We start from the raw sequence: 57,071 nt of genomic DNA on the forward strand, positions 1-57,071 counted from the left end.
CCGCCCTTGACGTTGAAGCTGAATCGGCCGGGCTGGTATCCACGGACCTTCGCCTCCGGTGTCTCGCTGAAAAGCGTGCGGATGCGGTCGAACACCCCCGTGTAGGTGGCCGGGTTCGATCGCGGGGTGCGGCCGATCGGTGCCTGATCGACGTGCACGACCTTGTCGAGGTTGTCGAGCCCGGTCACCCGCGTGTGCTTGCCGGGAACGGTGCGTGCACCGTTCAAGCGCGACGCCAGCACCTGGTAGAGGATGTCGTTGACGAGCGACGACTTGCCGGAGCCGCTGACCCCCGTGACCGCGGTCAGGACGCCGAGCGGGAAGTCGGCGGTGACATTGCGGAGGTTGTTCGCACGGGCCCCGACCACGCTGAGCATCCGCTTCTTGTCGATCTTCCGCCGCTTCGTCGGCATCGGGATCTCGCGGCGACCGGAGAGGTACTCCCCCGTCATCGATGCGCTGTCATTGAGCAGCGCCGAATACGGCCCCGAATGCACGACCTCGCCACCGTTGACTCCGGCACCGGGACCGATGTCGACGACCCAGTCCGCCGCCTCGATGGTCTCTTCATCGTGCTCCACGACGATCAGGGTGTTGCCGAGGTCGCGCAGGGTGAGCAGCGTCTCGATCAGGCGGCGGTTGTCGCGCTGGTGCAGACCGATCGACGGCTCATCGAGCACGTAGAGCACGCCGGTCAGCCCCGAGCCGATCTGCGTCGCCAGCCGGATGCGCTGCGCCTCTCCACCGGAGAGGGAGCCCGCCGAACGGCTGAGGTTCAGGTACGAGAGACCGACCTGCAGAAGGAAGTCGAGGCGGAGGCGGATCTCGCGGAGCACCTGGGCCGCGATCTTCGCTTCACGGTCGGTGAGGGTGAGGGTCTCCATGAAAGCGCGCGCGTCGGCGAGGCTCAGATGCGAGACCTCGGCGATGGAATGACCGTGCACCTGCACGGCCAGGACCTCGGGCTTGAGCCGGTTGCCATCGCACACCGGGCAGGGCACCTCGCGGAGGTACTCACCCCAGCGGTTGCGCTGGTTGTCGGACTCGGCCTGCAGGTACTGCCGCTCGATGTACGGAACCACACCCTCGAAACCGGAGGTGTACCGCATCTCGCGGCCGTAGCGGTTCTTCCACTTGACGGAGACCTTGTAGTTCTCGCCGCGCAGCACGGCGTTCTGAACGTCGGAGTGGAGTTCGCGCCAGGGGGTGTCCAAGGAGAAGTCGAGATCATTGGAAAGACCTTCGAGCAGACGCTCGTAGTACTGGAACAGGCCCTTTCCCTGAGTCGTCCACGGGATGATGACGCCCTCGCGGATCGAGAGGTCTTCGTCGCCGAGCATCAGATCGACGTCGACGGACATGCGCGTGCCGAGCCCCGAGCATGCAGGGCAGGCGCCGAACGGCGCATTGAACGAGAACGTGCGCGGTTCGATCTCGGTGAGAGTGAGGGCGTGCCCGTTCGGGCAGGCCAGCTTCTCGGAGAAGGTCTGCCACGCGTCGTCGCCCTCGCCGTCGACGTAGTTGATCTGCACCACGCCGCCCGCGAGCCCGAGCGCGGTCTCGACTGAGTCGGTGACGCGCCCGAGGATGTCGTCGGACGCGACCAGACGGTCGACCACCACCGCGATGTTGTGCTTGTAGCTCTTCTTCAGCGTGGGCGGCTCGGCGAGCTGGATGAGGTCGCCGTCGACGATGGCCCTCGAGTATCCCTTGGCACCGAGCTCGCGGAACAGGTCGACGAACTCGCCCTTCTTCTGCGAGACGATCGGCGCGACGACCTGATAGCGCGTGCGCTCGGGGAGCTCCATCAACTGATCGGCGATCTGCTGCACCGTCTGACGCTGGATGCGTTCGCCGCATTCAGGACAGTGCGGAATACCGATACGCGCCCAGAGCAGGCGCATGTAGTCGTAGATCTCGGTGATCGTGCCGACGGTCGATCGCGGGTTGCGGTTGGTCGACTTCTGGTCGATCGAGACGGCAGGGCTGAGGCCCTCGATGAAATCGACGTCCGGTCGGTCGACCTGGCCGAGGAACTGGCGCGCGTACGCGCTCAGCGATTCGACGTAGCGACGCTGCCCCTCGGCGAAGATCGTGTCGAACGCGAGGCTGGACTTCCCCGATCCGGACAGGCCGGTGAACACGACGAGGGAGTCGCGGGGAATGTCGATGTCGACGTTCTTGAGGTTGTGGACGCGGGCACCGCGGACACTGAGTTTTCCGGAGGAGGCAACGGGGACGATGGGCACCGAACAAGTCTACGAGGGGCCACGGACATTGGCTCCGCGAGGACGCTCGGCGACCGATTCCTCTCCCGCCGATCGTGCCGGCCGCGGCACATCCGAGCTCCGGACAGCTCTCAGTGCCAGCCCGACACCGAGCACGAGCATCACTGCGGCGAGCGGGGCGAGCGCCGTGATCCCCTGCTCGACGTTCGACGGCGCCAGCAACCATGCCGCGAGGACGACGGGCTGCGCCAGCAGCTGGATGATGCAGAAGCGCGACAGGCTCGGCCCCAGGACGGCGAGGGCGACACGCGAGGAGATCGGGATCACGAGGCTCAACGATGCGAGCACGTGGATCGCGTGGACGAGCAGGACGGCGAGGGCTGTGCGTCCCGGATCGGGTGGGGTCAGGAGGACTCCGAACACCAGGCACGCCGCCGCGAACCACGCCGCCAGGGACCGCGGGAGCACGACAGCGAGGACCGCGGCGATCACCGCCACGCCCTGCCACAACGGAAATGGAACGAGCATGACCGCCCCTGCCCACACCATCGCGACGAGCACGAGCCGCACCGTGACGCCGGGCACAGCCGCCCGCACCCGGAACGAACGGAGACCGCGTCTCACCGCCGCACCGTCCGCATCCGCTGCTGACGGAGCGCCGCGAGCCGCATCGCGACGTCGACGTCCTGATCCGTCCACGCGACGACCTCTACGCCGGCATGCCGGAGCTCGACGAGGATGTCCGCGCGTTCCGCGAGCAGGGTCCGGAGCGCGATGCGCTGCTCACGGCTGAGCCGGCTCTCGTCCGGAGCCGGGAGCACGTCGACGGCGACCACGGCGTGCCCCGCCGCCCGCCAACGGATGGCGAGCTGGGCGGCGACACCGTCGAAGAACGTGGAGAGCACGAAGACGATGGATCCCGCAGGCACGACCGGCGACCGGCGGTACCGGGAGTCCTCGTCACTCTGACCCGTCGCCGCGATCACGTCCCGCACCCGCGCGAGATGACGTGCACCTCCACCGGAGGGAAGGCTGAGACCTCCGGGCGACAGCGCGTGGTACGCCACCCGATCACCGACGCCGACCGCCGCAGTGGCGATGGACAGCGCGGCCTCCCGCGCGAGGTCCAGCGAGGTGACGCCTGCCCGGTCGGCATCGTCCGCTCCCCAGGCGGCGACGACGGTCCCGAGATCCTCCGCGGTGTCGACCGCGATCACCACCGAGGAATCGCTGAGGGTGGCAGTGCGTCGCACGAGCAGTTCACCCGGTCGGCGAGCGGCGCGCGCGGTCGCCCGCCAGTCGACGCGGCGCAGTTCGTCGCCGGGGGCGAACGGATGGATGTCACGGAAGTCACCGCCCTGGCCGGGCCGCGATCCCTCATGGGCACCGTGCAGACCCCTCAATCGCGGCGCGACCGGGAGACGCCCGATCCGGACATGCCGCGGCGGTGTGTTCCACCCCAGTGCGACGCGAGGAGCAGCCTCGGTGACCCACGCGCCGTCGAGAGCGACCCCGCGCACGGTCACTCCGAGCAGCTCCAGAGGACCGGAGTGCTGCAGGCGGTTGCGCGACGTGAGGACGGAGCACCCGACCTTCACGTCGGCGACCCCCGACCGCTGCTCCTCCTGATCGACCGCGATCTGGAGCCAGTCGCCGTCGAGGACCGCATCTGCCGCGGCGATGACCTCCGATGAGCCGTCCGAGCGCTCCGGACGTGCACGCAGCTCGATCGACAGCACATCGTCACCGGGCCGACGCAGCAGCATCCATGCCGTCGCGACCGCGAGCGGAAGCCCGACGCCGATCACGTCGGGTCGCGAGAAGACGAGCCCTACGGCAGCGAGGATCGTCGAGCCGGCGAGTCCGATCGCGATCACGGGCGTCCGACTCCAGTGCACGGGGGCACGTGCCGTGACACGGACCTGCTCGGTCATCGCACCGCGGCCACGGTCGGCGGCACCGACGTGGCCTCGACCACCGTCGCCACGACGGACCGGGGATCCACTCCTTGCGCCCAGGCCTGCGGCGTCAGGGTCAGCCGGTGCGCGAGCACGGGTTCCGCGATGCGCTTGATGTCGTCCGGCCGCACGTAATCGCGACCGTCCAGGGCCGCGAGTGCGCGGCCGAGCAGGACGAGAGCCTGCGATCCGCGCGGCGAGGCGCCGACCGCGACATGCGTCGCATCCCGCGTCGACCTCGTGAGCTCCACGCAGTACCGGACGACATCGGCATCGACGTGGATCCTCTCGACGGCTTCCTGGATCGCGAGGAGCCCCCGTTCGTCGATGACCGGATCGACAGACGCATCGGGGCTCTGTCGGCGTACGCGGTCGAGGATGATGCGCGTCTCATCGTCCGGCCCGGGGTAGCCGACGGCGAGCCGCACCATGAACCGGTCGAGCTGCGCCTCGGGAAGCGCGTACGTGCCCTCGTACTCGATCGGATTCGAGGTCGCGATCACGTGGAACGGACGCGGTAGGGCGAAGCTGTTGCCCTCGACCGTGACCTGATGCTCGGCCATCGCCTCCAACATCGCCGACTGGGTCTTGGGAGTGGTGCGGTTCACCTCATCGGCCAGGAGCAGGCCGGTGAAGATGGGGCCGGGTCGGAACACGAACTCACCGGAGGCCGGTGCATACACGTAGGAGCCGGTGACGTCGCCCGGGAGCATGTCCGGCGTGCACTGCAGGCGACGGAAACCGAGGCCGAGCGCGGACGCCAGGCTCCTCGCCGCGAGAGTCTTCCCCAACCCCGGAACGTCTTCGAAGAGCACGTGGCCACCCGCGAGGATCGCAGCGAGGGCGATCGTGAGGGGCTCGTCCATCCCGACGACGGCGCCGCGTACACTGTCGAGCACTCGACGCCCTGTGGCGGCGATCTGCGTGGTCTCCTGGCTGCTCATCCGGTCTCCTCCGTGTCATTCGGGATTCGTTCGATCGCGTCGAGCACGATCTCGATGTCGGTGCTCCGCACTTCACGACCGTGCAGGGCGTCGCGCACTCCCCCGCCGAGCAGCGCGTCGATGCGCGCGTGATGCGTGGGATCGTCGAGGTCGAGTCCACGCAGGGCGAGTCGTCTTCTCAACACGCTCTGCACCCGGCGCACGACGACGTGCCCGGCGACTCCCGTGCGCGTGTTGATCGCCCAGGCCATGCGGGATACCTCCGAGCCGCGCGTCTTGCGGCTCGGCTTCTCGGGGGGCCAGACAGGCCCGACCTCGATGAACTCCTGTCGGCAGGCGCACACCACCGCGATGGCGAGGATCATCCAGGCGAAGACGAACGGAACCGGAAAGCCCACCTGGCCGAGCAGGAGCAGGACGATCACAGCGACGGCGGCACCGACGCCCAGGACCAGGATCCGTCTCTTCATCGCCAGCCCTTCTGGATGCCGCGGAGGCACTCGGCGGCTCGGGCCCGATCGCGCTCGTCGGCGTCGTGCCCGCCGAAGCGCACCTGTTCGTAGAGGCCCAGCAGGGCGACGACATCGTCGGCGATCCCCGCACGTCGGCCGATGATGCGAACGGTGAACTCCGACGGGGTCTCGTTGACACCGCGGCCGGCGCCGGCATCCGCCGCCGATTCCTCCAGGCCCACCCACGCCGCCACGATGCTGTCGCCGGGCAGAGGCCGACCGTCGATCGTCCTCAGCGCCTCCGCGATTCCACGCTGGATCGTCGCCTCGTCCGGTTCGACGTGGGCCACGGGTGCGATGACGACCCGGGCATCGACCCGCGCCGCCTCGCGACGCGCGAGCGGACGGTCACGCCAGAGACCCACCAGGTAGCGGATCAGGAGTCGAAGACCGAGGTACACCATCGCGAGCACGACGGCGACGACGACCGCCGCGAGGACGTAGCCGATGATCGCGAGCAACGGCGAATCCTCAGGGGGATCCAACGGCGGTGGCGCGGTCTCCGTCGGCGCCGTCGGCAGGACGTCGTCACCTGCCCGTTCCTCGGTAGCGGTGAACCATCCTCCGAACTGCGGAAGGCCCTGTGCCGAGGCAGCGAACATGATCGTCGCGAAGAAGCCGGCTATCGCGATCAGCGGGAGCAGAAGCCCCCGCGGCCGGTCTGTCCCGGCACGCTCCCGCACCGGGATCGAGGGCTCGGGGCGCGACATGCCTCCACCCTAGGGGGCTGCTCCCCCACCTCGTGGTCGTCGATTCCCGCGAGCCGTGGGCGCACGACGCGTCAGCCGAGGTCAGGACGACGCCCCGCGAAAGGTCCGAGACCGTCCCGAAGCGCCGCGATCTCGTCGACGCCCATGCCGACCGCCGCCATGACCTGGTGCGGAACGTCGACCGCCCGGTCACGCAACGCCGTTCCCGCCGGCGTGAGCGTGATCTCCAGGCGCCGCTCGTCCTCGCTGCTGCGCTGACGCACGACCAGCCCCTCCGTCTCCAGCCTCTTCACGAGCGGCGAAGCCGTCGCCGGCTCCATGGCGAGATCGATCGCCAGGTCGTTGAGAGTCCGCGGCGACCGCTCCCACAGTGCCAGCATGACGAGGTATTGGGGATGAGTCAGGCCCAGCGGCTCGAGGATGGGACGGTACAGGGCGACGACATTGCGCGCCGCGGTCACCAGGGCGAAGCAGAGCTGGTTCTCGAGCCGGAGCAGGTCATCGGATGCTGTCACAAGGGAGACTATACATCTGCACTAATAGTTAGTACACTAATGAACATGGCACAGGAATCCGATCGCCCGCCCCTCCGTACTCGCATCCGCGACGCCGGAGGGCTGTATTCCTGGGTGAACACGAACCTCATCCGGTTCGCGGGACCCGCATCCGTCGGTCCCTACGAGAAGACTCCGCCCCCGAGCGCCGCAGAGCGCGCCGAGCGCGCTTGCCCTCTCTGCGGCGCACCGATGACGGAGCACGAGATCGACCGCACCGGGCCGAAGACCCTGGTGCACTGCCCGTAGCGGCCTCGACCTTGGCGACGGTCCCGCCCGTCGCGTCAGTTCTCCTCTGGAGCCTCGTTCGCCGAACCCGTCGACTCCCGAGCGACGTCGAGCCAGAACATGAGCGCGGTGTCGTCCTCGATGGCCCCGGCCGCCACGTCGAGCCAGCCGGAGCTCATCGTGCGCGCACCCATGACGGCCCGCGCTGCTCCGGGCTCCGTGAGCAGCGCGGCACCGTTCTCGTCATCGACGCGCACCAGAAGGACGCCACCCGGACGCGCGCCGACGAGGATGCGGCCGTCGTCGAGGAACGCCCTGGTACCGAACATCCGACGCTCTTCGATCTCGGTGTCCACGCCCAGCAACGCACGCACCCGATCGGCGAGTTCGTTCCCCGCAGCGTCCATCAGCCCGCCTCCTACGCGTGCCCGGCGCGCTCCATGGCACGGAGCTCCTTCTTGAGGTCCTGCACTTCGTCCCGCAGGCGCCCGGCGAGCTCGAACTTCAACTCGGCCGCTGCCGCGAGCATCTGATCGGACAGATCCTGGATCGTGGCTTCGAGCTGCTGCGCCCCCTCGGCCGCGATGCCCGTGCGGCGCAGGTTCGGCGTGGGCGACTTGCCCTTGCCGGTGGCGCGACCGCGACCGGACAACATCTCTGCCGTGTCGGCACCCTCACGCGCCAGCACCTCAGTGATGTCGGCGATGCGCTTGCGGAGCGGCTGCGGGTCGATGCCGTGCTCTTTGTTGTACGCGACCTGCTTCTCGCGACGCCGGTCGGTCTCCTCGATCGCCTTCGTCATCGAGTCGGTCATCTTGTCGGCGTACATGTGCACCTCGCCGGACACGTTTCGGGCCGCACGACCGATGGTCTGAATCAGCGAGGTCCCCGAACGCAGGAACCCCTCCTTGTCGGCGTCGAGGATCGCGACGAGGGAGACCTCGGGAAGGTCGAGTCCCTCACGCAGGAGGTTGATGCCGACGAGGACGTCGTACACGCCGGCGCGCAGCTCACTGAGCAGCTCGACGCGGCGCAGGGTGTCGACGTCGGAATGCAGATAGCGCACCCGCACCCCGTGCTCACCGAGGAAGTCGGTGAGCTCCTCCGCCATCTTCTTGGTGAGAGTCGTGACGAGGACGCGCTCGTCGCGCTCGACCCGCACCCTGATCTCCTCGAGCAGGTCGTCGATCTGCCCCTTCGACGGCTTCACCACGATCTCCGGGTCGACGAGACCGGTCGGGCGGATGATCTGCTCGACGATGCCGTCGGCGATGCCCATCTCGTACTTGCCGGGAGTTGCGGACAGGTAGACGGTCTGACCGATGCGGTTCTTGAACTCGTCCCAGCGCAGCGGGCGGTTGTCCATGGCGCTCGGCAGGCGGAACCCGTGGTCGACGAGTGTGCGCTTGCGCGATGCATCACCCTCGTACATCGCACCGATCTGTGGGACGGTCACGTGCGACTCGTCGATCACCAGCAGGAAGTCGTCGGGGAAGAAGTCGAGCAGGGTGTGCGGCGGCTCGCCGGGCGCGCGTCCATCCATATGGCGCGAGTAGTTCTCGATGCCGGAGCAGAAGCCCAACTGCTGCAGCATCTCGAGGTCGAAAGTGGTGCGCATGCGCAGACGCTGCGCCTCGAGGAGCTTGCCCTGCCGCTCGAACTCGGCCAGGCGCTCTTCCAGCTCGGTCTCGATGGTGCCGATCGAACGCTGGATGACATCGGTGCCGGCCACGTAGTGCGAGGCGGGGAAGATCGGCACGGCGTCGAGCTTCTCGATGACCTCTCCCGTGAGCGGGTGGAGCGAATACAGAGCCTCGATCTCGTCGCCGAACAGCTCGATGCGGATCGCATGCTCTTCGTAGACCGGGATGATCTCGATGGTGTCGCCGCGCACCCGGAAGTTGCCTCGCGAGAAGTCGACGTCATTGCGGTTGTACTGCATCGCGATGAACTGGCGGATGAGGGCGTCACGGTCGTAGCGCTCCCCCACCTGAAGGGCGACCATGGCGCGCAGGTACTCTTCGGGAGCCCCGAGTCCGTAGATGCAGGACACGGTCGAGACGACGACGACGTCGCGGCGACTCAGCAGCGAGTTCGTCGTGGAGTGGCGCAGTCGCTCGACCTCGGAGTTGATCGAGGAATCCTTCTCGATGAAGGTGTCGGTCTGGGGCACGTAGGCCTCGGGCTGGTAGTAGTCGTAGTACGACACGAAGTACTCGACGGCGTTGTTCGGCATGAGCTCGCGGAACTCGTTCGCGAGCTGTGCGGCGAGCGTCTTGTTGTGTGCGAGAACGAGCGTCGGGCGCTGCACCTGCTCGACCAACCACGCCGTCGTCGCGGACTTTCCGGTACCGGTCGCACCGAGCAGCACGACGTCGGTCTCTCCCGCGTTGATGCGCGCCGCCAGGTCGGCGATGGCCTTCGGCTGGTCGCCCGCGGGCTCATACTCGCTGATGACCTCGAAAGGACGGACACTGCGCGTGGGTTGCATACCTCCAGCGTATGCCGCCCCTCCGACATCGAGGCCGTCGAGAAGAATCCGCCCCGGTCAGAGCGATGACCTGGTCCACACATAAGGCGTCGTCGTCGACACCTTCAGGAACCCCGACCGCTCCAGGATCGGTCGGGAGAACTCCGTGGAGTCCGACTGGAGATACCGGATGCCGCGGGCAAGGGCCGACCGCGCCCGCTCGGCCGTGAGCGCACGGTAGATCCCCCTCCCCCTCCACTCCGGGAGGGTCGCGCCGCCCCAGAGCCCCGCGAACTCCGTGTCGGCGACCGGTTCGAGACGCCCCGCGCTGACAACCATGTCGTCGACGAGGGCGACCCACAGCTCAGTCGAGGCTTTCTCGTGCAGACGAGCGATGAGGGACTCCGCCCTCGCACGCCAGTCCGGATCGTCGAACACGAGCCCCTGCACCTCGCCCGCCGCGAGCACCTCGTCATCGGAGCGGCTCCGCCTGATCGTCACCTGCGGGGGGATGTCGACGTGCTGCGCGAGCAGCCGAGCCTCCCCGATCATGATCGACTCCGGATCCTCCGGCACGAACCCGCGGGCTACGAGGGCATCGTGCAGGCCGGGAGCGCGATCGTGAGCTCGTGTCTTCCACTCGACGGACGTGACCTCGGGCAGAGCGCCGAAGTGATCGATCGCCGCGTCGACCAGCAAGGCGACACCATCGGCGTCCAGGTCGCCGAGCTCGGCGTACGTGATGAAGCCGCGCCCGTCCGGGAACGTCGCCAGCAGGAGCGGCCCATGCTCGACTGTGCTCGACGCGGCCGAGACCTCGGGCGTCGTGCGGAGCTGAGCATCGTAGGCGTTGAGATACTGCTGTTGCATGAGGAGTTCCTTTCAGGAAGACGACTGCCCTGTGGGTGCGCCGCGCAGAGCCGAGACGGCCGCGAGAGCAGCCACGCCGCACATCGCGACGATGACGGCGACGAACCAGCCCCAGTTCGCGGCGCCGAACACGAGGCCGAGCATCCACCCGAACAGGCTCGACCCGGCGTAGTAGGCGAAGTAGTACAGCGACGACGCCTGGGCCCGACTGGCGGGGCCTGCCGCGACCGGCGTCCATCCGGAGGCGACGGCATGGGCTCCGAAGAACCCGGCCGTGAAGAGCACGAGACCGCCCAGCACGATCGTCGCCACCGGCACGAGCAGCAGGCCGGCGCCCGCGGCCATCACAGCGATCGAGGCGAGCAGCACGGGGAAGCGCCCGACCCGCGAGGCGAGCGCCCCGGCCCAGGGAGACGAGACCGTGCCGGCCAGGTAGGCGAGGAAGAGCAGCGTGACCACCCAGGCGGGCAGCACGAACGGTTCGGCCGACAGATGGAAGCCGAGGTAGTTGTAGACCGCCACGAAAGCCCCCATCAGCAGGAATCCCTGCGCGTACAGCGCCCACTGCAAGGGCGAGCGCAACGGCGCACGCAGCTTCTCCAGGATGCCGGGCCCGCGATCGGCGCGCAGACGACCGGGGACGAACCCCCTGGCGCGCGGAGTGAGCCAGAGGAACAGCGCGGCGGCGACCGCGCACATCACGGCGACCGACAGGATGCCGGCGCGCCATCCGCCGACCTCCCCGACGATCCCCGACGCGATGCGGCCGAGCAGACCACCGACCGTGGTCCCGGCGATGTAGCTTCCCGCCGCAGCGGCGGCGTGGCGGGCCTCCACCTCCTCGCTGAGATAGGCGAGGGCCACAGCCGGCACAGCTCCCAGCGCCACCCCTTCCGCGAAACGCAGGACGAGAAGCATCCCGATCTCGCCGCTCAGCGGGGCGGTGAGACCGAACACCGTGGCTGTGAGCACGCCCGTGGCCATGGCGGGCACACGACCGATGCGATCAGCGACCACCGACCAGGGGATGACCGCGAGCGCGAGGCCGAGCGTCGCGGCAGACACGCTCAGGGCTGCCGTCGCCGGGGCGACCGCGAGATCGGAGGAGATCTGCGGCAGCACGGCCTGGGCCGAGTAGAGCTGTGCGAACGTCGCGATCCCCGCGAAGAACAGACCGACGATGAGACGCCGATACTCGCGGGAGCCCGGGGCGTGACCGGAGAAGGTCACCGTGCGCTGATCCGCTCCCAGAGGGAATCCGTCTGCGCGCGTGTGCGCTCGAGAGAGTCGGACGTGTCGATCACCACATCGGCGATCGCGAGACGTCTTTCGTCGGAGACCTGGGCGTCTATCCGGTCCTGCGCCGCGCGCTCGTCCATCCCGCGCAGCTCGACGAGTCGCTGCCGACGCACAGCGGCCGGGGCGTGCGCGACCACGATGAGGTCCCAGGGGTCGTCCACCCGTGCTTCGACGAGAAGGGGCACGTCGTAGACGACGACCGCGTCGGCATCGTCGGCGAAGGCCGCGTCGAAGCGGCGCTGCGACTCTTCGCGCACCGCCGGATGCACGATCGCGTTCAGCTGCGCGAGGAGGTCGGCGTCGCCGAAGACCTTCGCGCCGAGCGTCGCCCTGTCGAGAGAGCCGTCGGTCGCGATGACATCGGCACCGAAGGTCTCGGCGATCCGCACGAGCACCGGCGACCCGGGCGACTGCACGTCGCGCACGATCTGATCGGCATCGACGACGATGGCGCCGTGCTCCGCCAGACGCCGGGCGATGGTCGACTTCCCGGAGGCGATGCCGCCGGTGAGCGCGATGAGGGGCATGCCGCCAGTCTAGGGTTCGCTGCGGCCGCTCCTCACCTCGCGAGCAGCTGACGGCGCGAGCTGATCACGCCCGTGTCGAAGCCCGCCAGATGCAGGCCGCCGTGGAACCGCGCGTGCTCGATCTTGATGCACCGGTCCATGACCACCGAGAGACCTGCACGTTCCGCGATGGCCGCCGCGTCCTCGTTCCAGGACCCCAGCTGCAGCCACAGCGTCTGCGCACCCACCTCGATCGCCTCCTGAGCGATGCCGGGAAGGTCATCATGCCGACGGAACACGTCCACGATGTCGGGTACCACGGGGAGGTCGCTCAGCGTCGCGTAAACGGGCTGCCCCAGGATCCGGGTCTCTCGGGGGTTCACGAGGTAGACGTCATAGGCCGTGCTGGAGAGCAGGTATGTCGCCACGAAGTACGACGCACGCGCAGGATTGTTCGAGGCGCCGACGATCGCGATGGATGTCGCGCGTCGCAGCAGACCGAAGCGCTCTTGCTGGCTCGGCCCGATCCAGGTGCGCCCGGGGATGGTCGCCGTCGCGCCGGGCAGCGCGCAGGCCACAGAATCCGTCACGGTGGGCAGCGCGCACGCATCGCCCGAGGTCGTCGCGTTCATCGGTTCGTTCCTGTCGCCGTGGTGAGTGCCTGGTCGAGGTCCCAGATGATGTCGTCGGCGTCTTCCAGCCCGACCGATATGCGGATCAGATCTGCACGCACGCCTGCGGCGACGAGCTGCTCCTCGGTGAGTTGGCGATGTGTCGTCGACGCCGGGTGGATGACCAGGGTGCGGGCATCTCCGATGTTCGCGAGGTGGGAGGCCAGCTGCAGGTTCTCGATCAGCGTCTCCCCCGCCGCCCTCCCGTCTTCGGCCGCGACCCCGAAGGCGAACACCGAACCGGGCCCGAGGGGCAGGTACTTGGCCGCACGCTCATGATGCGGGTGTCCTTCGAGCCCTGCCCAGGTCACGTAGGCGACCCGCGGGTCGGAGGCGAGCCAGTCCGCGACGACCCGGGCGTTCGCGAGATGCGCGTCGATGCGCTGCGGAAGGGTCTCGATGCCCTGGAGCAGATTGAACGCCGACTGCGGACTGAGCGCGGGGCCGATGTCGCGCAGCTGTTCGGATCGGAGCTTGGTGAGGAAGCCGTACTCCCCGAAGTTGTCCCACCACTTGATGCCGCCGTACGAGTCGACGGGTTCGGTCATCTGCGGGAACTTGCCGTTGCCCCAGTCGAACGTGCCCTTCTCGATGACGACGCCGCCGAGCGTGGTGCCGTGTCCGCCGAGGAACTTCGTCACGGAGTGGATGACGATGTCGGCGCCGTGCTCGAGGGGACGCGCGAGGTACGGGGTCGCCAGCGTCGCATCGACCACGAGCGGCACACCGGCCGCATGGGCGACGGCCGCCAGTCCTTCGACGTCGGCGATCTCTCCCGAGGGGTTGCCGATCATCTCGACGTAGACGACCTTCGTCTCCGGACGGATAGCGGCGGCGAAGTCGGCAGGATCGGTCGAGGCGACGAATGTGGTCTCCACACCGAAGCGGCGCAGCGTCACGTCCAGCTGAGTCACGGTGCCGCCGTACAACTGCGCAGCGGCGACGACGTGGTCACCCACGCCGACGAGGGCTGCGAACGTGATGAACTCCGCGCTCATCCCGGATGCGGTGGCGACGGCGCCGATCCCGCCTTCGAGTGACGCCAGACGCTCCTCGAGGGCCGCGACCGTGGGGTTGCCTATCCGGGAGTAGATGTTGCCGTACTTCTGCAGCGCGAAGAGGTTGCCGGCATCCGCCGCGTCGTCGAACACGAACGATGTCGTCTGATAGATCGGCACGGCCCGCGCGCCGGTCGAGGCGTCAGGGGTTCCGCCGGCGTGCAGGGCCCGAGTGCGGAACCCGAAGCGATGTTCTTCCGTCATGATGTCCTCAGTTCAGCGGTGTCGAGAGTTCAGCGGTGTCGAGAGTTCAGCGCTACCGAGCACGTCGGCGATGTCGTCGACGGCCCAGGGGTTCTGCAGCGAGGTCGTGTCTCCGAGCGGCTGGGCATCGCGACCTGCTCGGCGGTCCTGCTCGGCCTCCCACAGCTGCGCCAGGAGTCGCCGCATGATCTTGCCCGAGCGTGTCTTGGGGAGGTCCGGTACCACCACGATGTGCTTCGGCTTGGCGACAGGGCCGATCGACTGCGCGACCTGCGCACGCAGGTCGGCCGGCGTCACTTCTGCGCGGCCCGACGGCGTCACGAACGCGACGACGGCCTGCCCGGTGATCGGGTCGGACACACCGGCGGAGCCGGCTTCACCGACGGTGGCATGCGCGACGAGAGCCGATTCGATCTCGATGGTGGAGAGCCGGTGTCCGGAGACGTTGACGACGTCGTCGAGTCGGCCGAGGATCCAGATGTACCCGTCGGCGTCTCGCGTCGCACCGTCTCCGGCGACGTAGAAGCCACCGAACTCGCCGTGACCGGCATACGCCGACCAGTAGGCGTCGCGGTAGCGCTTCGGGTCACCCCACACCGTGCGAGCCATCCCGGGCCACGGGCGGCGGACCACGAGCGTTCCGGAGCGGCCGGGTTCGACCTCGCGTCCGTCCTCGTCGACCACCGCGACGTCGATCCCCGGCAGGGGCACCGACGCCGAGCCCGGCTTGAGTCGTGTGACCCCGGGCAGCGGCGCGATCATCGCGGCGCCCGTCTCGGACTGCCACCACGTATCGATCACCGGAAGCTCGTCACGGCCGAAGTTGCGGCGGAACCACACCCAGGCTTCGGGGTTGATCGCCTCGCCGACCGTGCCGAGCAGGCGAAGGGTCGAGAGGTCGTGGCCGACGGGGAGGTCGGGGCCGACCCAGGTCATGAAGGTGCGGATCAGTGTGGGTGCCGTGTAGTAGACGGTCACCCCGTATCGCTCGATGATCTCGAGATGGCGCTCCCGGTGCGGAGAATCCGGGGTCCCCTCGTAGATGACCTGGGTGAGACCGTTCGAGAGCGGTCCGTAGATCTCGTAGGTGTGCGCGGTGACCCAGGCGAGGTCTGCGGTGCACCAGTGCACGTCGTCGGGCTTCGCATCGAAGTGCGCCCAGTGCGCCCAGCTCGCCTGCGTGAGATAGCCGCCCGACGTGTGAACGAGGCCCTTCGGCTTCCCGGTGGTGCCGGAGGTGTAGATGATGAAGAGCGGATGCTCGGCATCGAACGGCTGCGCGTCGTGCACGGGCGACGCAGTATCGACGATGTCATGCCACCAGACATCGCGCCCTCCTGTCCACGGCACGTCCTGTCCGGTGCGCCGGAGCACCAGCACGTGCTCGAGGGCGGGAAGACCGGAGGCGGCGACATCGGCCGTGGACTTGATCTCGGTGGCAGCGCCGCGTCGGTACTGCCCGTCGCTCGTGACCAGCAGCTTCGCACCGGTGTCTTCGAGGCGGAAGCGCACGGCTTCGGCGGAGAAGCCCCCGAAGACCAGCGAGTGCACGGCGCCGATCCGCGCGCAGGCCAGCGTGATCACGATCGTCTCGACGAGCACGGGAAGGTAGATCACGACACGGTCGCCCGCCTCGACGCCGAGCGCCACGAGGGCGTTGGCGGCGCGGCACACGCGCTGCCGCAGGTCGGAGTACGTCACCGCGACACGGTCGCCCGGCTCCCCCTCGAAGTGCAGGGCGATCTTGTCGCCTCGGCCGGACTCCACGTGCCGGTCGACGCAGTTGACGGCCACGTTGAGCGTGCCTCCGGTGAACCAGCGCGCCGCAGGCACCGCATCTCCGCTCGGCGGCTCCCACTCATGGGGTGTGTGCCAGGGCTCCGCCCAGTCGAGCCGTCGAGCCGCATCCTCCCAGAAGGCGATGGGGTCCGCCGCGGCGCGCGCGTACGCCTCCGCCGTCACGTTCGCGTGTGGGAAGTGGTCCGACGGCTCGTAGACACGAGCCTCCTGCAATCGCACCTCGGCCATGCTCACACCCACCGACGGAGCAGGTACTTCTCCACCAGCACGAGAACGCCGTTGGTGATGGTGCCGAGCAGAGCCAACAGCACGATCGAGAGGAGGATGCGGTCCACTCGACCGCTGTTCTGAGAATCCGTGAGCAGGAAGCCGAGCCCCATGGACGAAGCGATGAGCTCAGCAGCGACCAGGAACAACCACGCCTGGGCCAGCGCGAGACGGAGGCCGGAGACGACGGACGGCACGACCGCGGGCAGCTGCACGATGCGGAACAACGACCATCCGTGCAGGCTGAACGAGCGTCCGGCCTCGACGAGCTGCGGGTCGACATGCCGGAGTGCGGAGGCGACCGTGGTGTAGACGGGGAAGAACGCCCCGATCGCGATGAGCGTGACCTTGGACTCCTCCCCGATCTGCATCCAGAGGATCAGCAGCGGCACCCAGGCCAGCGACGGCACGGCGCGGATGGCGGCGAGCGTCGGGCTCAGCAGCACGTCGCCGAGCCGGGACAGCCCCACCACTCCCGCCGCGGCGAGACCGATCAGGGAGCCGATCGCGAATCCGAGCAGCACGCGCTGCACGGAGATGGCGATGTGGGTCCAGAGCTGGCCGCTCTCCGCGAGCTCGACACCGGCCTGGAAGACCGAGGCGGGCGTGGGCAGGCGGTAGGGCGGGATGAGCCCGTTCGTCGTGACGACCTGCCAGACGATCAGGATGATCGCCGGGAGGAGGAGGCCGGCGACGATGCGAACGACCGGACGGTCCCAGGTGCGCCGGGCAGCGGCATCGGGCCGCCTGAGGTCGCCCTTCGCGAAGTCGAGCGCGTCCCGCGAGTCGGCAGGCACGATCACGCGCTGGTCGAGTTCACTCACTCGCCGTCGACCGCCTTCTCGGCGAAGGTCGCGTTCACGATCGAGGAGAGCGCCTTGTCGACGGAGTCCTTGCCGCCCTGCACGTCGCCGGACTCCACGAGCACGGGGGCGATCTTCTCGAGCACGGCGATCTGGTCGTCGCCGGGGACGCCGCTCACGTCGAGGTTCGAGCGCTCCTCGATCACGGTGGTGGCGACGCCGAGGTCGATGCCGGCGACCTCGGCCAGGAGCGCCGCAGTCTTGTCGGGGTTCTCCAGCGCCCACTCGCGTGCCTGCTCGTAGGCGTCGACGACCGCCTGGGCGAGGTCGGGGTGGTTCGTGATGAAGTCCTCGGTGGCGTTGAGGAAGCCGTACGTGTTGAAGTCGACGTTGCGGTAGACGAGCTTGTCGCCCGACTCTGCCTCGGCCGCGGCCATGATCGGATCGAGACCCGACCACGCGTCGACCGAACCGCCGTCGAGAGCCGCCCGGCCGTCGGCGTGCTGCAGGTTCTGCACTTCGACGTCCGAGAGCGACAGGCCGCCCTCTTCGAGCGCCTGCAGCAGGAAGAAGTAGGGATCGGTGCCCTTGGTGGCAGCCACGGAGGCGCCCTTCAGATCTTCGATCGACGTGATGTCGCTGTCCGGTCCGACGACGATGGCCGCCCACTCCGGCTGCGAGAAGATGTCGATGACCTGGATGGGCGAGCCGTTGGCACGGGCAAGGAGCGCCGCGGATCCCGCGGTCGATCCGACGTCGACCGAGCCGGAGCGCAGCAGTTCGTTGGCCTTGTTGGAGCCGGCGGACTGCACCCACTCGACGGCGACCTCATCGCCGAGGATGTCTTCGAGGATGCCCTGGTCACGGATCACGAGGCTCAGCGGGTTGTACGTCGCGAAGTCGATCGACAGCGTGTCGGACGACCACTCGGTGGTCCCGGAGGTGGGCTTCGTGTCGGTGGCCGCGGCGTTCTCTCCCGCGACGCAACCGGTCGCGACGAGCATCATCGTCCCGGCGATCGCGATCGCGGGGACGATTCGGCGGGTGGTGATGCTCATCGGGTCTCCTCGGCGGTGCGGTGGTGGGTGTCGACGCCGAGGCCCTCGAGAAGGTCGGCGCGCAGGTCGGCGAGACCGCGATCGGCGCGGTCTCTGGGGCGGGTGCCCGGAACGGTGATCGTGCGGGCGATGGAGGACTCGTCGCCGTCGATCGCGCCCAGCGTGCGCAGCAGGAGGACACGGTCGGCCAGGTAGAGGGCTTCTTCCACATCGTGCGTGACGAGGAGGATCGTGGTGGGCTCCGCGGAGTGGATCTTCAGCAGCAGATCGTGCATGCGCAGGCGCGTGAGCGCGTCGAGCGCTCCGAAAGGCTCGTCGAGCAGGAGCACGCCGGGGTTCCGGGCGAGAGCCCTGGCGAGGGATGCGCGCTGGGCCATGCCGCCGGACACCTCGCGCGGACGCTGATCCGCCGCATGATCGAGGCCGACCAGCTGCAGCAGCTCACGGACGCGTTCGCGGCCGAGGCGGCGTGCGGTGCCCCGCGGGAGGCCGAGTTCGACGTTCTGTGCGATCGTGCGCCACGGGAGCAGCCTCGGCTCCTGGAACGCCACGGCCGTGCGCTCGTCCACGTCGGCGACGGGCGTGTCGTCGAGTCGGATGCCGCCTCGTGTCGGCGCGTCCAGACCTCCGACGAGGCGCAGCAGGGTCGACTTGCCGCAGCCGGAGGGCCCGACGACGGCCACGATCTCACCGGCGGCTATGTCGACGTCGACGCCCCGCAGCACGTCGCGGTGGCCGTGCGGCAGAGGAAACGATCGTTCGATGCCTTCGAGCCGAACGGCCTGTGCCGTACCCACCGTCGTCGGAGCGACGGTGGTGCGCGGTGCGGGCAGCAGGGTGGTCATACGCCCATGCTGGCCGAGCGGATCGGTTGTCACGAATGCCGTCGTAATGTTGCGTCACGAGCGGGATTCCGTGGTGTGGATATGCGAAACGGGCCGCCACACCCGCCCGAAGGCGAGGTGACGACCCGTTCCCGAATGCTGCTTAAGCGTTGCCGCCCGAGAGCTTCTCGCGCAGAGCGGCGAGAGCCTCGTCGTCCGCGAGGGTGCCGGCGCCGGCAGCCTCGCTGGTGAAGGTCTGACCGCCGAAGTCGTCTCCGGCCGCAGCCTCGGCCTCGGCCGCCTTGACGACCTGAGCCTTGTGCGCCTCCCAGCGAGCCTGGGCTGCAGCGTACTCCTGCTCCCATGCCTCGCGCTGGGCGTCGAAGCCTTCCTTCCACGCACCGGTCTCGGCGTCGAAGCCCTCCGGGTACTTGTACTCGCCGTTCTCGTCGTACTCGGCGAGCATGCCGTACAGGGCCGGGTCGAACTCGGTGCCGTTGGGGTCGACCGACTCGTTGGCCTGCTTCAGCGACAGCGAGATGCGACGACGCTCGAGGTCGATGTCGATGACCTTGACGAAGACCTCTTCGCCGACCGACACGACCTGCTCAGCCAGCTCGACGTGCTTGCTGGAGAGCTCGGAGATGTGGACGAGGCCCTCGATGCCGTCTGCGACGCGGACGAACGCACCGAACGGGACGAGCTTGGTGACCTTACCCGGCGTGACCTGTCCGATCGCGTGGGTACGGGCGAAGACCTGCCACGGGTCCTCCTGCGTCGCCTTCAGCGACAGGGAGACGCGCTCGCGGTCGAGGTCGACCTCGAGGATCTCGACGGTGACCTCCTGGCCCACCTCGACGACCTCGGAGGCGTGCTCGATGTGCTTCCAGGACAGCTCGGAGACGTGCACGAGGCCGTCCACGCCGCCCAGGTCGACGAACGCACCGAAGTTGACGATCGACGAGACGACACCCTTGCGGACCTGACCCTTGTGCAGGTTGTTCAGGAACGTGGTGCGCGACTCCGACTGCGTCTGCTCGAGCAGCGCACGGCGGCTCAGGACGACGTTGTTGCGGTTCTTGTCGAGCTCGAGGATCTTGGCCTCGATCTCCTGGCCGAGGTACGGCGTGAGGTCGCGGACGCGGCGCAGCTCGATGAGCGAAGCCGGCAGGAAGCCACGGAGGCCGATGTCGACGATGAGTCCACCCTTGACGACCTCGATGACCGTACCGGTGACGACGCCGTCGTTCTCCTTGATCTTCTCGACGTCTCCCCAGGCACGCTCGTACTGTGCGCGCTTCTTGGAGAGGATCAGACGGCCTTCCTTGTCCTCCTTCTGGAGAACGAGGGCCTCGACCAGATCGCCGACAGCGACGACCTCGTTGGGGTCGACGTCGTGCTTGATCGAGAGCTCGCGCGAGGGGATGACACCCTCGGTCTTGTAGCCGACATCGAGGAGGACCTCATCGCGGTCGATCTTGACGATCGTGCCTTCGATGATGTCGCCGTCGTTGAAGAACTTCAGGGTCTTCTCGACCGCGGCCAGGAAGTCCTCAGCAGATCCGATGTCGTTGATGGCGACCTGCTTGGTGGCCGGGGCGGTCGTTGCGGTAGTCATGTAGTGGGTTGTCCTTGTTGAATGGAGACTCGGGCTGGGAGGCAACGACCGCGCACGGCCGACTGCATGCTTCACAGCAGTTGGATTTTGGTTTTCTCGTCACGAGGGCACGCGCATGCACGCCACGAGTGACGGTTAAGGCTATCAGAAGTTCGGATACTGCAGGCGTCGGATTCCGACGGGCGCCGACCTGTGGATAACTCCCCCGGGCCCGACGCGCTCCGGGCTACCGTGACGTGGTGATCTCGCCGACTCCTCCTCTCGCCACTTCCCGACGCCTCGGCGCTCTCGCGACGGTCGCCGTTGCCATAACACTCGCGGGCTGCGCGCCGACTCCGGCTCCGACGCCCACGCCGACCGCAGCCTTCGCCTCGGAAGAAGAAGCCTTCGCCGCCGCGGAGGCGACGTACCGGGCCTACACGGACGCATTGAACGCTGTGGAACCCGCAAACCCTGACACGTTTGACAGCACGTACGCCTTTTCAAGTGGCGGAGTCCAAAGAGCTGACCGAGAGAACTTCTCGACGATGCACGCCGAAGGTTATTCGATCAGCGGCGACGCGGTGGTGACCCGTTTCGTTGGACAAGCCGCCAGGGAGGCGCTTGAGGTCGTCGATGCAATCATTTGTGTCGATGTCAGCGGCGTCACGGTACTCGACGCAACCGGCACCTCCGTAGTCAATTCCGACCGCCCTGACATGTACGAGATCGAGACGACCTTCAAATGGGATGGTGACCACCTTCGGGTCGACGAAGTCGAGAGTGTCGAGGGCACTACATGCTCCGGGCTTTAGCAGCGGTGTCCGTGGGCCTTTCCTTGTTTACCTCGGCGAGCTCTGGCAGCAGCGATGGCGGAAGTGACCTACTAACAGGCACGGACGGGAAGACGGTTGTAATCTCCGGCACCCAGACCCAGCCCTCTTCCGGCAGCCCACACAACAACGCCCCGGGCGGAGGGTCCCCGTCCACCCCGACCTCTCCGGCTTTCCCGGTGCACGAGTTCGACTTCGATTCGTGTCTCGACGACTGGAACAGCTCCCGCAGCTGCTTTCGCGCCGCGGTCGACGAGGAACCGACGTCACCCCCGCCACCGGCGACGGATGAGCCCGCCGCCCCGGCGATCACGATCGACGACCTCGCACAATTCGCTCCCGATCCGGTCGCGAACGTCGGCGAACCCGACAACGTCGGTGTGGCCGGGATGCCGACGAACTTCGTCGCGGCGGCGTCCGCGCACACGCGCTCGGGCACCCTTCTCGGCACCCCTCTCTCGGTGCGGTTCACACCTGTCGACTATGAGTTCGTGCACGGCGACGGCACCTCTGCGACATCGAGCACCGGCGGACAGACCTGGTCGGCGCTCGGTCAGGCGCCGTTCACCCCGACCGCGACGAGCCACGTCTATCGCGAGCGCGGCACGTACCAGGCGCATGTCAGCGTCCGCTACGCCGCGGAGGTCGACCTCGGCGGCGGCTGGTTCCCGGTCGCCGGCACACTCGCGATCGCGGGTCCCGCGCGGGAAATACGCATCTTCGAGGCTCGCACCGCACTCGTGGCCTTCACCTGCGAACAGCGCCCATCGGCCCCAGGCTGCTGAGCGACATCGAAGAAGGGCTAGCGCGCGACGGTCACGACGACCGGGGCGCCGTCCGCATCGACGTACCCGTCGAGCGTCAGTTTCGCGTCCTGGTCGATGCCCTCCGCCGTCACGAACGTGATCTGCGGAACCAGATCCATCGTGCAGACCTCGTTCGCACTCTCCTCGAGCCGAACGATCGCCTCGTTCTCGCTGACGGCCTCGACGGCCCCGGATGCAGGCATGCAGGTCGACGATCCCCAGGTGAGGACCGCAAGTTCATGCGCGTCGATCCATGTCGCCGCGGGTATCTGCTCGGGCATCCGATCGGCCGGGATGATCTCCCCTGAGACGAGTCCGGGAAGCGTCAGTTCCGTGGTCTCTCCCCCAGGATCCGTCACTGTCAGCTCGACAGGTCGCGAGGAATCGAACGCCGCCGGCAGCCCGACGTACATCCCGTGAGCGGTCTGCACTGCCGCGCACACCTCATCCGCGCCGTCGACGAGAACGAGCTCGAGCGATTGGTCCCCCGCGACGATGTCCCCGATCTGCGGAGCGCACGCATCGCCCCACGTCTTCACGACGAACGACGTCGCATCCAGCCATGCCGCCTGCGGTGCGTACGTCGTGTCGGAGGTGTCCGGAGCGGACGTCGATTCCGGGACAGGGGAGGTCCCCGCCGACATCGCGCATCCGCTCAGTGCCGCAGCGAGCGCGAACCCACCCAGGACGAGGGACGAGAACGTGCGAAGAGAAGCTGTCATACCCGTGAGTGTCGCAACCGCGCGGATCGTCTCACGCTCCGGCCCGCGACCACCGCCCGGTGTCGCACGCCCGTGCCAGACTGTGCTGGTGACCGATCGCCTCATGCTGCTCGACACCGCCAGCCTCTACTTCCGCGCCTTCTACGGCGTCCCCGACAAGGTGACGGCGCCCGACGGCTCTCCGATCAACGCGGCTCGCGGTCTGCTCGACATCATCGCGAAGCTCGTCACGCTCTACGAGCCCACCCATGTCATCGCCTGCTGGGATGACGACTGGCGCCCGCAATGGCGCGTCGATCTGATCCCCAGCTACAAGGCGCACCGTGTCGTCGAGGTCGTCGAGGTCGGACCTGACGTCGAAGAGGTCCCCGACCCCCTCGAAGCGCAGATCCCCCTCATCCGGGAGACGCTCGCCGCGATCGGGATCCCGATCATCGGAGTGGCGGAGCACGAGGCCGACGACGTCATCGGCACGCTCGCGACCGGTGCCACGATGCCGGTCGACATCGTCACCGGAGACCGCGATCTGTTCCAGCTCGTCGACGACTCCCGCGATGTGCGGGTCATCTACACCGCGCGCGGCATGAGCAATCTCGAGGTCGTGACCGATGCGACGGTGGTCGCGAAGTACGGGGTGCTCCCCTCGCAGTATGCCGACTTCGCCACCATGCGCGGCGACGCCTCAGACGGCCTTCCCGGTGTGGCCGGGATTGGTGAGAAGACCGCCGCGACGCTGCTGCAGACCCACGCCGACCTCGAGGGCATCCGCGCCGCCGCCGAGGCCGGAGAGGGCATGAGCGCCGGGGTGCGGGCGAAGGTGCTCGCCGCATCCGCCTACCTCGATGTGGCCCCCACCGTGGTCGCGGTCGCCACGTCGCTTCCCATCACGGCGCCCGACATCCCGTTGCGGGTGCTCGATCCCGCGGAGGTCGATGCGGCGACGGCTCTCGCCGAGAAGTGGAACCTCGGCGGCTCGATGACGCGCGCGGTGTCAGCGGTGTCGAAGGCCGCCCTCGCGTCCGGCTGACCCCCGGGCAACCGCAGCTGCACCTATTCCGCCCAGGCGAGAAGCCGGGAGAGTCCCCAGGTCGTCACGATCCGGGAGGCAGGAATCCGCGCGCGCTCGGCTCGCTCCGCGCCGTGATCCAGCAACGAGAGCTGACCGGGAGCGTGCGCATCCGAGTCGATGGAGAAAAGGCACCCTGCTTCGAGCGCGATCGCGATCAGTTCATCCGGCGGATCCTGACGCTCGGGGCGCGAGTTGATCTCGACCGCCACTCCGTTGTCCGCGCATGCGGCGAAGACCGCCGCCGCGTCGAATGCCGACTGCGCGCGGGTCCCTCGTTCCCCCTGCACCAGGCGCCCGGTGCAGTGCCCGAGCACGTTCACCCTGGGGTGCGACACCGCGGCGATCATGCGTGCGGTCATCGGACGCGAGTCCATCCGCAACTTCGAATGCACCGATGCCACGACGACGTCCAGTTCGCGGAGCAGGGAGTCCTCCTGGTCGAGAGCGCCGTCCTCGAGGATATCGACCTCGATGCCGGCAAGCAGGGTGAAACCGTCACCGGACTCCGCACGCACCAGGGGCATCTGCTCCCGAAGCCGCTCGGCCGAGAGCCCTCTGGCCACCCGAAGACGCGGCGAGTGATCCGTTATCGCCTGATACTCATGGCCCAACGCGCGAGCTGCCGCTGCCATGACAGAGATGGGAGTAGTGCCGTCGGACCAGTCGGTGTGAGCGTGCAGGTCGCCGCGCAGCTTCGTGTGCAGCAGCGAGACACGCTCAGGTTCGACGTCGCCACGCAGCTCGACGAGGTAGTCCGGCACCTGCCCGGCCTGCGCCTGACGGATCACCGCGAAGGTGGATTCTCCGATGCCCTTCGCCGCTCTCAGGCGGGTGGGATCGGCCCGGACGTCGTCCGGGAGATCCTGCAGGGTCGCCGCAGCCTGACGAAAAGCCTTCGCTCGGTACCGTGAGGCCCGCTCGCGCTCCAGAAGAGAGGCGATCTCCAGCAGGGCGTCGACGGGATCCACGGTCACTCCTTCGGGGCCGCCAGCTCGCGACTGACGGAGATCCACTGGTCGAGCTTGGCCAGGGCACGGCCGTCGTCGACCGCCGCCGATGCCTTGTCGTACCCCTCGCGCAGTCGTTCGAGGATCGGGCGCTGCACCTGCATGGCGTCCTGGGAGAGTTCGAACGCGACGATGCCCGCCGCCGCATTGAGCAGCACGATGTCGCGCACCGCCCCGGTCTCCCCCGCCAGCGTCCGTCGCAGCACCTCCGCGTTGTGCTGCGGCGATCCGCCGATCAGGTCGGCCAGGTCGGCGATCGGGATGTCGAGGTCACGGGGGTCGAGGTCGTGCTCGTGGATGTCCCCGCGGGTGACCTCCCAGATGCGGCTGTGGCCGGTCGTGGTGAGCTCGTCGAGTCCGTCGTCGCCTCGGAACACCAGCGCGGTCGCGCCGCGGGTCCGGAAGACGCCGGTGATCAGCGGTACGCGCTCGATCTGCGCGACACCCACGGCGTTGGCTTCGGCGCGCGCAGGGTTGCACAGCGGCCCGAGCATGTTGAAGACGGTGGGAACCCCGAGCTCCGCGCGGACGGATCCTGCGTGCTTGAAGCCGGGGTGGAACGCGCCCGCCCACGCGAAGGTGATCCCGGTGCGGTCGAGGATGGATGCGACGGCGGCGGGGTCGAGTGACAGTTCGAGGCCGAGAGCACCGAGCACGTCTGAGGAGCCGGAAGCCGAACTCGCCGCACGGTTGCCGTGCTTGACGACGGGCACGCCGGTGGCGCCGATGATGATCGCCGCCGTGGTCGAGACGTTCACCGTGCCGACGCGGTCGCCGCCCGTCCCGACGATGTCGAGCACATCAGGAGAGACGGGAAGAGGGACCGCAGCCTCGAGGATCGCGTCGCGGAAGCCGACGATCTCGTCGATCGTCTCCCCCTTGGCACGAAGAGCGACGAGGAATCCTGCCAGCTGGGCCTCCGTGACGTTGCCCTGCATGATCTGCCGCATGGCCCACGTCGACTCCCACACGCTGAGATCGCGACGCTCCAGAAGAGAGGTGAGCACGTCGGACCAGGTCAGGGAATCAGCCATGTGTGCGATCCTATCGGCGCAGAGAAAACATGCAGATGCTTCCGAACACACGTGCACCCCACCCCCACCCCTTGTTTCCCGCGGATTCACCGGGTATTCGCAGTGTTTTCTTAGGGTCTCCTAAGTCGTCGACCGGCAACTCGAAGGTCGCTGGTGCAAGAATCACGCCCGCGGATCGGCCATAATGGAGGGGTGACGACCTCAGCGACGTATGCCCCGGCGGCGAGAACGGTTAAGCGGCCCAACCCGGTAGCTGTCGGCACCATTGTGTGGCTCGGCAGTGAGGTGATGTTCTTCGCGGGACTCTTCGCGATCTACTTCACCCTCCGCAGCACCTCTCCGGAGCTGTGGGCGGCCCGGACCGAGCTGCTGAACGTCCCGTTCGCCGCAGTGAACACTGCGATCCTCGTACTCTCCTCGTTCACGTGCCAGATGGGCGTGTTCGCGGCAGAGGACCTGCAGCCCTACAAGATCGGCAAGGGACAGAAGAACGGCGCCGGACGCCGTCGCCTGTTCGGATGGGGAATGGTCGAGTGGTTCTTCCTCACCTTCGCCCTCGGCGCGATCTTCGTCTCCGGCCAGGTCTGGGAGTATGCCCAGCTCGTTGCTGAGGGCATGCCCATCAGCGCTGACTCGTACGCTTCCGCGTTCTACCTGACGACGGGCTTCCACGCCCTGCACGTCACCGGCGGACTGGTCGCGTTCCTGCTCGTCATCGGACGCGCATACGCCGTCAAGAACTTCCGGCACAAGGAGGCGACCTCCTCGATCGTGGTGTCCTACTACTGGCACTTCGTCGACGTCGTCTGGATCGTGCTGTTCCTCGTTATCTACTTCCTGAAATAAGAGCGGAGCTGATCCCCGAGATGGCACGAGAGAAGAAGCGCCGTTCCAGCGGTCGTCGCAGCCCTTTGGCGGCGGCCGCGCTCATCGGCGCAGGCCTCATGATCACCGGCGCCGTGTATGCCGGCGCGACCGCTGCGTTCGCCGCGACCGACACCCAGTCGGCGGCGACCTCGCAGTTGACCGTCGAGGACGGCAAGAAGCTGTTCACGGCCAACTGCGCCACCTGCCACGGTCTCGACCTGCAGGGAACCGCCAACGGCCCCAGCCTCTACGGCGTGGGTGAGCTGGCGACCGAGTTCCAGCTCTCGACCGGCCGCATGCCTCTGCAGATGCAGGGCCCCCAGGCGCCGCAGAAGGCCCCGCAGTTCACCGAGGACCAGATCCTCGCGATCTCGTCCTTCGTCCAGTCCGAGGCTCCCGGCCCGACGTTCCCGTCGGACCACATCCTCGACGGCAAGGGCGATGTCTCCAACGGCGCCGAGCTGTTCCGCGTCAACTGCGCGATGTGCCACAACGTGGCCGCCGCGGGTGGAGCGCTCACCGAGGGCAAGTACGCCCCCGGACTCAGCGAGACCAGCGCGCTGCACATGTATGCCGCCATGGTCACCGGCCCCCAGAACATGCCGGTCTTCGGCGACATGAACCTGTCCGACGAGGACAAGCGAGACATCATCTCGGCGCTGCTCTTCCAGCAGCAGTCCGTGCAGATCGGTGGCTTCTCGCTGGGCTCGCTCGGTCCGGTCTCCGAAGGCCTGTTCGTGTGGATCTTCGGTATCGGCGCGCTCGTCGCCGTCACCGTGTGGATCACGGCGAAGTCCAACTGACGCTTAATCATCGAAGAGGAACGTACGAGGAGCACCATGGCACACGACGACGACTCGCAGGCTCTTGACAGGGCCTACCAGCCCTCTCCGGGGCTGGGTGTCGCAGTCAGCGATCCCGTGCAGAACCCCGGGCTTCCGCCGCACCGCGAGCGGATGACCGATAAGGACCCGCGCGCCGAGAAGGCCGCTGTCCGCACTGTCTACACGCTGTTCTATCTCTCGCTCGCCGGCAGCATCTGGGCGGTCGCCGCCTACATGCTGTTCCCGATCGAGAGCGGCGCGCTCATCGACATCCGGCAGAACAACCTCTTCATCGGTCTCGGCATCGCGCTCGCGCTGCTGGCCCTCGGCATCGGTGCCATCCACTGGTCCAAGGCCCTCATGTCCGACAAGGAGTTCATCGAGCACCGCCACCCCACCCGTGGCAAGGACTCCACGCGCGAAGCGGCCATCAAGGCCTTCTCCGACGCGAATGAAGAGTCGGGCTTCGGCCGTCGCTCGATGATCCGCAACTCGCTTTTCGCCGCGATCGTCGCCTCGATCATCCCCGGCGTGACGCTGTTCCGTGGCCTGGCGCCGCACTCCACTCCGGAAGACCCCACCGCGGGCGACCCGGTCGTGCTGCTCAAGCACACCATGTGGGAAGAGGGTGCGCGCCTGGTGCGCGATCCCGACGGCACCCCGATCCGCGCGGCTGACGTCACCCTGGGTTCGGCGTTCCACGTGATCCCGGAGGAACTCGCCACCCTCAGCCACAGCGACGGCTACCTCGAAGAGAAGGCCAAGGCCATCGTGCTGATGATGCGCCTGCGCCCCGAGCAGCTGATCGAGGCCGAGGACCGCAAGGACTGGTCCTACGACGGCATCGTCGCGTACTCCAAGGTCTGCACGCACGTCGGATGCCCTGTGGCTCTGTACGAGCAGCAGACCCACCACCTGCTGTGCCCGTGCCACCAGTCGCAGTTCGACGTCACGGACCATGCAAAGGTCATCTTCGGCCCGGCGGCTCGTCCGCTGCCGCAGCTGCCCATCACCGTCGATGACGAGGGCTACCTGGTCGCACGCAGCGACTTCAAGGAACCCGTCGGCCCGAGCTTCTGGGAGCGCCATTGAGCACCGCAACGCTGTCCAAAGAGGACAAGGACACCAAGGCGCCCCTCGGCGGTCGCTTCGTCGGTGCCGCGTCGAACTACATCGATGAGCGCACCAGCCTCTCCGGCTTCGTCAAGGAGCTCGGACGCAAGATCTTCCCCGACCACTGGTCGTTCATGCTCGGCGAGATCGCGCTCTGGAGCTTCGTCGTGGTGTTCCTCTCCGGAACCTTCCTGACGTTCTTCTTCCAGGCGTCCATGGTCGAGACCCACTACACCGGCGCCTACGCTCCGATGCGGGGTATCGAGATGTCCGCGGCGCTCGAGTCGTCGCTGCACATCTCCTTCGATCTGCGCGGTGGACTCCTGGTCCGGCAGATCCACCACTGGGCCGCCCTCGTGTTCATCGCCGGCATCGGCGTGCACATGCTCCGCGTGTTCTTCACCGGTGCCTTCCGCAAGCCGCGTGAGCTCAACTGGGTGATCGGCTTCATCCTCTTCATCCTCGCGATGGCCGAGGGCTTCACCGGATACTCGCTTCCCGACGACCTGCTCTCGGGCAACGGCCTCCGCATCATCGACGGCATGATCAAGGGTCTCCCCCTGATCGGCACCTGGACCTCGTTCCTCCTCTTCGGTGGCGAGTTCCCGGGTACCGACATCGTCGGACGCCTGTACACGCTGCACATCCTGCTGCTGCCGATGCTCGTCATCGCGCTGATCGTGGTGCACCTGATGCTCATGATCATCAACAAGCACACGCAGTTCGCCGGCCCGGGCCGCACGAACGACAACGTCGTGGGCTACCCGATGATGCCGGTGTACATGTCCAAGATGGGCGGATACCTGTTCATCGTCTTCGGCACCATCGTGTTGATCGCGACGTTCTTCCAGATCAACCCGATCTGGAACTACGGTCCGTACGACCCGTCCCCTGTCTCTGCCGGCACCCAGCCCGACTGGTACATCGGCTTCGCCGACGGCGCCCTGCGTCTGGCACCGTCGAACTGGGACATCGTCTTCCTCGACCACACCTGGTCGTTCGGCATCATCGCCCCGGTTCTGGTCCTCGGCCTGTTCATCGTGGCGGTGGCGATCTACCCCTTCATCGAGGCGTGGGTCACCGGAGACAAGCGCGAGCACCACATCGCACAGCGCCCGCGCAACGCCGCGACGCGCACGGCGATCGGTGTGGCCGGCGTCATCTTCTACGCCGTCCTCTGGGCTGCGGCATCGTCCGACCTCATCGCGACGCACTTCATGCTCACGATGGAGGGCGTGATCCACACGCTGCAGGCCCTGCTCTTCCTCGGGCCGATCCTGGGTTACTTCGTCACGAAGCGCATCTGCATCGCGCTGCAGAAGAAGGACCGCGAGATCGTGCTGCACGGTTTCGAGTCCGGCCGCATCGTCCGCCTCCCCGGTGGCGAGTTCATCGAGGTGCACCAGCCGGTCGACAAGTACGACCGCTGGAAGCTGATCGACGTCGACACTTACGAGCCCCTCGTGGTGCGCCCCAATGACAAGGGCCGCATCCCGTGGACCGAGAACCTCCGTTCCTCGATCTCCCGTTGGTTCTTCGAGGACCGTCTCGCCCCGCTCACGCAGGCCGAGGTCGAGGCGGCGGATGCTCACCAGCACCACGTCACGGCTCACAACGACGAGACCGAGGCTGCAGAGATCCAGGGCGCCCACGAGCGCGCAGGATTCCCTGACGCCCCGCTCACGGTCGATGAGACCCACGTCGACGAGACGCCGAACACGCCGAGCACGGTCATCGCGACCGAGCCGGTGAAGAAGCCTCGCAAGAAGTCGGAGGATGGCGAGTAGTCGCCACTCCCCCACTGATGAAGGCCTCGTCCCTGCGGACGGGGCCTTCATCGTTAATCCCCTAATGAGAGGATCGATCCATGTCGTCCGTCGTCCAGCTGATCCGCGGCACCGCCCTCGCCGAAGTCCCCTACGCCTACGCCGCGACCGCACCGGCCGGCTCACGCCTGATCTTCCTCGCCGGCGCGTGCCCGCTGAACGACGACGGCACGACTGCTGCACCCGGTGACTACGCCGCTCAGGCGGCCAAGTGCGTAGAGACCCTCCAGGGGGCGCTCGAGATCGCCGGCGCGACCATCACCGACGTCATCAGCACGCGGGTACTCGTGGCCTCCTCATCGCAGGCCGACCTCGTCGCGGCCTGGGATGTCATCCATGCGGCTTTCGGCGCGCACGACGTGCCCAGCACGCTCCTGGGCGTGACGGTGCTCGGCTACGACGACCAGCTGGTCGAGATCGAAGCGATCGCGGCTGTCTCCGAATGAGCATCAACGTCGTCGTCCGCCCGGCCGCGCCCGACGATGACGCGGCAACGGAACAGATCGAAGTGGCCGCCGATGCCCTCCTCATCGAACGGTTCGGAGCCGTCGACTGGCCTCCCCCGACGCCCCCGCAGGAACGCGCGTCGATGCCGGGCTTCGTCCTCGTCGCCGAACACCACGACGGGACCACCACGACGCCGGTCGTTGTCGGATTCGTGCACGTGCTGGAGCTCGACGGCCACGCGCATCTCGAGCAGCTCTCGGTGCTTCCCTCTTACGGACGCCAGGGTATCGGTCGTGAGCTCGTCACGGCCGCGCTCACGGAATCGCGCCACCGGGGTCATACCGAGATCACCCTTCGGACCTACATCGACGTGCCCTGGAACGCCCCCTTCTACACGTCCTGCGGCTTCGTCGTGAGCGAGCCGGACACCCCACTGCTCCGAGACCTGGTCCAGGTCGAATCCGCGCTGGGCCTCTTCGAGCACGGACCACGCACGCAGATGACGGCTGTGCTCTGATTCACGGCTGTGCTCTGATCCACGGATGTGCTCTGATCGGTAGCAGTACGTCGATCGTCGAACGCGCCACGACCGACGACGGCACCTCTGCCGCTGACCTCGCCCGGCCGCCCTAGCTGGCGTATACCCCCGGCTCCGGCATTGACCGCAATCCGTCGCTGAGCGACTGGATTCCGCCGGATGGTTCTCGCGTGTCTCCGTAGGCTGGAATCATGATCGATCGTGCCGAGTTCTACGCAGCCAAGTTGACCTATGAGACAGACCCCAGCGATGTGCACGCGGCGCTCAAGGCCGGCGAGAACATCGTCGTCGTCGACGTCCGCTCCGACGAGGCGTGGGCCCAGGGGCGGATCGCCGGTGCCGTGCACATGCACTACAGCGAGATCGCCTCACGTGCTGCCACCGAGATCCCCGAGGGTACGGACGTGGTCGTCTACTGCTGGAGCCCCGGCTGCAACGCCGGCGCCAAGGGCGCGCTCGAGTTCGCCCGCCTCGGATACGCCGTACGCGAGATGATCGGCGGTTTCGAGTACTGGGTCCGGGAGGGTTACGCGGTCGAAGACAGCGATGGCGTCCACCACCGCCCCGTGGATCCGTTGACCGGCATCGCACGCATCCGCGCCCACGCCTGATCACGGCCCCGGCGCACGAAGAAGGCCCCCGGATTCCTCCGGGGGCCTTCTTCAGTGCAGCTGGGTCAGCGGGCGAAGTTGCCGCGGTAATACTCGTACACCCAGCCGACGATCGCGACGACGAAGATCGCGAGGCCGATCGGCAGGAGGAAGTGCCCGACCGCGAGCCCCACCACGAAGACTCCCGCCGAGGCAGCGAGGACGATGGGCCACCAGGACCACGGGCTGAACTCGCCGAGCTCCGGGTCACCGTCGTCGATGTCGGAGGTCAGGATGTCTTCGGGCAGCTCACCACGCTGCGCCTTGTGAGTGCGATCGAGATAGAACGCGATCATCGCTGCCATGAAGGCGGCGAAGAACAGGGCGACCGTACCGACCCACTCGATTCGCATCGCGAAGTTGTCGTTCGGTGTGGCCAGGATGTGCCAACCGGTGTAGACGACTCCGACGAGAGCGAAGAACGCCGTCAGGATCCACCAGAGAATGACGTTGTCGCGCATGACTTAGTGGGCCTCTCGCTCGCCGGGAGCCGTCGTGGCGAACTCCGCAGCCTCCGGGTGATTCAGGTCGAACGCAGGCCGCTCGCTGCGGATGCGCGGGATCGACGTGAAGTTGTGACGCGGGGGCGGGCAGGACGTCGCCCACTCGAGCGATCCGCCGTAGCCCCACGGGTCGTTGACCGTGACCTTCGGCGCCTTGCGGGCGGTGATCCAGACGTTCAGGAAGAACGGCAGCATCGAAGCGCCCAGGATGATGGCACCGATCGTCGAGACCTGGTTCTGCCAGGTCCATCCGTCGGCCTCCGAGTAGTCGGCGTAACGACGCACCATGCCGTCGACGCCCAGCCAGTGCTGGATGAGGAAGGTCATGTGGAAACCGATGAACAGAAGCCAGAAGTGCACGTAGCCGAGACGCTCGTTCAGCATGCGTCCGGTCCACTTCGGCCACCAGAAGTAGAAGCCGGCGAACATGGCGAACACCACGGTTCCGAACACCACGTAGTGGAAGTGGGCGACCACGAAGTACGAGTCGGAGAGGGCGAAGTCCAGCGGCGGAGCCGCGAGGATGACACCGGTCAGACCACCGAAGACGAACGACACGAGGAACCCGAGAGCGAAGACCATCGGAGTCTCGAAGGTGACCGACCCTCGCCAGAGGGTACCGATCCAGTTGAAGATCTTCACACCCGTCGGCACGGCGATCAGCATCGTCATGAGCGCGAAGAACGGCAGCAGGACCGAGCCCGTCACATACATGTGGTGAGCCCACACCGCGACCGAGAGAGCAGCGATGGCGATCGTCGCGTAGACGAGGGTCTTGTATCCGAAGATCGGCTTGCGGCTGAAGACCGGGAAGATCTCGGAGACGATACCGAAGAACGGCAGCGCGATGATGTACACCTCGGGGTNNGGGTGACCGAAGAACCAGAACAGGTGCTGCCAGAGCAGAACGCCGCCGTTGGCCGGGTCGTAGATGTGAGCACCGAGGATGCGGTCGGCCGCCGCGGCGAAGATGGCTGCGGCAAGCACCGGGAACGCCATCAGGATCAGGAGGCTCGTGATGAGCGTGTTCCACGAGAAGATCGGCATGCGCCACATCGTCATGCCGGGGGCACGCATCGTGATGATCGTGGTGATGAAGTTGACGGCACCGAGGATCGTTCCGAATCCGGAGATGCCGAGACCCACCATCCAGAGGTTTCCACCCGCACCCGGCGAGAACGATGCCCCTGCCAACGGCTGATAGGCGAACCACCCGAAGGATGCCGCGCCCTGCGGGGTGAGGAAGCCGGCCACCGCGATCGTGGAGCCGAACAGGAAGAGCCAGAAGGCGAAGGCGTTCAGACGCGGGAAGGCGACGTCAGGGGCGCCGATCTGCAAGGGCAGGATCGCGTTGGCGAAGCCGGCGAACAGCGGCGTCGCGAACATCAGCAGCATGATCGTGCCGTGCATCGTGAACAGCTGGTTGTACTGCTCCTTGGTCGGGATGATCTGCATACCCGGCGCGAACAGCTCGGCACGGATGACGAGTGCCATCACACCGCCGAGGAGGAAGAACATCACCGACGCGATCAGGTACATGTACCCGATGGTCTTGTGGTCGGTGGAGGTGATCCACTTGACGACGATGTTGCCCTTCTGCTCGACGCGCGAGGAGCTCATGAGAGCGGCCTGGCGTGCGGGCAGAGTCTGGGGACGCGAGCGGGGAGACTCGTCGGTACGGGGAGCTTCTGTGGTCGACATGGCTTACTCCCCTCCTTCCTCGGTGTCGGTCTTCGGGGTGGTCCCCGGAAGGTTCGAGAGACGGTCGTAGGCGCCGGTGATGTCACCGGTGTTGCCCTGCTCCTCGAGCGACGCGAGGTAGGAGTCGTACTCGCTCTGCGAGACGACCTTCACGTTGAAGAGCATCATCGAGTGGTACTCACCGCAGAGCTCGGCGCACTTGCCGGCGTACTCGCCCTCACGTGTCGGGATGAACGACCAGGAGTTGTCCTTCCCGATGAACATGTCCTTCTTGTACAGGAAGTCGATGATCCAGAAGGAGTGGATGACGTCGCGCGACTGAAGGTTGATCGTGACCTTCTTGTCGACCGGCAGCACCAGCGTCGGCAGCTGCGCCTGATCGATGTTGCCGTCCTTGTCGGGCTGGGCCTGGATGCCCATGGTCCACACGGCGTCGGAGTTGTCCTTCTCGTCTCCGTCGTACTGGAAGTCCCACGCCCACTGCTTCGCGATGGCGGTGATCTCGACGTCGGGCTCGTCCCACTTGGCCTCGATCTCCGTCTGATCGCGAGCGGTGAAGAAGAACATGCCCAGAACCAGGATGAGCGGCACGATCGTGTAGAAGATCTCGATCGGCATGTTGTAGCGCATCTGCACCGGGAGACCGGTCTGGCCCTTGCGACGGCGGTAGGCGATCGCCGCCCAGGCCATCAGGCCCCAGGTGATGATGCCGACGGCGAGAAGCACGATCCACGAGTTGACCCAGAGCGACGAGACACGCTCGGTCTGGTTGGTGGCCGCGGGTCCACCCTCCACGAAGCCCGGAAGAAAGCCGTTCAGCTCGGTGGGAGAGCATCCCGCCAGGGCCAAGGCTGCCGCAACTCCCACAGGGAGGGCGGCCCAACGAAGGCTGCGTTTCGAGGGCACGATGCACCTTTCAGATCGCGAACAGAGCACACCCAAGTCTAGGGCAACCTCACACCTGATTCATGCCATCCACGCAGGTTGTGGAACCAGAACGGCCGCCGTCANNGGGGGGGGGGGGGGGGCCCGAGTCGGCAGAGCGAGGATCAGTGGAAGCTGTCGCCGCACGCGCAGCTGCCCGCTGCATTGGGGTTGTCGATCGTGAACCCCTGCTCGGAGATCGTGTCCTTGAAGTCGATCGCCGCACCGTCGAGGTACGGGACGCTCATGTTGTCGATGATCACCTCGACGCCGTCGAAGTCGACCGTCTCGTCGCCCTCGAGATAGCGCTCGTCGAAGTACAGCTGGTAGATCAGGCCCGAGCATCCGCCCGGCTGCACGGCGACACGCAGACGCAGATCGTCGCGGCCTTCCTGCTCGAGGAGGTTCTTCACCTTCGTGGCAGCAGCGTCGGTCAGGGTGACGCCGTGTGCGCGGGTGGTCTCTGGGGAGAGTGTGGTGTCGCTCATGTCGCTCCTTGTGACGGGCCGCAGGTGCACGGCTTCTCGGATGATTCTACCGCCGCAGATGCTGTGAGGCTCAGAGTTCCGCCTCATTCATGCGGGCCAGCAGCAGCGCCTCGGTCGCGACCGCATGACGGAACGTGTCGAGGTGCAGCGACTCGTTCGGGCTGTGTGCCCGCGAATGGGGATCTTCGACACCGGTGACCAGGATCTGTGCGGCCGGGAACTCTCGCACCAGATCGGCGATGAAGGGGATCGATCCCCCCACGCCCAGATCGACCGGAGCGACTCCGTAGCCGTCACGCATGGCGTCGCGGGTCAGAGCGACCGCCCAGCCGCTCGTGTCCACCAGGAAGCCGTCGCCGAGATCGACATCCGAGAACGTGAGCTCTGCTCCGAACGGCGCATGCGCGCGAAGATGACCCTCGAGTGCGTCGTAGGCTTCCTGACCGGTCTGCCCGGGGGCGACGCGAGCGCTGATCACGACGGTCACCTCGGGGAGCAAAGTGTTGGACGCCGCAGCGACGCTCGTGGCATCGATACCGATCACCGTGACCGACGGCTTGTTCCAGATGCGGCTGAGGATCGTCCCGTCACCGATCGGAGTGGTGCCGGGCAGAAGTCCGGCCTCATCGCGCAGAGTCGCCTCGGTGTAGTCCGGCGTCGGCGCATCGCGCTCCGTCATCCCCTCGACCGCCACCGAGCCGTCGGCGTTCCACAGCGTGGACAGCAACGTGACGGTCGCCATCATCGCGTCGGGCACCGCGCCGCCGAACATCCCGGAGTGCGAGGCGTGGTCCAGGGTGCGCACGCGCATCGTGAAGCGGGCGTTGCCGCGGAGGGAGACGGTGAGACCAGGAGTCACGGAATCCCAGTTGCCGGAATCGGCGACCACGATGGCGTCAGCGCGGAGCGCATCCTTGTTGTCGGAGAGGAACTGGGCGAATGAACGGGATCCATACTCCTCTTCGCCCTCGATGAACATCGCGATACCGAGCTCGAGGTCATCGCCGAGCACCTCGCTCACCGCACGGATCGAGGCGATGTGCGACATGATCCCGGCCTTGTCGTCCGCCGCTCCACGTCCGTAGAGACGCCCGTCGCGTACGGTCGGCTCGAACGGCGGCGTCTCCCACAGGGCGTCATCCCCAGGAGGCTGCACGTCGTGGTGCGCATAGAGCAGGATGGTGGGCTTGCCGTTGCGTGCCGCGCGGGTGGCGAGGACGGCCGGCTGTCCCTGCTCGTCGGTGCCCGGGATCGCTGCGCGGAGCACGCGCACCTCGTCGAAGACCCCCGTGTCCGATGCCAGGGCCGCCACGGCATCCGCACTGCGTTGCAGCTGGGTCTGATCGAACGCGGGCCAGGCCATCCCCGGAATGCGAACGAGGTGACCGAGATCCGACAGCGCAGCGGGGATTCCAGTCGCCACCGCCTCGAGGACAGCGGCATCGGACTCACGGGGAGGAACAGGAGAGGTCATGCGAGTAATCTTAAGGTGATCCCCCGCCGGCGAACCGAGGAACTCCGTGTCCACTACCCCTACCTCCCCTTCCACGAACGACGACGCCCCCGAGACGACTGCCGTCGGCAAGGGGCGCGCGACGCCGACCCGTGCGGAGCAGGAGGCAGCACGTCGCCGCCCCCTGGTCGCCAACACCAAGGAAGCGAAGGCGGCCGCGAAGGCGGACCTCAACGAGCGTCGCGCCCGCGCCCAGGCCGGCATGGCCGCCGGCGAGGAGAAGTACCTCCCCGTCCGCGACAAGGGTCCGCAGCGCCGTTGGGTGCGCGACTACGTGGATGCCGGCTGGCACCCGGCCGAGTTCGTGATGGGAGTGATGGTGCTGGTCATCCTCGCCTCGCTCGTTCCGGCCAACACGGTCATCTCGTTCTACGCCTACATCGTGATGATGGGCTACCTCGTCATCGCCATCGGCGGCATGGTCCTGCTCGGCATGCGGGTCAAGCGCAAGGCCGCGGCCAAGTTCGGCAAGGATCGCCTCGAGCGCGGCCTCGGATGGTACGCCGCGATGCGCGCGCTTCAGATGCGCTTCATGCGTCTTCCGAAGCCGCAGGTCAAGCGCGGCCAGTACCCCGACTGAGCAGTCCCCTGTTGATCTCGCGGCCCCAGAACGGACCGCGGTACAGGAAAGCGGTGTAGCCCTGCACGAGGGTCGCCCCCGCATCGAGGCGCTCCTGCACGTCGGACGGCGTCTCCACTCCCCCGACGGCGATCACACAGAAGTCGGAAGGAACAGCTTCGCGCACCACGCGGAGCACTTCGAGCGAGCGCTTCTTCAACGGCGCTCCGGACAGACCTCCCGCTCCCGCAGCCTCGACTGTGGCGGTATCCGTGAGCAGCCCGTCTCGGCTGATCGTGGTGTTGTGAGCGATGATTCCTGCAAGCCCCTCGGCTACCGCCATCTGCGCGATCGCCGTGATCTCCTCGTCAGACAGGTCCGGCGCGATCTTGACGAGCAGCGGAGTGGCCCCGGATGCCTCGCGCACGGCGCGCAACAGCGGCGCGAGCGTTTCCACGGCCTGCAGTCCCCGGAGGCCCGGGGTGTTCGGAGACGACACGTTCACGGCCAGATAGTCGGCGAGCGGAGCCAGCCGCGTCGCCGAGGCCACGTAGTCGGCCGTCGCATCCTCGACCTCGACGACTCGGCTCTTGCCGATGTTGACACCGATGATCGTGTCGGGAGCCCCGCGACGCAGGCGTGCGAGACGACGTGCCGCTGCATCCGCACCCGCGTTGTTGAAGCCCATCCGATTGACCACGGCACGGTCCGCGATGAGACGGAAGAGCCGCGGCTTCGGGTTGCCATCCTGCGGTATCGCCGTCACAGTGCCGACTTCCACGTGCCCGAAGCCGAGAGCCGCGAGTCCCTGCACACCCACCGCGTTCTTGTCGAAACCCGCGGCGACGCCGAACGGCGACGGGAACGTGAGACCGAGCGCCTCGACGCGCAGCGACGGGTCGGGACGGGTGATCGCACGCGTGGCCCACGAGAACGGGGGCACGCCGAGAACACGGATCACCGCCATGCCGGCGTGGTGGGCGAACTCGGGGTCGAAGCGCGAGAGGACAGCGCGGAAGAGCAGCGGATACATCCCTGCCAGATTACCGGTCCTCGGACTCCCTCTTCGTGTGGTCGGCACGCAGATCGGTGATCGCGGCCTCGAAGTCCTCGAGGGAGTCGAACGCCTGGTAGACGCTGGCGAAGCGCAGGAACGCGACCTCATCGAGTTCACGCAACGGGCCGAGGATCGCAAGACCGATCTCGTTCGTGTCGAGCTGCGAGACACCGGTCTGGCGCACGGCCTCTTCCACGCGCTGTGCGAGCACGGCGAGGTCGCCCTCCGTGACCGGCCGGCCCTGGCATGCCTTCCGCACGCCCGTGATGACCTTCTCGCGACTGAACGGCTCCATCACGCCGGAACGTTTGATCACGTTGAGGCTCGCGGTCTCGGTCGTCGTGAAACGGCCACCGCACTCCGGGCACTGCCGACGGCGCCTGATCGAGAGCCCGTCGTCGCTGGTGCGTGAATCGATGACGCGGGAGTCGGGGTGTCGACAGAAGGGGCAGTGCATCTGACCGATCCTACGCGGTGAAACGGGCCTCGATCGCTTCACCGTGCGCGGGGAGCACCTCGGTGTCGGCGAGGGCGACGACTCCGGCACGCACGGCAGCCAGCGCAGCCCTGTCGTAAGAGATGACCTGCTGCGGACGGAGGAACGTGTACGATCCGAGACCCGGGGCGTAACGCGCCTGTCCCCCGGTCGGCAGCACGTGGTTGCTGCCCGCCATGTAGTCTCCGAGGCTGACCGGCGTCTGGTCGCCGACGAACACGGCACCGGCACTGGTGAAGTCGGCGGCGGCATCATCGGCGTCGACGAGGTGCAGCTCGAGGTGCTCCGGCGCGTAGGCGTTGCTGAACGCCGTGGCCATGGCCCTGTCATCCACGAGGACGATCGCGGACTGCGGTCCCGAGAGAGCGGCGGCGACACGCTCGCTGTGGCGGGTCCTCGCGGCCATGCGCTCCACCTCGACGGCGACCTGCTCGGCGAGCTCGTCCGCATCGGTGACCAGCACCGCGGACGCCTGCTCGTCGTGCTCAGCCTGGCTCACCAGATCGGCGGCGATGAGTCGCGGATCCGCGTGCGAATCCGCGACGACGAGGATCTCGGTCGCCCCGGCCTCCGAGTCGGTGCCGACCACACCGGCGACCGCGCGCTTCGCGGACGCGACGTAGTTGTTGCCCGGACCGGAGACGACATCGACAGGATCGAGATCCAGCGACGGCACTCCGTACGCCAGGGCGCCGATCGCTCCGGCACCGCCCATCGCGTACACCTCCGTCACTCCCAGCAGACCCGCCGCCGCGAGGATGGTCGGGTGAATCCGCCCGCCCTGATCCGCCTGCGGCGGGGATGCCAATGCGATCTGCTCGACCCCGGCGATCTGCGCGGGCACGACGTTCATGATCACGCTGGACGGGTAGACGGCCTTGCCGCCGGGGATGTAGACGCCCACGCGGTGCACCGGCTGCCACCGCTGCGTGATCACGGCCCCGTCCCCGATCCGGGTGACCTGTGTTGCCGGAACCTGCGCGGCGGAGGCCAGACGCACTCGGCGGATCGCCTCTTCGAGCGCGCCCCTGACCTCGGGAGCGAGTTCAGCCAGCGCTGCGGTGATGTGTTCGGCGGGCACTCGTACGGCGTGATCCGTGACGGCGTCGAATCGTTCGGCCTGCTCGCGAAGAGCGTCCTCGCCACGGTCGCGCACGTCCTCGACGATCCGCGCAGCGGTTTCGAGCGCTTCGGCACGCGCCTGGGTGGCCCGGGGTACCGCGGCGAGCATGCCTGCAGGCGAGAGCTCGCGCCCTCGCAGGTCTATGGTGCGCATTTCAGCCCTTCGTGATGTCGGAGATGTCGTGGAGGTAGCCGATCCGTCCGTCGTCATGTCGGACGACGAACGCACCCCCACGATCCTCGATCACCAGTGCCCACGCGCTCGGGCCGATGCGGAACAGCGGTTCACCGCGCTCGTCGTGGACATCGCGCTCCGAGGGCGCGAGGATCCAGAACGGTTGAGCGGCGGGGACCGCCTCGCGAGGGTTGGTCGCTTCGAGGTCGGCGTCTGAGACACCCTCCAACACCAGCGGTGCCGGCTCTTCCGCAACGACGTCGGTCTCATATGTCGCCGCCGTCTCCAGAAGCGACTCGATGCTCCCGGTGTCCGAGACGATCTCGGGATCCTGACCGCGCGAACGACGCGAGTAGGCGGGCACGTAATCCTCCTCCGAGGACTCCTGCTCGGTACCGATGCCGCCGCCCGAGGCGTGGGCAGTGAGCGGCACCTGCTCGGCGAGGTCGAATCGGGCGATCTCGTCGGTCGCCTGCCTCCCGGAGGGCTCGACATCGATCGGGATCACGAGCGCTGGTGTCGCACCATCGACGATGACATCTGTCCGGCCGTCGGCCTGCGCCTCTGCCCCCTCGAGGGGTGCGGACGAGTCGGACCCCGCAGGCGATGCCTCGGCCGACTCGCCGGACGGTTCTTCGGCTGCCGGCGCAGGCTCAGGACGCGGCCGCGCGATGACCGGACGCACCGGATTCGCGTTGCGGTGCGCGAGAGTCACCAGACGACCGTGGAAGTCTTCCTTCAGCCCCGGGATGATCGGAGCGAAGACGGTGAGGACGACGAGGGCCAGAGAGGTGATCACCATGGCGACCCCGTTCCACGGAAGGCTCCAGGCGCCTCCGGAGACGAGTGCGGAGATCGCGAGCCACAGGCTACCGGCCCAGACCACCGCTGACACGGAGAACGCGACCGAGGCGAACTGATCGATCCCCAGCGAACCGACCCGGCGGATGCCGTCGGGCGAGAAGCGGCGCAGCACGAGAAGGAAGACGGCGACGGTCGGGAGCGCGATCGGGAGAATCCATTGGATGCCGACGCCCCACAGCGAGAGGTCGCCGATCAGCGGGAAGAAGGAGAACACGAAGGACAGCAACCAGACGCCCACGATCAGCAGCTCACGCAGTGTGAAGCCGAGGATGCCGAACTCCGGCGTGACCTCTTCGTCGTAGAGGACGCCGTCATCGTCGCCGAAGACGGTGTCCTCGGTGTCCGATTCGGGGAGATCCGTGCTCATGCGTGGTCCTTTCGTCACAGGGCTCGACGGGTGGATTCGCCGTGCTGCCGACGGCTCACGATCCTACCCGCTCACCCCAGACAGGTGGGTCCGAGCAGTGACTTGAGGTCACCGAACAGGTCTGCGGACACCTTGACCGGCATGGGCACCTCGAACACCTTCGCGGTGCCCCCGCGATGCACCCGAAGCAGCACTTCGGTGTCGCCGTTGTGCCGTCGCAGCACCTCTGCGAGCTCCATCATCACTCGCTCTGTCGCGCGCTGCTCGGCGAGGACGAGGGCCAAGGGACCCGCCGCGTCGAAGGACCCCACATCCGGCGCGAAAGCCGACTGCGCGTGCAGGTTGAGCCCGTCATCGCGCCGGGACACGCGCCCGCGGACCGCGAGAATCGCGTCCTGCTGCAGCGTGTGCTGGAACTCGGTGTAGGTCTTTCCCATGAACATCACGGTGACCTCACCGTTGAAGTCCTCGACGGTGATCATGCCGTAGGGATTTCCGCTCGCCTTGGCGACGCGGTGCTGCACGCTGGTGACGAGCCCGGCCACCGTCACCTGGTCGCCATCCTGCAGGTCTTCGGAGTTGTTGAGGTCGTGGATCGAGATCGATGCATGCTTCGCGAGAGGCACTTCGAGCCCGGCCAACGGGTGGTCGGACACGTAGAGACCGAGCATCTCGCGTTCGAAGGCGAGCTTGTCCTTCTTGATCCACTCGGGGCGGGCGGGGACCTTGGCGGGAGCCACCTCGTCCATGCCGTCGTAGAGGCTGTCGAAGTCGAACCCGATGGCGCCCTGTGCCTCGTTGCGCTTGCGATCGACGGCGGCCTCCACCGCGTCTTCATGCACCTCCATGAGCGCTCGACGGGAGTCGCCCATCGAGTCGAAGGCGCCGGCCTTGATCAGCGACTCGACCGTGCGCTTGTTCGAGACGTGCAGCGGAACCTTCTCGAGGAAATGGTGGAACGAGGTGAAGCGCTCGTCCTTGCGGGCCTGCACGATCCCCTCGACGACGTTGCTACCGACGTTGCGGACGGCGCCGAGGCCGAAGCGGATGTCGTCGCCGACGGCCGCGAAGAAGTTGATCGAGTCGGAGACATCGGGCGGAAGGACCTTGATGCCCATGCGGCGGCACTCGTTCAGGTAGAGCGCCATCTTGTCCTTCGAGTCGCCGACGCTGGTGAGCAGCGCCGCCATGTACTCGGCGGGATAGTGCGCCTTGAGGTATGCGGTCCAATACGAGACGAGACCGTATGCGGCGGAGTGGGCTTTGTTGAAGGCGTAGTCCGAGAAGGGCAGCAGGATGTCCCACAGCGCCTTGATGGCCGCCTCGCCGAATCCGCGCTCGGTCATGCCGCCCGCGAAGCCTTCGTACTGCTTGTCGAGCTCGGACTTCTTCTTCTTGCCCATCGCTCGACGCAGGATGTCTGCCTGTCCGAGGCTGAACCCCGCGACTGCCTGGGCGATGGCCATGACCTGCTCCTGGTAGATGATGAGCCCGTAGGACTCCTCCAGGATCTCGGCGAGCGGCGCCTCCAGCTCGGGGTGGATCGGCGTGATCTCCTGCACCCCGTTCTTGCGCAGCGCATAGTTCGTGTGCGAGTTGGCTCCCATGGGACCCGGCCGATACAGGGCGATGAGGGCCGAGATGTCGCCGAAGTTGTCGGGCTTCATCAGACGCATGAGCGAACGCAGCGGCGGGCTGTCGAGCTGGAAGACGCCCAGGGTGTCGCCGCGCGCGAGCAGCTGGTACACGCCGGGGTCGTCGAGACCGAGATGTTCGAGGTCGAGCTCTTCGCCACGGTTCGTGCGGATGTTGTCGAGCGCATCCGAGATGATCGTGAGGTTCCGGAGCCCCAGGAAGTCCATCTTGATCAGACCGAGGGACTCGCACGACGGGTAGTCGAACTGCGTGACGATCTGCCCGTCCTGTTCGCGGCGCATGATCGGGATGATGTCGAGCAGCGGATCGGACGACATGATCACGCCGGCGGCGTGCACGCCCCACTGGCGCTTCAGCCCTTCGAGACCCAGCGCGCGGTCGAAGACCGTCTTCGCCTCGGGATCCGTCTCGATCAGGGTCCTGAACTCGCTCGCCTCCTTGTACCTCGGGTGCGCGGAGTCGAACATGCCGTCGAGGGGCATGTCCTTGCCCATCACGGGCGGCGGCATCGCCTTGGTGAGCCGCTCCCCCATGCTGAACGGGAAGCCGAGCACGCGGCCGGCGTCCTTCAACGCCTGCTTGGACTTGATCGTTCCGTACGTGACGATCTGCGCGACGCGCTCGGATCCGTACTTCTCCGTGACGTAGTCGATGACCTCGCCGCGGCGCCGGTCATCGAAGTCGACGTCGAAGTCGGGCATGGAGACACGGTCGGGGTTGAGGAAGCGCTCGAAGATCAGGCCGTGTTCGAGTGGGTCGAGGTCGGTGATCTTCATCGCGTACGCGACCATCGACCCGGCACCCGAGCCACGGCCCGGCCCCACGCGGATGCCGTTGTCCTTGGCCCAGTTGATGAAGTCGGCGACGACGAGGAAGTACCCCGGGAAGCCCATCTGCAGGATGATGCCGGTCTCGTACTCGGCCTGCTTGCGCACCTTGTCGGGGATGCCGCCGGGATATCGGTAGTGCAGGCCGGCCTCCACCTCCTTGATGAGCCAGCTGTCCTCGGTCTCGCCGTCGGGCACAGGGAAGCGCGGCATGTAGTTGGCCGACGTGTTGAACTCGACTTCGCAGCGCTCGGCGATCAGCAGGGTGTTGTCACAGGCTTCGGGGTGGTCACGGAACAGCTGCCGCATCTCGGCCGCGGTCTTGATGTAGTAGCCGTCGCCGTCGAACTTGAAACGGTTCGGGTCGTCCATCGTCGAGCCCGACTGCACGCACAGGAGGGCCTCGTGCGCGTCGGCCTCGTGCTGGTGCGTGTAGTGAGAGTCGTTGGTGGCGACCAGCGGGATGTTCAGGTCCTTCGAGAGACGGAGGAGATCGGTCATCACGCGTCGCTCGATGGACAGACCGTGGTCCATGATCTCGGCGAAGTAGTTCTCCTTCCCGAACAGGTCCTGGAACTCGGCTGCGGCCGCGCGCGCAGCGTCGTACTGTCCGAGACGCAGGCGCGTCTGGATCTCGCCTGACGGGCATCCGGTGGTCGCGATCAGTCCTTTGGAATAGGTCTGCAGCAGCTCGCGGTCCATGCGCGGCTTGAAGTAGTAGCCCTCCATGCTCGACCGGGAGCTGAGCCGGAACAGGTTGTGCATGCCCTCGGTGCTCTGACTCCACATGGTCATGTGGGTGTACGCACCGGAACCCGAGACGTCGTCGCTCTTCTGATCGGGAGAGCCCCACTGCACGCGCGTCTTGTCACTGCGGTGCGTGCCGGGAGTGACATAGGCCTCGAGCCCGATGATCGGCTTGACACCCGCGGCATTGGCCGCCTTGTAGAACTCGAAAGCCGCGAAAGTGTTGCCGTGATCGGTCACGGCGATGGCCGGCATCTTGTAGTCGGCGGCCGCCTGGGTCATCGCGTTGATCTTCGCCGCTCCGTCGAGCATCGAATACTCGCTGTGCACGTGCAGGTGGACGAAGGAGTCGGATGCCATGCCTCCGATTCTACGGCGGGGCCCTGACACCGGAGGTCGGTGTCAGGGCCCGGAGGGCACTATCCGAAACCGCTACGGGGCAGAGTCGACGATCGACACCGAGTAGGTCTTGCTGATGTCGGGCACGGTCTGAGGGACCACATCCCCCGGACCGGCATCGACGCGATCCGAACGCAGCGTGCACTCGATGGCCCGCCCCGCCTCGGCATCGATCGAGACCGTGTCGGTGCGGCGATCTGTGTTCCCGTACCTGATTCGGTAGGACGTTCTCGTACCTGATTCGGTAGGTCTCGATGCCGTTCGCCGTCGATGCGGGGACACCGGCGAGGTCAAGCGCGTGCTGAACGGAGTGCCGGAGATCTGCAGGCGCGACGTTGCTGCCACGCCGTCCGGACCCGGATTCGCCGCCGCCCCGTCTGCGGGGTCGTACCCGGGAACGGCTCTGCGACCGTCGTCCCCGACGTCGTGCTGGGCCTCGGGGCCGGTGTCTATCGCGGCGTCGGAAGCGCGGTTTCCTGCGGCACTGCCTCGACCTGCGGGCTCGGCGCGTCCATCTGGCTGATCAGCACGACACCCGCGGTCGCCGCGGCCACTCCGGACATGGCCCCCGGCGATCACGAACATCGGGCGACGGGTTGTCCGCCTCCGCTCCACGCTCGTGTCCGCATCGATACCGGTGAGAAGCAGCGCTCTTCGAAAGTGGTCACGGCAGAGTATCGACCACGCTCATCTCGAAGGTCATCCGGGAGTCGGGGACGTCGCCCGGGATCACCCCCTCGCCTACAGACGTGGTGTCCGTGGTCTCCACCACGATTCCCGTCGCCATGTCGATCGTCAACGTGAACCGCCGAAGCGATGTCTCCGTGCTCTCAGAGGAGCCGAGATGCGAGTCGAAGGTGACCGTGCGTCGTCCGTTCTGTTCGGCTCCCACCGTCGAGCCCGGGAGCAGACTGAGCGCCCGATACATCGCAGCACGCATCTCCGGGTCGCCGACGTTGTGCGACAGCAGTCCGATGATGAGCCACCCGACCTTCCCATCGGCCCATCCCTGCTCATCGGCGCCCAGGTACTCGTGAATCCACGCGATCATCGTGGCCGGGTCACGCGGCAACGATTCAAAGAACCAGAGCACATCCTCGGCACCGCCCTCGGGGAGCCGTGGCGCATCTGACGGGAACAGGCCGACCGCTGGCCCGTAGGACTGCAACGCCTCATCCTGCTGTGCAAGGCCCTGCACCTGGTCGCCGTAGACCCCACCTGCGACGGGAGCTCCCCACTCCTGATACCACTGCGAGCGAAGGTTCGCCGGCGCGTAGTCGGCACCGCTGCGGCTGATGACCCATCCACTCGATGCTTCCGCGCGCGATGCACCGTAGCCGGGCTGCCCTGCGTCGCCGAGGTCGGCGTCGAACACGCCCAGGGTCTGCGACGTCCACGCCCGCCGCAGATACTGGCCGGGCGCGAGCACCGGTGGCGTGAAGCCCGCTGTCGCGTTCGCTGCCCCCAGGAGCGCCTCCGGGCCCGTCATCGGTGAGACCGCGGGTGACGGCATCGGAGTAGGCACGAGCACCGGCCCCGGCACGCGGGTCGGCACCGCCTCAACAGTCGGCACGGGCGTCGGGGCCGTGATGTTGCTCACCACGAGCACTCCGGCGGTGACGGCAGCTGCCGCGCCGACGGCGCCCGCGGCGATCAGCCATGGCCGCCGCGCCGCCCGTGAACGCGCAGGAGAGCGTTCATTCTGGATCTCCATCAGAAGGAGGGCACGCGCCGCAGTGAGATTGTCATCCGCCCCCTCGATCTCGGGCCTGGTCTGCTGAACCTTCTCAAACACGTCCAAGGGTCTCTCCCTTCTTCTGCTGCTGCTCGAATGCCTGGATCTTTCGGGTGGAGTCCAACCGTCTGCGGACTCGATTCAGCCGCGATCGCACGGTGCCGACGGGAACGCCGAGTGCCGCCGCGACCTCGTCGTAGCTCATCCCCTGCCAGGCATAGAGCAGGAGGGCCTCGCGATCTTTCGGCGCGAGCGCCGCGATGCGCGTCTTCAGCGTCTCGACCTCGCGCTCGGCATCGACGCGGGACATCGCATCCTCCAGGTCTCCGAGCGTCGAGTGCTCTTGCCGGGAGATGGATGCCGCGAACGACTTCCACTGCTTCGCCTCCAGCGCGCGGTGGCGACGGATCAGGCGCGAGGCGATGCCGAGAAGCCAGGGCATCGCCGATTCGATGTCCGTGTCGAAATCGGCTCGGCGGCGGAACGCGACGAGGAATGTCTCGCTCAGGACGTCCTCGGCAGCATGCCGGCCGACGCGATACGTCGCGAACGCGTTGACCGCGCGCGCATGTCTGTCGAAGAGCTCGGCGAACGCCGCCGGTTGCTGGAGAGATCGCTGGATGATCTCGCTGTCTGTGGTCACGCTATGTATTGGCCGTGTGCCGCCGTGCGGTTCACGCTTTCTCCGACGACTTCTGCGATGTGCCCAGATCGAGCCGCATCAACACCCGAGGGAATCCATCCAGGACAGAACCGGTGTCTGCCGCCTTCACGAACCCCGCGCTCTCGAATAACGACCGCGTGCCGACGTACGCCATGGTGAGATTGACCTTCTCGCCGCCGTTGTCGACCGGATACCCCTCGATGGCGGGCGCGCCGCGCTCCATCGCGTAGGCCACTGCTCCCTCGATCAGCGCATGGGAGATGCCCTGCTTCCGGTAGCCGGGGCGCACGCGGAAGCACCACAACGACCACACGTCGAGATCGTCGACGTGTGGGATCAGCCGATTCCGCGCGAAACTGGTGCCGCGACGCGGATGCAGCGCCGCCCATCCCACCGGTTCGTCGTCGAGGTACGCGATCACGCCAGGAGGTGGATCCTGGTGGCACAGTTCCCGGACCCGATCGGAACGCTCCTGCCCTTTCAGCGCCACGTTCTCTTTGCTGCCGATGCGGTAACTCAGGCAGAAGCAGACGTTCGACGTCGGTTTCCTCGGCCCGACGAGTATCGAGACGTCGTCGAACTCCGTCGCGGGGCGAACCTCGATGGTCATGGGCCCAGTGTCGCGCACATCACCGACATCGTCGTGGCGTGGCGCGGACTACTCTCCGCGCAGCACGTCCAGTGCGTGCCGGAAGTCCTCGGGATACGGGGACTCGAACTGCACCCAGTCCCCCGTCGTCGGATGCGCGAAGGCGAGCTGATGCGCGTGCAGCCACTGGCGGGTGAGCCCCAGCCGCGCGGACATCGTCGGGTCTGCTCCGTAGAGCGGGTCGCCGACACAGGGGTGGCGGTGCGCAGCCATGTGCACACGGATCTGATGCGTGCGGCCCGTCTCGAGGTGGATCTCGAGCAGCGACGCGCCAGGAAACGCCTCGAGCGTCTCGTAGTGCGTGACAGACGGCTTCCCGTCGGGCACGACGGCGAACTTCCAGGAGTGGTTGGGGTGACGCCCGATCGGCGCATCGATGGTCCCGGCAAGTGGATCGGGGTGACCTTGGACGACGGCGTGATAGATCTTCTCGACGGTACGGTCCTTGAAGGCCTGCTTCAGGACCGTGTAGGCGTGCTCGGACTTCGCCACGACCATCAGGCCGCTGGTGCCGACGTCGAGTCGGTGCACGACGCCCTGACGTTCCGGAGCGCCGCTGGTCGCTACGCGGAAGCCTGCAGCGGCGAGAGCGCCGACGACCGTCGGGCCCTCCCAGCCGACCGACGGATGGGCGGCGACCCCCGTCGGCTTGTCCACCACGATGACGTCATCGTCGTCGTACACGATGCCGAGCTCCGGCACGGCGATGGGAACGATCTTCGGCGCCTCTTTCGGCTGCCATTCGACATCGAGCCAGCCGCCCGCGCGCAGGCGGTCGGACTTGTCGAGTGTCACGCCGTCGAGTCGTACTCCCCCTGCTGCGGCGACGTCAGCAGCGAAGGTGCGGGAGAACCCCATCAGCTTCGCCAAGGCTGCGTCGACGCGGGTACCGTCCAAACCGTCCGGAACCGGCAGGGACCGCGATTCCACGGTCAACGTCCTTCCGATGCGGGAGCCGCATCCTCCGAGGGAGAATCGTCATCGGTCGAACGCACCGGCACGGGAGCATCGGCGTCGAGCATGTCGTCATCGGTGTCGGTCGCCAGGACAGCCGCCGTCGCGGCGGCTTCGGCTTCTTCCTCGGTCTCGACGATCTCGTGATCGCGTTCGCGCGTACCGTCGAAGCGCAGGCCGAAGACCACGAGCAACGCGACCGAGATCATCCCGGTCACGATGAAGATGTCGGCGACGTTGAAGATCGCCGGCATCATCCACGGCATCGAGATCATGTCGACGACGTGCCCCACCGGAAAACCGGGCTCACGAAACAGACGATCGCTGAGGTTGCCGAGGACTCCGCCGAGGAGACAGCCGAGCACGACCGCCCACAGGCGGGACTTGAGCCCGAACGCCTTCCAGACGATCACGCACGCCACGACCGCGAGGGCGATCGTGAAGATCCAGGTGACCTCGGATCCCAGGGAGAACGCCGCCCCGGGGTTGCGAACGTAGTACAGCTGAAGGAACTCCCCCAGGACCGGAACCGGCTCCTGGTAGGGGAGGTTCTCGATCGTGAGGTACTTCACAAACTGATCGGCGGCCAGTACGAGCGCTGCGAGAATCGCAACGACCGCACCGGCCGCCGACCGACGAAGGGGACGGCGTCCTGACAAGAGGGCGCCTTACAGACCGATCGCGGAAACGGGTGTCGAGTCCGTGGAGGTCGACTTCTCGTCGAGCTCGCGGAGCTGACCCTCGATGTAGCCGCGCAGCTGCGAGCGGTAGTCGCGCTCGAAGTTGCGGAGTTCGGTGATACGAGCCTCGAGAGTGTTGCGCTCGCGCTCGAGCCGTGCGGACTCCTCACGCTGCTTGGCCTCGGCCTCGGTGCGGATGCGGGCGACCTCGGTCTCGGCCTCCGCGATGAGCGCGTTCCGCTTCGCCTCACCCTCGGCGACGTGCTCGTCGTGCAGACGCTGTGCGAGTTCGATGATGCCAGCGGTCGCGGTCGCGGAACCGGTCGGAGCGGGCTCCGCGGGGACCTCGGCCACGGGGGCGGGAGCCTCGACAGCGGCGGGCGCGGCGGCTTCAGGAGCAGCACCGGACTCGTACGCGGCCAGCTTGGCCTTCAGCTCGACGTTCTCCTCGAGAGCCTTGCGCCACTCGATGACGATCTCGTCGAGGAAGTCGTCCACCTCGTCCGGGTCGAAGCCGTCCTTGAAGCGGACGTGCTGGAACTGCTTGGTGACGACGTCATCCGGGGTAAGTGCCATGGGTGGCTCCTCTTTCGATGAGTTCGATTGCCAGTATCGATGTATGGCGTGGTCGTGATGTGGCGCGAACCCGGGGCGCGCACCTGGGTGCCAGCATAGCCCCCGAGCATTGGCGCCGCGATGTCACGACACCCAGAGTGGGAGAAGTCGCAGCCACCGATCAGGGGACACGCCGGGATTTCAGCGGATGAACAGCCCGACGACGTTCATCAGAATCAGGACGATCAGCAGAGTCAGCGCGAAGCCGAAGTCGAGCGAGAGCGAGCCGATCCGCAGTGGCGGGATGATCCGCCGGAAGAACCGGATGGGCGGATCGGTGAGGGTGTAGACGGCCTCGGCGAGCACGAGCCCGAATCCCTTCGGACGCCATTCGCGATTGAACATCGGAATGTAGTCCAGGATCAGGCGCGCGAACAGCACGAAGACGTACAGCAGGAGCACCAGATGGACGATGCTCGCGAGGACGGAGACCAGCTGCACGGGCTACGACTGGTCGAAGCCCGCAGACTCGGCGTCTGCGTGTGCGATGCCCCCGTGACCCGATACGGCGATGTTCTCCGGCGACAGCAGGAACACCTTCGAGGTCACGCGCTCGATCCGGCCGTAGAGGCCGAGGGAGAGCCCACTCGCGAAGTCGATGAGGCGGCGCGCGTCGGCATCGCTCATCTGCGAGAGGTTGATGATGACCGGGACGCCCTCGCGGAAGCTCTCCGCGATCAGCTGGGCGTCGCGGTACTGCTTCGGGTGGACGGTGAGAATCTCGTTCACGGCTCCTGCAGACGGCTGGCGGACGGCGACGGGGCGGCGCAACGGCGTGACGGGGGCCGGTGCCGGCTCCTCGCGGTCACGGTCACGGTCACGCTCGCGGTGAGCGCGGGCGGGCGCCTGCGTCTCTTCCTCGTAGACCTCTTCTTCATCGGCGAGGCCGAGATACACCATGGTCTTCTTCAGTGGGTTACCCATCGTGTCCTCCGGTTCGAACGTGTCGGGCTGGTCTTTTCACAGGTTAACCCCGGTCGGGCCGGGGGCCGGTGATTGCGGAACCGATCCGCAGGTGTGTCGCGCCGGCGGCGATCGCCTCGGCGAAGTCTCCGGTCATCCCGGCTGAGATCCACGACGCGGATGGGTCGACCGCACGCACGCTGTCGGCGATGTCGTGCAGGCGAGCGAAAGCGGAAGCGGGTTCCTCATCGAGGGGCGCCACGGCCATGACGCCGCGCAGCCGCAACGACGGCAAGGCCAGGACATGCTCCGCGAGGGCGACTGCCTGAGCCGGCACGGCTCCACCACGACCGGGGTCGTCGGTGAGATTGACCTGGACGAGAACATCGAGCCGACCGTCATCGTCCGCTGCGCGGTGCAGAGCATCCGCGAACCGGTCTCGATCGACCGAGTGCACGACGTCCGCACTCCGGCGGATCGCCGCCGCCTTGTTCGTCTGCCCCTGGCCGATGAAGTGCCAGCGCAGATCGGGTGCTGCGACTTCTGCTTCCTTCGCCGACAACTCCTGCTGGCGGTTCTCGCCGACGTCCTTCACGCCCAGCCCGTGCAGGGCACGGACCAATGACGCCGGGTGGAACTTCGTCACCACGATCCGGGTGATCTCCTCGGAGCTCCGTCCGGCTGCCTGCGCGGCGGCGGCGATCTTCTCGTCGATCGCCGACAGCCGCGCAGCCAGGCCGGAAGGCTCGGCCGCGTCGACCGAGGACGTCACTTCAGGAATTCGGGGATGTCGATGTCGTCATCGGCGAATGCCGGCTCGATGCTGGTGGCCGGAACGCGCTGCTGCACGGGCTCAGGCTGAGCCGTCTCGCTCTTGCTCTCGGGTTCGTCTGTGAGAGCGACCTCGGGAAGCGACGTCGTGGACGGCCGCGAAACGACCATCGGGTCCAGCCGGAGGGAGGGTTCGCCGCCGTCGAAGCCGGCCGCGATCACCGTCACCCGCACTTCATCGCCGAGCGTGTCGTCGATGACCGTACCGAAGATGATGTTGGCTTCGGGGTGGGCGGCTTCCTTGACGAGGTCGGCCGCATCGTGGATCTCGAAGATCCCGAGGTTCGAGCCGCCCTGGATCGAGAGCAGCACGCCGTGCGCACCTTCGATGCTCGCTTCCAGGAGCGGAGACTCCACGGCCAGCTCTGCGGCTTTGATGGCACGGTCGGCCCCACGAGCGGAGCCGATGCCCATGAGCGCGGATCCCGCACCCTGCATGACCGACTTCACGTCGGCGAAGTCGAGGTTGATGAGACCCGGAGTCGTGATCAGGTCGGTGATTCCCTGCACACCGGCGAGGAGCACCTGGTCGGCCGTGGCGAAGGCCTCGATCATCGAGATGCCGCGGTCGCTGATCTCGAGGAGGCGGTCGTTCGGCACCACGATGAGGGTGTCGACCTCTTCCTTGAGCTTGGAGACACCGGCTTCGGCCTGGCTCTGGCGGCGGCGGCCCTCGAAGGAGAACGGCTTCGTCACGACACCGATGGTGAGGGCACCGATGGACTTCGCGATGCGTGCCACGACGGGCGCGCCACCGGTTCCGGTGCCACCGCCCTCGCCGGCCGTCACGAAGACCATGTCCGCACCGGTCAGAGCCTGCTCGATCTCCTCGGCATGATCCTCTGCGGCACGTCGGCCCACCTCGGGGTCGGCGCCGGCACCGAGGCCGCGGGTGAGTTCGCGACCCACGTCGAGCTTGACGTCGGCGTCGCTCATGAGCAGCGCCTGCGCGTCGGTGTTCACGGCGATGAACTCGACTCCGCGGAGGCCGAGATCGATCATGCGGTTCACGGCGTTGACGCCGCCACCGCCGACGCCGACGACCTTGATCACGGCGAGGTAGTTCTGGTTCTGGCTCATGGCCGGCCTCCGATTATTCGAGCCTGGAAGTGGGTGAACCTTAAACCTCAAGTAGAGGTGTAAAGTATTTCCCGGTATTGCGTTCTCTTTGATCGAAGGTAAGCGCCGCCCGGCCGCGTTCGCGCGAAGACACGGGCGTGTCGCCCCATTCCCCGAGAAAGGGATCAGCCGACGACGGCAACTTCGGGGGAAGTGACGTCGATCGACGCGGCTTCGGGGTTCGAGGCCATCGCCTTCGAAAGGACGACGGCCTTCAGCGCGGACTCCTCAGCGCTCCCCCAGACCACACTCAACCCGCTGTTGAGCGTGAGAGTCACGTCATCGGCGGTGCGCGCGCTGATCCCCGTCAGTGCCGCACGGATGTCGGCGGGGAGCGAGCGCACCACGAGACCTGCGCTGCGGAACGCCGCCGAGTCGACGCCGCCCGGGACGTCGATCACCGGCTGCCCCGCAGGCTGATCCGAGGTGGTGGAGAGGGCGACACCGGCGGCATCGACCAGCGTGTACCCGGCGTCCGAACGGATGACGCCGACCGGAGTGCGTTCCACGATGCGCACGGTCAGGTCATGCGGTGGACGTGCTTCGAGGGAATAGGTCTCGATGAGGGGGAAGGCCAGCAGCGCGGCCTTCACCTTGCTGGAGTCGACGAGCGCGAGCGGGGTTCCGAGCTGGTCGCCGAGCGCGGCCTCGATGGCTGCGGGATCGAGAGTCGTGGCCCCGGCGACGCTGATCTTCTGAACGGCGAAGAGCGGACTGTAGGCCGCGGCGACACTGCCCCCGACGAGCAGGAGTGCGGCGCCGATGCTGCTCAGCCACACGATCCTGCGCCGTCTGGAGCGCTGCGTGAAACGACGGATCTCGGCGCGAAGCGCCTTGCGTCGTGCGCGGGCCGCGCGCCAGACGTCCCTCGTCGACGTCGGCTGCGGATCGCCGGTCGACGTGTCATCCCTGTGCTCCTCGGGCGTCACGTCATCGGACATCACGTCATCGGCGGCCGAGAACTCCTCCTCCGCTTCAGCATCGCGTCGCCGCCTGCGGGACTTCGCCCCCGGCGCGGCGTCCTTCTCTCCCGGGCTCTCCGGGGTGGTCGGAAGCGGTGCAGGCCGACGCATCGGCTATGCCCCGTCGGTCCGACGCAGCGAATCCAGGACCTGCGGGATGATCTGGTAGACGTTTCCGCAGCCGAGCGTGACGATGAAGTCACCTTCCCGTGCGACGGCGGCGGTGTAGTCGGCGGCCTGCTGCCAATCCGCGACGTAGTGCACGTGCGACGGGTCCTGGAACGCGCCGCTCACCAACTCGCCGGTGACACCGGGCACGGGGTCCTCCCTGGCGCCGTACACGTCGAGCATCACGGTGTGATCGGCGAACTCCTCGAGGACGTCGGCGAACTCCTGGTACATGTGCTGCGTGCGCGAGTAGGTGTGGGGCTGCTGAATCGCGATGATCCGTCCCGCTCCTGCGATGCTGCGCATCGCCTCGAGTGCAGCCCGCACCTCCGTGGGGTGGTGCGAGTAATCGTCGTACACCGTCACGCCGCGCTCGACACCGTGCTGTTCCAGTCGACGCACGGTTCCCGCGAAGCCTTCGACGGCGCGAACGGCCTCCGCGAGCGAGTAGCCGAGCGCACGCAACACCGTCACGGCCCCCGCCGCGTTGATCGCGTTGTGCACACCGGGAACGGCGAGCTGCATACGCGCCTGTTCCTCACCGTGCGTCAGCGTGGCGGCGACCGGACCCGCGGCGACGATGTCGGTGACGCGTACATCCGCTCCTTCGGCCTGACCGAACGTCAGCACGTTCGGGTGAGAGAGACCGGCACCGACCCGCAGCGCACCCACGTCGTCGCTGGAGATCACGACCGCCTCCGTCGCAGCGTCCGCGAACTGCACGAATGCCTGGTGGAAGGCCTCATCCGAGCCGTAGTGATCGAGGTGGTCGGGATCGACGTTGGTGATCAACGCGACAGCGGTGTCGTACAGCAGGAACGTGCCATCGGACTCGTCGGCTTCGATGACGAAGAGCTCTCCCGATCCGGTCGCGCTGGATGTGCCGAGCTGCTCGATCACGCCGCCGTTGACGAAGTGCGGATCCGCGCCGAGCTCACGCAGGGCGGTCACGATCATGCCCGTCGACGTCGTCTTTCCGTGGGCACCGGCGACGGAGACGAGACGGCGTGTGCCGATCAGCCAGTGCAGGGCCTGCGACCGGTGGATCACGTGGAGTCCACGGGCCTTCGCAGTCACGAACTCGGGATTCTCCGGCCAGATCGCTCCGGTGTGCACGACGGTGTCGGCGTCACCGAGGTGAGCTGCGTCGTGACCCACATGCACCGTCGCGCCGGCGGCCGCCAGCGCGCGCAGATTGTCGCTGTCCGCGCGGTCGCTGCCGGAGACGCGGATGCCGGCGTCGAGGAACATCTTCGCGAGACCGCTCATACCGGAACCGCCGATGCCGATGAAGTGCGCGGAGGTGATCGTCTCGGGAATGGGGAGGGAGAGGTCGGGTCTGATCATTTCCGCTTCAGTCTACTTTTCTTCGGTCTGGTCGACCGCGTCAGACGGCGACGAGTGCGCGGTCGATGAGGGTGATGACGTTCTCGGTTCCGGCGCGGGTCCCGGCGGTCTCTGCAGCGGCGGCCATCCGCGCGATGCGCTCTCCGTCTCCGAGCAGAGGGACGACGATGCGCCGCACCGCGTCACCGTCGAAGGACGCATCGTCGAGCAGCTCTGCCGCCCCTGCAGCGACGGCCGAGGCGGCGTTCAGACGCTGCTCGCCGTTACCCACGGAATACGGGACATACAGCGCGGGAATCCCCAGAGCACTGATCTCGCTCACGGTCGCCGCCCCGGAGCGGGAGACGATCAGATCGGCCAGAGCGAACGCGAGATCCATGCGGTCGACGTAGCGGTGGAGCGCGTAGCCCTCGACGCCCGGATCGGCGAGGTCGCTGCGCTCACCCGTCACGTGCAGCAGTTGCCAACCGGTCTCCAGGATGTCGCGCCACGAGTCCGCGAGCGCCTCGTTGAGCCGCTGCGCTCCCAGCGAGCCGCCGAACACGAGAAGGACGGGGCGGTCGGCGTCGAGGCCGAAGTACTCCGCCGCCTCCGCGCGCGAAGCCGCGCGGTCGAGGGCGATCACCTCCCGCCGCAGGGGCATTCCGACGACCTCGCCACCGCGGAGCGGAGTGCCCTCGAAGGCAACCCCCACCGCGGCCGCACGGCGTGCCCCGAGCACGTTCGCCAGCCCCGGCTTCGCGTTGGCC

57 protein-coding genes (1 of these 57 only partly in view) are annotated in these 57,071 nt (G+C 67.2%); 12 read left to right on the forward strand and 45 right to left on the reverse strand.

Going from position 1 to position 57,071, the window contains the following annotated elements; genetic code table 11:
- From uvrA to B2869_RS16845, 7 genes are all read right to left on the reverse strand, one after another.
- On the reverse strand, nt 1-2,249 hold a 2,249-nt coding region (gene uvrA, locus B2869_RS16815), incomplete at its 3' end, for an excinuclease ABC subunit UvrA (protein ID WP_292769259.1).
- 9 nt (nt 2,250-2,258) lie between these two features.
- Entirely contained in the window at nt 2,259-2,852 is a 594-nt protein-coding gene (locus tag B2869_RS16820) for a hypothetical protein (RefSeq protein WP_292769073.1), read from the reverse strand.
- Complete coding sequence (locus B2869_RS16825) at nt 2,849-4,162, reverse strand: DUF58 domain-containing protein (protein WP_292769076.1); 1,314 nt, start codon at nt 4,160-4,162, stop codon at nt 2,849-2,851. The genes B2869_RS16820 and B2869_RS16825 overlap by 4 nt, the downstream gene beginning before the upstream one ends.
- Nucleotides 4,159-5,130, reverse strand: a complete 972-nt coding sequence (locus B2869_RS16830) for an AAA family ATPase (protein ID WP_292769079.1) — start codon at nt 5,128-5,130, stop codon at nt 4,159-4,161. The genes B2869_RS16825 and B2869_RS16830 overlap by 4 nt, the downstream gene beginning before the upstream one ends.
- Complete coding sequence (locus tag B2869_RS16835; RefSeq protein ID WP_231494416.1) at nt 5,127-5,600, reverse strand: hypothetical protein; 474 nt, start codon at nt 5,598-5,600, stop codon at nt 5,127-5,129. The genes B2869_RS16830 and B2869_RS16835 overlap by 4 nt, the downstream gene beginning before the upstream one ends.
- A complete protein-coding gene (locus tag B2869_RS16840) occupies nt 5,597-6,352 on the reverse strand; it encodes a DUF4129 domain-containing protein (protein ID WP_292769083.1) in 756 nt (251 codons plus the stop codon). Before B2869_RS16840 ends, B2869_RS16835 begins: the two co-directional genes overlap by 4 nt.
- Before the next feature lie 71 nt (nt 6,353-6,423).
- Nucleotides 6,424-6,867, reverse strand: a complete 444-nt coding sequence (locus B2869_RS16845; protein WP_021201527.1) for a MarR family winged helix-turn-helix transcriptional regulator — start codon at nt 6,865-6,867, stop codon at nt 6,424-6,426.
- Between the two features lie 45 nt (nt 6,868-6,912).
- Between B2869_RS16845 and B2869_RS16850 the strand changes: the two genes are divergently transcribed.
- Nucleotides 6,913-7,155 (forward strand): hypothetical protein, encoded by a 243-nt coding sequence (locus B2869_RS16850; protein WP_292769086.1) that lies wholly within the window; start codon nt 6,913-6,915, stop codon nt 7,153-7,155.
- A 35-nt stretch (nt 7,156-7,190) separates the two neighbouring features.
- Here the strand turns inward: B2869_RS16850 and B2869_RS16855 are convergent, their stop codons facing one another.
- The 12 genes from B2869_RS16855 to rpsA form a co-directional block, all read right to left on the reverse strand.
- Nucleotides 7,191-7,541 carry a TfoX/Sxy family protein gene (locus tag B2869_RS16855; RefSeq protein WP_021201529.1) on the reverse strand — a complete coding sequence of 117 codons (351 nt, stop codon included), beginning with the start codon at nt 7,539-7,541 and terminating at the stop codon, nt 7,191-7,193.
- Between the two features lie 11 nt (nt 7,542-7,552).
- Nucleotides 7,553-9,625, reverse strand: a complete 2,073-nt coding sequence (gene uvrB, locus B2869_RS16860) for an excinuclease ABC subunit UvrB (RefSeq protein WP_029258316.1) — start codon at nt 9,623-9,625, stop codon at nt 7,553-7,555.
- Nucleotides 9,626-9,682: 57 nt separating this feature from the next.
- A complete protein-coding gene (locus tag B2869_RS16865; protein ID WP_292769092.1) occupies nt 9,683-10,474 on the reverse strand; it encodes a GNAT family N-acetyltransferase in 792 nt (263 codons plus the stop codon).
- Nucleotides 10,475-10,486: 12 nt separating this feature from the next.
- On the reverse strand, nt 10,487-11,704 hold the full coding sequence (locus B2869_RS16870; RefSeq protein ID WP_021201531.1) for an MFS transporter: 1,218 nt from the start codon (nt 11,702-11,704) through the stop codon (nt 10,487-10,489).
- Nucleotides 11,701-12,300 (reverse strand): dephospho-CoA kinase, encoded by a 600-nt coding sequence (gene coaE / locus B2869_RS16875; protein WP_292769096.1) that lies wholly within the window; start codon nt 12,298-12,300, stop codon nt 11,701-11,703. The genes B2869_RS16870 and coaE overlap by 4 nt, the downstream gene beginning before the upstream one ends.
- Before the next feature lie 32 nt (nt 12,301-12,332).
- Nucleotides 12,333-12,911, reverse strand: a complete 579-nt coding sequence (locus B2869_RS16880) for a CoA-binding protein (RefSeq protein ID WP_292769099.1) — start codon at nt 12,909-12,911, stop codon at nt 12,333-12,335.
- On the reverse strand, nt 12,908-14,212 hold the full coding sequence (locus B2869_RS16885; protein ID WP_021201534.1) for an O-acetylhomoserine aminocarboxypropyltransferase/cysteine synthase family protein: 1,305 nt from the start codon (nt 14,210-14,212) through the stop codon (nt 12,908-12,910). Before B2869_RS16885 ends, B2869_RS16880 begins: the two co-directional genes overlap by 4 nt.
- A gap of 12 nt (nt 14,213-14,224) precedes the next feature.
- On the reverse strand, nt 14,225-16,240 hold the full coding sequence (gene acs / locus B2869_RS16890; protein WP_292769102.1) for an acetate--CoA ligase: 2,016 nt from the start codon (nt 16,238-16,240) through the stop codon (nt 14,225-14,227).
- Nucleotides 16,241-16,242: 2 nt separating this feature from the next.
- On the reverse strand, nt 16,243-17,103 hold the full coding sequence (locus tag B2869_RS16895) for an ABC transporter permease (protein WP_292769105.1): 861 nt from the start codon (nt 17,101-17,103) through the stop codon (nt 16,243-16,245).
- On the reverse strand, nt 17,100-18,140 hold the full coding sequence (locus B2869_RS16900; RefSeq protein ID WP_136025024.1) for an aliphatic sulfonate ABC transporter substrate-binding protein: 1,041 nt from the start codon (nt 18,138-18,140) through the stop codon (nt 17,100-17,102). The genes B2869_RS16895 and B2869_RS16900 overlap by 4 nt, the downstream gene beginning before the upstream one ends.
- On the reverse strand, nt 18,137-18,985 hold the full coding sequence (locus tag B2869_RS16905) for an ABC transporter ATP-binding protein (RefSeq protein ID WP_292769109.1): 849 nt from the start codon (nt 18,983-18,985) through the stop codon (nt 18,137-18,139). The genes B2869_RS16900 and B2869_RS16905 overlap by 4 nt, the downstream gene beginning before the upstream one ends.
- 142 nt (nt 18,986-19,127) lie before the next feature.
- A complete protein-coding gene (gene rpsA, locus B2869_RS16910) occupies nt 19,128-20,582 on the reverse strand; it encodes a 30S ribosomal protein S1 (RefSeq protein ID WP_021201539.1) in 1,455 nt (484 codons plus the stop codon).
- 239 nt (nt 20,583-20,821) lie between these two features.
- Between rpsA and B2869_RS16915 the strand changes: the two genes are divergently transcribed.
- The gene (locus B2869_RS16915; RefSeq protein ID WP_292769114.1) at nt 20,822-21,376 is read left to right on the forward strand and encodes a hypothetical protein; all 555 of its coding nucleotides are present in this window, start codon (nt 20,822-20,824) and stop codon (nt 21,374-21,376) included.
- A 197-nt stretch (nt 21,377-21,573) separates the two neighbouring features.
- Complete coding sequence (locus tag B2869_RS16920; RefSeq protein ID WP_292769117.1) at nt 21,574-22,179, forward strand: hypothetical protein; 606 nt, start codon at nt 21,574-21,576, stop codon at nt 22,177-22,179.
- Nucleotides 22,180-22,196: 17 nt separating this feature from the next.
- Here B2869_RS16920 and B2869_RS16925 read toward each other — a convergent pair whose 3' ends face one another.
- Nucleotides 22,197-22,922: a hypothetical protein gene (locus B2869_RS16925; protein WP_292769120.1), complete on the reverse strand. Its 726-nt coding sequence runs from the start codon at nt 22,920-22,922 to the stop codon at nt 22,197-22,199.
- A gap of 88 nt (nt 22,923-23,010) precedes the next feature.
- Between B2869_RS16925 and B2869_RS16930 the strand changes: the two genes are divergently transcribed.
- Nucleotides 23,011-23,949 (forward strand): 5'-3' exonuclease, encoded by a 939-nt coding sequence (locus B2869_RS16930; protein ID WP_292769124.1) that lies wholly within the window; start codon nt 23,011-23,013, stop codon nt 23,947-23,949.
- Between the two features lie 23 nt (nt 23,950-23,972).
- Here B2869_RS16930 and B2869_RS16935 read toward each other — a convergent pair whose 3' ends face one another.
- Nucleotides 23,973-24,959 carry a PHP domain-containing protein gene (locus B2869_RS16935; protein WP_292769126.1) on the reverse strand — a complete coding sequence of 329 codons (987 nt, stop codon included), beginning with the start codon at nt 24,957-24,959 and terminating at the stop codon, nt 23,973-23,975.
- A gap of 2 nt (nt 24,960-24,961) precedes the next feature.
- The gene (gene trpD / locus B2869_RS16940; protein WP_029264931.1) at nt 24,962-26,032 is read right to left on the reverse strand and encodes an anthranilate phosphoribosyltransferase; all 1,071 of its coding nucleotides are present in this window, start codon (nt 26,030-26,032) and stop codon (nt 24,962-24,964) included.
- Nucleotides 26,033-26,320: 288 nt separating this feature from the next.
- Here trpD and B2869_RS16945 point away from each other — a divergent pair, with 288 nt between their 5' ends.
- The 7 genes from B2869_RS16945 (at nt 26,321) to B2869_RS16975 (ending at nt 32,258) form a co-directional block, all read left to right on the forward strand.
- Nucleotides 26,321-26,878, forward strand: coding sequence for a cytochrome c oxidase subunit 3 (locus B2869_RS16945; protein WP_208323613.1), 558 nt, complete (start codon nt 26,321-26,323; stop codon nt 26,876-26,878).
- 20 nt (nt 26,879-26,898) lie between these two features.
- Nucleotides 26,899-27,702 carry a c-type cytochrome gene (locus B2869_RS16950; RefSeq protein ID WP_029258331.1) on the forward strand — a complete coding sequence of 268 codons (804 nt, stop codon included), beginning with the start codon at nt 26,899-26,901 and terminating at the stop codon, nt 27,700-27,702.
- 36 nt (nt 27,703-27,738) lie between these two features.
- Nucleotides 27,739-28,815: a ubiquinol-cytochrome c reductase iron-sulfur subunit gene (locus tag B2869_RS16955; RefSeq protein WP_021201548.1), complete on the forward strand. Its 1,077-nt coding sequence runs from the start codon at nt 27,739-27,741 to the stop codon at nt 28,813-28,815.
- Nucleotides 28,812-30,623 (forward strand): cytochrome b, encoded by a 1,812-nt coding sequence (locus tag B2869_RS16960; RefSeq protein WP_021201549.1) that lies wholly within the window; start codon nt 28,812-28,814, stop codon nt 30,621-30,623. The genes B2869_RS16955 and B2869_RS16960 overlap by 4 nt, the downstream gene beginning before the upstream one ends.
- A gap of 80 nt (nt 30,624-30,703) precedes the next feature.
- Nucleotides 30,704-31,108: a RidA family protein gene (locus B2869_RS16965; protein ID WP_021201550.1), complete on the forward strand. Its 405-nt coding sequence runs from the start codon at nt 30,704-30,706 to the stop codon at nt 31,106-31,108.
- On the forward strand, nt 31,105-31,626 hold the full coding sequence (locus tag B2869_RS16970; protein ID WP_292769134.1) for a GNAT family N-acetyltransferase: 522 nt from the start codon (nt 31,105-31,107) through the stop codon (nt 31,624-31,626). Before B2869_RS16965 ends, B2869_RS16970 begins: the two co-directional genes overlap by 4 nt.
- Nucleotides 31,627-31,838: 212 nt before the next feature.
- Entirely contained in the window at nt 31,839-32,258 is a 420-nt protein-coding gene (locus tag B2869_RS16975; protein ID WP_029264927.1) for a rhodanese-like domain-containing protein, read from the forward strand.
- Nucleotides 32,259-32,323: 65 nt separating this feature from the next.
- On the opposite strand, the gene B2869_RS16980 is transcribed toward B2869_RS16975, so the two are convergent.
- From B2869_RS16980 to B2869_RS17000, 5 genes are all read right to left on the reverse strand, one after another.
- Entirely contained in the window at nt 32,324-32,758 is a 435-nt protein-coding gene (locus B2869_RS16980) for a cytochrome c oxidase subunit 4 (protein ID WP_021201553.1), read from the reverse strand.
- 3 nt (nt 32,759-32,761) lie between these two features.
- Nucleotides 32,762-34,501, reverse strand: a complete 1,740-nt coding sequence (gene ctaD / locus B2869_RS16985) for a cytochrome c oxidase subunit I (RefSeq protein ID WP_292769141.1) — start codon at nt 34,499-34,501, stop codon at nt 32,762-32,764.
- Between the two features lie 3 nt (nt 34,502-34,504).
- Nucleotides 34,505-35,407, reverse strand: a complete 903-nt coding sequence (gene coxB / locus B2869_RS16990) for a cytochrome c oxidase subunit II (RefSeq protein WP_029258335.1) — start codon at nt 35,405-35,407, stop codon at nt 34,505-34,507.
- A gap of 143 nt (nt 35,408-35,550) precedes the next feature.
- Nucleotides 35,551-35,913 (reverse strand): iron-sulfur cluster insertion protein ErpA, encoded by a 363-nt coding sequence (gene erpA / locus B2869_RS16995; protein WP_017830247.1) that lies wholly within the window; start codon nt 35,911-35,913, stop codon nt 35,551-35,553.
- 70 nt (nt 35,914-35,983) lie between these two features.
- The gene (locus tag B2869_RS17000; protein WP_292769147.1) at nt 35,984-37,387 is read right to left on the reverse strand and encodes a dipeptidase; all 1,404 of its coding nucleotides are present in this window, start codon (nt 37,385-37,387) and stop codon (nt 35,984-35,986) included.
- 46 nt (nt 37,388-37,433) lie between these two features.
- On the opposite strand from B2869_RS17000, the gene B2869_RS17005 reads away from it, so the two are divergent.
- Entirely contained in the window at nt 37,434-38,006 is a 573-nt protein-coding gene (locus B2869_RS17005; protein ID WP_292769151.1) for a DUF3043 domain-containing protein, read from the forward strand.
- Here B2869_RS17005 and B2869_RS17010 read toward each other — a convergent pair.
- From B2869_RS17010 to B2869_RS17095, 18 genes are all read right to left on the reverse strand, one after another.
- Nucleotides 37,981-39,018, reverse strand: a complete 1,038-nt coding sequence (locus B2869_RS17010; protein WP_292769154.1) for a quinone-dependent dihydroorotate dehydrogenase — start codon at nt 39,016-39,018, stop codon at nt 37,981-37,983. The two genes, B2869_RS17005 and B2869_RS17010, sit on opposite strands and share 26 nt — an antisense overlap.
- Nucleotides 39,019-39,028: 10 nt before the next feature.
- Nucleotides 39,029-39,499, reverse strand: a complete 471-nt coding sequence (nrdR, locus tag B2869_RS17015; protein ID WP_292769157.1) for a transcriptional regulator NrdR — start codon at nt 39,497-39,499, stop codon at nt 39,029-39,031.
- A 10-nt stretch (nt 39,500-39,509) separates the two neighbouring features.
- The gene (gene hisD / locus B2869_RS17020; protein ID WP_292769160.1) at nt 39,510-40,814 is read right to left on the reverse strand and encodes a histidinol dehydrogenase; all 1,305 of its coding nucleotides are present in this window, start codon (nt 40,812-40,814) and stop codon (nt 39,510-39,512) included.
- A gap of 1 nt (nt 40,815) precedes the next feature.
- The gene (locus B2869_RS17025; RefSeq protein WP_292769163.1) at nt 40,816-42,066 is read right to left on the reverse strand and encodes a hypothetical protein; all 1,251 of its coding nucleotides are present in this window, start codon (nt 42,064-42,066) and stop codon (nt 40,816-40,818) included.
- Nucleotides 42,067-42,137: 71 nt separating this feature from the next.
- The gene (gene dnaE, locus B2869_RS17030) at nt 42,138-45,656 is read right to left on the reverse strand and encodes a DNA polymerase III subunit alpha (RefSeq protein WP_021201562.1); all 3,519 of its coding nucleotides are present in this window, start codon (nt 45,654-45,656) and stop codon (nt 42,138-42,140) included.
- Between the two features lie 703 nt (nt 45,657-46,359).
- Complete coding sequence (locus B2869_RS17035) at nt 46,360-47,409, reverse strand: hypothetical protein (RefSeq protein WP_167540725.1); 1,050 nt, start codon at nt 47,407-47,409, stop codon at nt 46,360-46,362.
- A 73-nt stretch (nt 47,410-47,482) separates the two neighbouring features.
- Nucleotides 47,483-48,073, reverse strand: coding sequence for an RNA polymerase sigma factor (locus tag B2869_RS17040; protein WP_292769173.1), 591 nt, complete (start codon nt 48,071-48,073; stop codon nt 47,483-47,485).
- Between the two features lie 31 nt (nt 48,074-48,104).
- Entirely contained in the window at nt 48,105-48,704 is a 600-nt protein-coding gene (locus tag B2869_RS17045; RefSeq protein ID WP_292769176.1) for a GNAT family N-acetyltransferase, read from the reverse strand.
- Between the two features lie 48 nt (nt 48,705-48,752).
- A complete protein-coding gene (locus tag B2869_RS17050) occupies nt 48,753-49,673 on the reverse strand; it encodes an RluA family pseudouridine synthase (protein ID WP_292769179.1) in 921 nt (306 codons plus the stop codon).
- Between the two features lie 2 nt (nt 49,674-49,675).
- Complete coding sequence (gene lspA, locus B2869_RS17055) at nt 49,676-50,356, reverse strand: signal peptidase II (RefSeq protein ID WP_046399048.1); 681 nt, start codon at nt 50,354-50,356, stop codon at nt 49,676-49,678.
- A gap of 9 nt (nt 50,357-50,365) precedes the next feature.
- Nucleotides 50,366-50,953, reverse strand: coding sequence for a DivIVA domain-containing protein (locus B2869_RS17060; protein WP_021201570.1), 588 nt, complete (start codon nt 50,951-50,953; stop codon nt 50,366-50,368).
- Between the two features lie 180 nt (nt 50,954-51,133).
- Nucleotides 51,134-51,433, reverse strand: a complete 300-nt coding sequence (locus tag B2869_RS17065; RefSeq protein WP_029258344.1) for a YggT family protein — start codon at nt 51,431-51,433, stop codon at nt 51,134-51,136.
- Nucleotides 51,434-51,436: 3 nt separating this feature from the next.
- Nucleotides 51,437-51,916 (reverse strand): cell division protein SepF, encoded by a 480-nt coding sequence (locus B2869_RS17070; protein WP_021199342.1) that lies wholly within the window; start codon nt 51,914-51,916, stop codon nt 51,437-51,439.
- A 43-nt stretch (nt 51,917-51,959) separates the two neighbouring features.
- Complete coding sequence (locus B2869_RS17075) at nt 51,960-52,667, reverse strand: YggS family pyridoxal phosphate-dependent enzyme (protein ID WP_029258345.1); 708 nt, start codon at nt 52,665-52,667, stop codon at nt 51,960-51,962.
- Nucleotides 52,664-53,806: a cell division protein FtsZ gene (gene ftsZ, locus B2869_RS17080; protein ID WP_029258346.1), complete on the reverse strand. Its 1,143-nt coding sequence runs from the start codon at nt 53,804-53,806 to the stop codon at nt 52,664-52,666. Before ftsZ ends, B2869_RS17075 begins: the two co-directional genes overlap by 4 nt.
- A 164-nt stretch (nt 53,807-53,970) precedes the next feature.
- Nucleotides 53,971-54,918 (reverse strand): FtsQ-type POTRA domain-containing protein, encoded by a 948-nt coding sequence (locus B2869_RS17085; RefSeq protein ID WP_292769188.1) that lies wholly within the window; start codon nt 54,916-54,918, stop codon nt 53,971-53,973.
- Between the two features lie 3 nt (nt 54,919-54,921).
- On the reverse strand, nt 54,922-56,322 hold the full coding sequence (gene murC, locus B2869_RS17090) for a UDP-N-acetylmuramate--L-alanine ligase (protein ID WP_021199338.1): 1,401 nt from the start codon (nt 56,320-56,322) through the stop codon (nt 54,922-54,924).
- A gap of 40 nt (nt 56,323-56,362) precedes the next feature.
- Nucleotides 56,363-57,071, reverse strand: partial view of a UDP-N-acetylglucosamine--N-acetylmuramyl-(pentapeptide) pyrophosphoryl-undecaprenol N-acetylglucosamine transferase gene (locus B2869_RS17095; protein WP_021199337.1) — the 3' portion only. The gene runs 368 nt beyond the window's last position; 709 of the gene's 1,077 nt are visible here — the last part of the coding sequence; the start codon falls outside the window, past its right edge — the gene reads right to left on this strand; it ends in the stop codon at nt 56,363-56,365.

The sequence above is a fragment of the Microbacterium sp. UBA3486 genome (assembly GCF_002377845.1).
GTDB lineage: Bacteria > Actinomycetota > Actinomycetes > Actinomycetales > Microbacteriaceae > Microbacterium > Microbacterium maritypicum_A.

Excerpts from the sequence above, each read along its gene's own strand:
- B2869_RS16825 (WP_292769076.1), bottom strand. The coding sequence starts at position 4,162 with ATGACCGAGCAGGTCCGTGTCACGGCACGTGCCCCCGTGCACTGGAGT.
- B2869_RS16830 (WP_292769079.1), bottom strand. The coding sequence starts at position 5,130 with ATGAGCAGCCAGGAGACCACGCAGATCGCCGCCACAGGGCGTCGAGTG.
- B2869_RS16835 (WP_231494416.1), bottom strand. The coding sequence starts at position 5,600 with ATGAAGAGACGGATCCTGGTCCTGGGCGTCGGTGCCGCCGTCGCTGTG.
- B2869_RS16840 (WP_292769083.1), bottom strand. The coding sequence starts at position 6,352 with ATGTCGCGCCCCGAGCCCTCGATCCCGGTGCGGGAGCGTGCCGGGACA.
- B2869_RS16850 (WP_292769086.1), top strand. The coding sequence starts at position 6,913 with ATGGCACAGGAATCCGATCGCCCGCCCCTCCGTACTCGCATCCGCGAC.
- B2869_RS16855 (WP_021201529.1), bottom strand. The coding sequence starts at position 7,541 with ATGGACGCTGCGGGGAACGAACTCGCCGATCGGGTGCGTGCGTTGCTG.
- uvrB (WP_029258316.1), bottom strand. The coding sequence starts at position 9,625 with ATGCAACCCACGCGCAGTGTCCGTCCTTTCGAGGTCATCAGCGAGTAT.
- B2869_RS16865 (WP_292769092.1), bottom strand. The coding sequence starts at position 10,474 with ATGCAACAGCAGTATCTCAACGCCTACGATGCTCAGCTCCGCACGACG.
- coaE (WP_292769096.1), bottom strand. The coding sequence starts at position 12,300 with ATGCCCCTCATCGCGCTCACCGGCGGCATCGCCTCCGGGAAGTCGACC.
- B2869_RS16880 (WP_292769099.1), bottom strand. The coding sequence starts at position 12,911 with ATGAACGCGACGACCTCGGGCGATGCGTGCGCGCTGCCCACCGTGACG.
- B2869_RS16885 (WP_021201534.1), bottom strand. The coding sequence starts at position 14,212 with ATGACGGAAGAACATCGCTTCGGGTTCCGCACTCGGGCCCTGCACGCC.
- acs (WP_292769102.1), bottom strand. The coding sequence starts at position 16,240 with ATGGCCGAGGTGCGATTGCAGGAGGCTCGTGTCTACGAGCCGTCGGAC.
- B2869_RS16900 (WP_136025024.1), bottom strand. The coding sequence starts at position 18,140 with ATGAGCATCACCACCCGCCGAATCGTCCCCGCGATCGCGATCGCCGGG.
- B2869_RS16905 (WP_292769109.1), bottom strand. The coding sequence starts at position 18,985 with ATGACCACCCTGCTGCCCGCACCGCGCACCACCGTCGCTCCGACGACG.
- rpsA (WP_021201539.1), bottom strand. The coding sequence starts at position 20,582 with ATGACTACCGCAACGACCGCCCCGGCCACCAAGCAGGTCGCCATCAAC.
- B2869_RS16925 (WP_292769120.1), bottom strand. The coding sequence starts at position 22,922 with ATGACAGCTTCTCTTCGCACGTTCTCGTCCCTCGTCCTGGGTGGGTTC.
- trpD (WP_029264931.1), bottom strand. The coding sequence starts at position 26,032 with ATGGCTGATTCCCTGACCTGGTCCGACGTGCTCACCTCTCTTCTGGAG.
- B2869_RS16945 (WP_208323613.1), top strand. The coding sequence starts at position 26,321 with ATGTTCTTCGCGGGACTCTTCGCGATCTACTTCACCCTCCGCAGCACC.
- B2869_RS16950 (WP_029258331.1), top strand. The coding sequence starts at position 26,899 with ATGGCACGAGAGAAGAAGCGCCGTTCCAGCGGTCGTCGCAGCCCTTTG.
- B2869_RS16955 (WP_021201548.1), top strand. The coding sequence starts at position 27,739 with ATGGCACACGACGACGACTCGCAGGCTCTTGACAGGGCCTACCAGCCC.
- B2869_RS16965 (WP_021201550.1), top strand. The coding sequence starts at position 30,704 with ATGTCGTCCGTCGTCCAGCTGATCCGCGGCACCGCCCTCGCCGAAGTC.
- B2869_RS16970 (WP_292769134.1), top strand. The coding sequence starts at position 31,105 with ATGAGCATCAACGTCGTCGTCCGCCCGGCCGCGCCCGACGATGACGCG.
- B2869_RS16975 (WP_029264927.1), top strand. The coding sequence starts at position 31,839 with ATGATCGATCGTGCCGAGTTCTACGCAGCCAAGTTGACCTATGAGACA.
- B2869_RS16980 (WP_021201553.1), bottom strand. The coding sequence starts at position 32,758 with ATGCGCGACAACGTCATTCTCTGGTGGATCCTGACGGCGTTCTTCGCT.
- erpA (WP_017830247.1), bottom strand. The coding sequence starts at position 35,913 with ATGAGCGACACCACACTCTCCCCAGAGACCACCCGCGCACACGGCGTC.
- B2869_RS17000 (WP_292769147.1), bottom strand. The coding sequence starts at position 37,387 with ATGACCTCTCCTGTTCCTCCCCGTGAGTCCGATGCCGCTGTCCTCGAG.
- B2869_RS17010 (WP_292769154.1), bottom strand. The coding sequence starts at position 39,018 with ATGTATCCGCTGCTCTTCCGCGCTGTCCTCTCGCGCTTCGACCCCGAG.
- nrdR (WP_292769157.1), bottom strand. The coding sequence starts at position 39,499 with ATGCACTGCCCCTTCTGTCGACACCCCGACTCCCGCGTCATCGATTCA.
- hisD (WP_292769160.1), bottom strand. The coding sequence starts at position 40,814 with ATGCGCACCATAGACCTGCGAGGGCGCGAGCTCTCGCCTGCAGGCATG.
- B2869_RS17025 (WP_292769163.1), bottom strand. The coding sequence starts at position 42,066 with ATGAGCACGGATCTCCCCGAATCGGACACCGAGGACACCGTCTTCGGC.
- dnaE (WP_021201562.1), bottom strand. The coding sequence starts at position 45,656 with ATGGCATCCGACTCCTTCGTCCACCTGCACGTGCACAGCGAGTATTCG.
- B2869_RS17035 (WP_167540725.1), bottom strand. The coding sequence starts at position 47,409 with ATGGAGATCCAGAATGAACGCTCTCCTGCGCGTTCACGGGCGGCGCGG.
- B2869_RS17045 (WP_292769176.1), bottom strand. The coding sequence starts at position 48,704 with ATGACCATCGAGGTTCGCCCCGCGACGGAGTTCGACGACGTCTCGATA.
- B2869_RS17060 (WP_021201570.1), bottom strand. The coding sequence starts at position 50,953 with ATGGCACTTACCCCGGATGACGTCGTCACCAAGCAGTTCCAGCACGTC.
- B2869_RS17070 (WP_021199342.1), bottom strand. The coding sequence starts at position 51,916 with ATGGGTAACCCACTGAAGAAGACCATGGTGTATCTCGGCCTCGCCGAT.
- ftsZ (WP_029258346.1), bottom strand. The coding sequence starts at position 53,806 with ATGAGCCAGAACCAGAACTACCTCGCCGTGATCAAGGTCGTCGGCGTC.
- B2869_RS17085 (WP_292769188.1), bottom strand. The coding sequence starts at position 54,918 with ATGCGTCGGCCTGCACCGCTTCCGACCACCCCGGAGAGCCCGGGAGAG.
- murC (WP_021199338.1), bottom strand. The coding sequence starts at position 56,322 with ATGATCAGACCCGACCTCTCCCTCCCCATTCCCGAGACGATCACCTCC.